The organism is Aquimarina litoralis, from assembly GCF_039523995.1.
GTDB lineage: Bacteria > Bacteroidota > Bacteroidia > Flavobacteriales > Flavobacteriaceae > Aquimarina > Aquimarina litoralis.
Genome location: NZ_BAAAGE010000001.1, coordinates 1,713,754 through 1,771,424 on the forward strand (window position 1 = coordinate 1,713,754; position 57,671 = coordinate 1,771,424).

Genomic DNA, 57,671 nt, shown 5'->3' on the forward strand with positions numbered 1-57,671 from the left:
CTATAAATCGCCGCTTCAAACAAAAGATTTAGGAAAGTATATTGGTAATGGTCTCTTAACTTCTAATGGAGAACATTGGTTAAAACAGAGAAGACTCATACAGCCCGCTTTTTACAAGAAAAAGATTGATATCATCGCTAAGACAATTAGGCAAACCATTGATGAAGAGCTTGCCAGAATTGTTCCAGATAAAGCAATCGATGTATACCCTTTAATGAATGATTTGGCGTTTAAAGTAGTTGCAAAGTCGTTATTTAGTTATACAGATACAGGTAACACTATGGCCAGATTACAGCATATTACTGAAGCTGCTCAGCAATCCTTAATAAGAGAAATAAGACAACCTTATAAACGATGGTGGTTTCATTTAAGTGGTCAAATTAGAAGTACGCTCACCCTAACACAAGAAGCCAGAGATATACTTCATAAGATTATCGAAGATAGGCGTAAATCAAAAGAAACGTATGATGATTTATTGGATATGCTACTAAACTCTATGTATGAAGATGGTAGCTATATGGATAATGAAAGGTTGATAGATGAGATATTAATATTATTTGTAGCAGGACACGAAACTACATCCAATGCCTTATCTTTTTGTCTAAGTTTGTTGGCGCTGCATCCACAAATTCAGGAAAATGTGTACAACGAAATTAGTATTTCAGAAGGGGAAGAGTTATCGTTAATGGAACAATTCGAAAAGAGTAAATACACCGCTCAGTGTATTGAAGAATCTATGCGATTGTATCCTCCAGCATATTTTTCGGATCGTGTGAGTATTGAAGATGATCAGTATGAAAATATCAATCTTCCTAAAGGAACTACAGTATTAATTTCATTTTTCGAAATACATAGGCATAAAGATTTTTGGGAAAACCCTCTCGCTTTTAATCCAGATCGATTTCATTCGGATAATAAAAAGAAATATTCGGATTGGTACTTTCCGTTTGGAGCAGGACCAAGGATGTGTGTAGGAAGCAATTTTGCAATGTATGAAATGATATATGCGGTTAGTGAATTAGTGAAGAAATATAAAATAACTACCACTATCTCCGAAATAGAAATTAAACCACTTATCACATTGAAGCCAGTAAATGCGATTTTAAAATTCGAAGAAAGATAATTTTCTTGAAAAATAGAGCCCAACATACCCGTTTGATTAAGGATGAGGCCAAACGTCTTGGGTTTTTATCATGTGGTATTAGTAAAGCTGAATTTTTAGAAGAAGAAGCTCCTCGATTAGAAAAATGGCTCAATCAAAATATGCACGGACAAATGTCCTATATGGAAAATCATTTTGATAAACGATTAGATCCTACACTGTTAGTTCCAGATTCTAAAAGTGTAATATCACTGCTACTTAATTATTTTCCGTCAGATCATCAAAAAGATGAGAATGCGCCTAAAATCTCCAAGTATGCATATGGGCAGGATTACCATCATGTGATTAAAAAGAAATTAAAGGAACTTCAAGAGTTTATTTTCGAAGAAATAGGAGAAGTTCATGGAAGAGCATTTGTGGATTCTGCGCCTGTTCTCGATAAGGCTTGGGCAGCAAAAAGTGGTTTAGGTTGGATTGGTAAGAATAGTAATCTTTTAACTCAACAAGTAGGTTCTTTTTACTTTATAGCAGAGCTAATCATTGATCTCGAATTAGATTATGATACTCCTGTTACTGATCATTGTGGCACGTGTACAGCTTGTATCGACGCATGTCCTACACAAGCTATAGTTAACCCATATGTGGTAGATGGTAGTAAGTGTATTTCTTATTTCACAATTGAGCTAAAAGAAGAGATCCCTACTGAGTATAAAGGGCAATTCGATAATTGGATGTTTGGTTGTGATGTATGCCAGGATGTATGCCCATGGAATCGCTTTTCTAAACCTCATAACGAACCTCTTTTTAATCCTAAGCCAGAATTGCTAGAAATGTCCAAAAAAGATTGGGAAGAGATCACGCAAGAGGTGTTTTCGAAAGTCTTTCAGAAATCTGCTGTAAAAAGAACTAAATTTTCCGGTCTTAATAGGAATATTCAATTTTTGAAGGACTAGTTCGTTTTTTCCTGAAAAATTCATAATACAAACGGTTGTATATATCATATTAGCTGTTTTTGGTGCTAAAAAATCAATATTTTTAAGAGAAACTTGTATCTTCATCAAGGTTTGTCTAAAATTTGTAAGATTTCCATATTCTAAATGCTTAAAAATTGGAAGCTCTTTAGACTAGCAGTTAGGAAAGGCATTAAACATTTCACACATGAATGAATTATCTTATATCGATATTGCGGTAATCGTAGTATATCTCATCGGAATTATTATTTACGGAATTTCCAAATCAAAACGAGGAAGTTCCGAGGACTATTTTTTAGGAGGTAGAACAATGACTTGGCCTATTGTTGGAATTGCATTGTTCTCTGCAAATATTTCCAGTTCTACATTAGTAGGTTTGGCATCAGATGCATATCAAACAAATATTAATGTGTACAATTACGAATGGTACGCGGTAGTAGTGTTGATCTTTTTTGCAATTTTCTTTTTACCATTTTATCTTCGATCAGGAGTGTATACCATGCCAGAGTTTTTGGAACGGCGGTATGATAAAAGATCTAGATATTATTTTTCATTTATTACGGTTGTAGGTAATATTTTAGTGGATACCGCTGCTGGATTATATGTAGGTAAAATAGTGTTAACCTTGTTGTTCCCATCTATGGATTCTACTTTAATTCTTGTCATATTAGCGGTTGCTGCAGCTGCCTACACAATTCCTGGAGGATTAAATTCTGTGATACAGACTGAAGTTATACAAGCAGTCTTGTTGATCATAGGCTCTTGTTTGCTTACCTATTTTGCTTTTGACCAATTAGGAGGTGGTTGGTCCGGGATGATGGCCAAGTTAGATAGTATGTTATCCGAAGGAGAGGTAGATTTTGGAAATCGGTTGGCAGAAGGTAAATATATCCCTTCTAATGCGGATGAAGTTTTCAGTTTAGTGCGACCAGATAATGACGAGTTTATGCCTTGGTGGGGATTGCTCACAGGAGTGCCATTACTAGGATTTTATTTTTGGGCAAATAACCAGTTTATGGTACAACGAGTTTTAGGAGCAAAAGATCTAAATCATGGACGTTGGGGAGCCCTGTTTGCAGGATTACTAAAATTACCTGTGATTTTTATCATGGTAGTTCCAGGAGTATTAGCGTTGCTATTATTTAGTACGTTGGATATTACCAGTTTGAATTACGCTTTGACAGATGGTTCCATCTGTGATAATCTCGCTGATTGTCCGAATCTTACGTATCCTGTTCTGTTATTTCAGTTATTGCCCGTTGGGGTGTTAGGATTGGTAGTTGCAGGTTTGATGGCGGCAATGATGTCTTCGGTATCAGCAACATTTAATTCTGCTTCCACGTTAGTTACTATGGATTTTGTAAAACAAATAAAACCAGATCTTACGAGTCAACAATTGGTAAGAGTAGGACAAATCACGACAATCATTCTTGTGGTTTTGGCGATTTCCTGGGTGCCATTTATAGAAAGTGTTAGTGATTCTTTATGGACTTATTTGCAGTTAGTGATTGCGTATACATGTCCACCAGCAGTATCAACTTTCGTATTAGGTCTCTTTTGGAAACGAGCCAACGGAAATGGTTCTATAGTAAGTTTACTAGTCGGTTTCTCATTAGCTGTTTTGATGATTCTATCCCAAACTTTTGATTGGGTTCCCGAGGTAAATGAATTGCACTTTTTAGCAAAAGCTACTTGGTTATTTATTATATGCATATTTTTACATGTAGTAGTAAGTTTAATTACTAAACCGCAATCGGAGGCTCAAATAGAAGAATATACATATAAACGTGAAATGTTTATTGAGGAATCTAAAGAACTGGTTGGATTACCTTGGTACAAAAATTATAGAATATTGTCTGTAATTCTTCTGGTAATTACTGCCGTAGTAGTTGGTTTTTTCTGGTAACATAAATAATTAGTATGCTGAAGTTTAGATTAAAACATTTTATAATCGTTGTGTTTTCATTAGTATTGGTTAACTGCAAGAATGAGGAAAAGATTGAATATTTAGGTCATGATGTATTATTGGATCAACTTATTTCTCAGGAAGATACTGATGGAGATAAAAAGATCACAGTAGATGACAAGGGTTCTAAAAAGTTTGAATTTGTAAATGCCAATGGAGAGACTAATGTAGTAGAAGGAACTTATCATTTGTCTAATTTGCTTCAGGAACTGGCAATTGCAGGAAAGAATGATACTATATCCTTGGATAAAGTTACAGAATCCCCAAGTGATCGAATTTCAAGATTAATCAAAACACGATATTGGGATAATCTAACCAGATCGGTAGATAAAAAAGGACTGGCAGTAGTTTTAGAAGATACAAAGTCCGAAACCGATACCTTCCGATTATATGTTCCATTTAATGATAAAGAGGCTATCGCGTATTTTGAGTCTATAAAAACAGAAATCCCTAAGTTAAAAGTAATCACCTTACCAGAAAAAATAACACCAGCATATGTGAAAACCTTAAATAACGCGTCAGGTATTCTTAATCTAGATCATTATACTGATGAAAAAGGGAATTATACTGCAAAACCTTTTGTAGTTCCTGGCGGAAGATTTAATGAGATGTATGGATGGGATAGTTATTTCGAATCTATTGGTCTGCTGATTGATGGTCGTTCTGATTTGGCAATGTCGATGGCAGATAATTTTGGATACCAGATAGAACATTATGGTAAGATTTTAAATGCAAATAGAAGCTATTATCTAACACGAACACAACCACCATTTTTCAGTTCTTTAGTAAAAGAAATTTATCAGCAAAACCCTTCAGTGTCTAGAGAATGGTTATCAGATAATCTAAAAATGATTATCAAAGAATATGAAACTATATGGATGGCGAAAGGAATACGTCTAACTGATACAGGTTTGAGTCGTTTTTATGGAGAAGGAATTGGAATCCCTCCAGAAACCGAGGAAGGTCATTTCGATTTCATATTAAATAAGTTTGCTAAGAAGCATAGTTTAACATTAGAAGAATTTACAGAGAAGTATGATTCGGGAGAGATTGTAGACAAGGAATTGGATCTGTATTTTACACATGATCGCTCGATGAGAGAGAGTGGCCATGATACATCTAACCGATTGGATGATGTTTGTGTTCATTTAAATACTGTGGGTATTAATAGTTTATTGTATAAGTATGAGCAAGATATTGCCTATTTAATCAAAGAAGTCTATGATGATAAGTTTACAATAAATGATAAGGGCTATACATCTTCATATTGGTTGTCTAAAGCTGAAGAAAGAAAAAAGTTGATGAATGATTTGCTTTGGGATCCTGAGAAAAAAGCATATTACGACTACAATTTTATTACTAAAACAAAACAAAAAATTGAATCTGCCACAAATTATTATCCGCTATGGGCTGGATTATCTTCTAAGGAGCAAGCAGAATCTTTAGTTAAGAATTTATTCCATGAGCTAGTGCAGAAAGGTGGAGTAGCTGCAACTACAGATATTGCAAACAAAGAGGATCCAAATGCTCCACAACGTCAATGGGATTATCCTAATGGCTGGGCTCCACATCAGATGATGATATGGAGAGGATTAATGAATTACGGTTATGAAAAAGAAGCTCAGGAATTAGTATATCGTTGGTTATGGATGATTACTAAAAATGCGGTTAATTATAACGGAACCATCCCAGAAAAATATGATGTTGTCCAATGCACACACAAGGTATATGCAGAGTATGGCAATGTAGGTACTGAATTCGATTATATCACTCCAAGTGGATTTGGATGGATGAATGCTTCATATCAATTAGGATTAAGTATTTTAAATGAAAAATTAAAGTCGCAATTAGACGACTTGGTAGATCCTAATGAAATTTTTAACAAAAGGTAGTTGTAATTGATAATTTCGTAATTTATTTCATAAAAAAATATCAACTTCTCTTAAGTATTTATTTTTTTAAAGATAACTTGGATTTGCCTTTTGCATCTCGTTCAGACTTGTACCTTTGTATAGCACACAATTTTATTGAATTAGTATGAGTATCGAAAGTAAACGAAGAGAAGCATTAATTTATCACGCAAAACCTTCTCCTGGTAAAATCAAGGTTGTACCTACCAAAAAATATGCTACACAAAGAGATTTGTCTTTAGCATATTCTCCTGGAGTAGCAGAACCTTGTTTAGAAATCGAAAAAGATACAGCAAACGTATATAAATATACTGCTAAAGGAAACTTGGTGGCCGTCATCTCTAACGGAACCGCTGTTTTAGGTCTTGGTGATATAGGACCAGAAGCATCAAAACCAGTGATGGAAGGAAAAGGACTGCTATTCAAAATATTTGCAGATATCGATGTGTTTGATATCGAGGTGGATACGAAAGATGTAGACGCATTTATCGAAACCGTAAAAAATATTGCACCTACTTTTGGAGGAATTAATTTAGAAGATATTAAAGCCCCTGAAGCTTTTGAAATTGAAAGACGTCTTAAAGAGGAATTGGATATCCCAGTAATGCATGACGATCAGCATGGAACTGCTATTATTTCTGCTGCTGCTCTCTTAAATGCTTTGGAAATTGCAAAGAAAGATATTGATAAAGTGAAAATAGTAGTTAGTGGAGCAGGAGCTGCTGCAGTGTCTTGTACCAGACTATACAAAGCTTTTGGAGCCAAAGCCGAGAATATTGTAATGACCGATAGTAAAGGAGTTATAAGAAGTGATCGGGATAATCTGACTAAAGAAAAAGCTGAATTTGCAACCAATCGAGATCTAAATACATTGGCTGATGCTATGGAGGATGCTGATGTTTTTATAGGACTTTCAATGGCTAATTTAGTTGATCCTGAAATGTTGTTGTCTATGGCAGAAAATCCTATTGTTTTTGCTATGGCTAATCCGGATCCTGAAATACAGTATGATTTAGCAATTGATACTCGTAAAGATATCATCATGGCAACCGGAAGAAGTGACCATCCTAATCAGGTAAATAATGTTTTAGGGTTTCCATTTATATTTAGAGGAGCATTAGATGTAAGAGCGACAGGGATTAATGAAGAAATGAAAATGGCTGCTGTAAAAGCACTTGCCGAATTAGCTAAAGAACCAGTTCCTGAGCAAGTGAATATAGCATACGGAGAAACAAGACTTAATTTCGGTAGAGATTATATCATTCCAAAGCCATTTGATCCTCGTCTAATCGCTAAAGTACCACCAGCAGTAGCTAAAGCGGCAATAGATAGCGGTATCGCGACAGCACCAATTGAGGATTGGGATAAATATGAAAGCGAACTTTTAGAGAGAATGGGGAATGATAATAAATTAGTAAGGTTGTTGATGGATCGTGCTAAATTAAGCCCTAAACGAGTTGTTTTTGCCGAAGGAGATCATTTAGATGTTCTTAAAGCTGCTCAAACAGTAAAAGAAGAAGGAATCGCTTTTCCGATTTTACTAGGAAGAAAGGATATCATCATCGAACTTATGAAAGAGATTGATTTTGATGCCGCAGGAGTAACAATTATCGATCCAAAGGCAGACGAAGAAATTGATCGCAAAAATAGATACGCACAAAAGTACTGGCAAGAGAATAGTAGAAAAGGAATTACCTTATACGGAGCACAGAGATTAATGCGAGAGCGTAATTATTTTGCTGCTATGATGGTAAATGAAGGAGATGCTGATGCACTCTTATCTGGATATTCCCGAAGTTATCCAACAGTATTAAAACCAATGTTAGAGCTTATTGGTTTAGCTAAAGGAGCTACGAGAGTTGCTACCATGAATGTTATGATGACTAATAAAGGACCTTTGTTTATCAGCGATACTTCTATTAATATAGATCCAACATCAAAAGAATTGGCAAAGATTGCTCAAATGACAGCTAGAACTGTCGAAATGTTTGGAGTAGACCCAGTGATTGCAATGATCTCTTATGCGAATTTTGGGTCTTCAAAGCATCCAAATGCGTCTAAGGTGAAAGATGCTGTTTCTTATTTACATAGATATTATCCAAACTTAGTTGTTGATGGAGAGTTGCAGATGGACTTTGCTTTGAATCGCGATATGCGGAAGGACAAATTCCCATTTTCTAAACTCAACGGTCGTAAGGTGAATACATTGGTTTTTCCAAGTTTGGATTCTGCAAATAGTACCTATAAAATGCTTAAGGAATTAAATAATTTTGAATCCATAGGTCCTATTATGATGGGAATGAAAAAACCAGTTCATATTTTGCAATTAGGGGCTAGCGTAGAAGAGATAATTAATGTTGCTGCTGTGGCGGTTATTGATGCTCAGGAGAAAGAAAAAAGAGAAAAAGAGATGTTTTCACTAGTTACTAGTGAGGCATAATTCGAAATATTTATAATATTTTACTAGTATAATAAGCTTCAAAAAGTTATCTTTTTGAAGCTTATTTTTTTAGCAGATTTTGTAGGATAATTTTCTTACTTTTGGATGCTTAACACTCATCTATAGAATGATTACACAAATCAAAGGGCGTCTCATAGAAAAAAATCCAACGGATGTAGTAATAGATTGTAATGGAGTAGGGTATCAATTACATGTTTCTTTACACACATTTTCTCTCATACCAGATCAAGAGGTTTTACAGTTGTACACGCATCTTCAGGTAAAAGAAGATTCGCATACCTTATTTGGTTTTGCAGAAAAATCCGAACGTGAGATTTTTAGACTTCTAATTTCTGTATCAGGAATTGGTGCTAGTACTGCTAGAACAATGCTGTCTTCTTTACATCCGGACCAGATTAAAGAAGCAATCGCTTCCAATGATGTGGCAACGATACAATCTATAAAAGGAATTGGAGCAAAAACAGCGCAGCGTGTAATCATAGATCTAAAAGATAAAATTCTTAAAGTTTATAATATTGATGAACTTTCTGTATCCCAAAACAATACTAATAAGGATGAAGCGTTATCTGCTTTAGAAACCCTTGGATTTAATAGAAAACAAGCAGAAAAAGTTGTGGATAAAATCGTAAAAGTAAATCCAACGGAAACTGTTGAAAATATTATCAAACAAGCACTAAAAAATTTATAAAAACATTGAGTTCATTACATTCCTTATATTTTAAATTTTTAAAAAGACTAGTTTGTTTAATTGTACTTTGTAGTGGTGTGCTATATGGTCAGCAAAACGAGACAGTAAGAGATTCTACTAGTACTACTTTTACTTTAGGGGAAATTTCCTTACCAGATCCAAATAGTATTGTTGCCAAATATGAATATGATCCGGTAACGAATAGATACATCTATCGAGAAATGTTAGGATCTTTTAATGTTAGATATCCATTATTTTTAACTCCCGAAGAATTTGAAGCATTGGTAGAGGAAGAGCAGAGAAGAGATTATTTTAAGGAAAAAATAAGTGCTTTTAGTGGTAAAACAGATGGGAGTGAAGAAAAAAGAAAAAATCTGTTGCCAATTTTCTATGTAAACTCTAGTTTCTTTGAAACTATCTTTGGAGGTAACGAGATTGAAATAATTCCTCAAGGGTCGGTAGAAATGGATTTAGGTATTCTATATACTAAACAGGATAATCCAGCATTTTCACCAAGAAATAGAAGTAATTTTACCTTTGATTTTGATCAGAGAATTAGTTTAAGTTTGTTAGGAAAAGTTGGAAAAAGATTACAAATCACAGCAAACTATGATACTGAATCCACCTTTGATTTTCAAAATCAAATCAAATTGGAATATACACCTACAGAGGATGATATCATACGTAGTATAGAGATTGGTAATGTAACCATGCCAATTAATAACTCTTTAATTCAAGGGTCACAAAGTCTTTTTGGAGCAAAATTAGGGTTGCAATTTGGGCGTACAAGTGTTACCGCTGTATATTCCGAACAAAGATCTGAAACAAGATCAGTAAATGTACAAGGAGGTGGAACAGTCGAAAACTTCGAGATAGATGCGGTAAATTATGATGATAATAGACATTATTTTTTATCACATTACTTTAGGGATACTTATGATGCGGCGTTAACTAACTATCCTTTTATAAATAACAATATCCAAATTACGAGAATAGAGGTTTGGTTAACGAATAGAGCTACCAGTGCTCAGACTCTAACAGATGCAAGAAATATTGTTGCTTTGCAGGATCTTGGAGAGTCTCCAGTAGCTGGTAATTCGGATATACCGGCTTCACTTTTTAATTTACCTGCAGGATCTTTTCCTGATAATAGAAATAATGATTTAGATCCTAGTACGATTGGTCCAGCAGGACCTGTTACGGATGCGGTAAGACAAATATCTACTGTACAACAAGGGTTTACTGGTCCAATAGCAAGTTTTAATGAAGGTTTTGATTACGCTATTCTTGAAAATGCGAGACAGCTAAACCCTAATGAATATACCTTAAATACGCAACTAGGATATATTTCTTTAAACCAAAAATTAAATAATGATGAGGTACTGGCAGTTGCATATCAATATACTGTAGGAGGAGAAGTGTTTCAAGTTGGTGAATTTGCGAATGATGGAGTGAATGCAACCAATGGAGATAATACAGGTACCGGTGTGGAGGTTGGATCCAGTAATAGTTTGGTGGTAAAAATGCTTAAAAGTCCCATTATTAATGTAGATCGTCCGATATGGGATTTAATGATGAAAAATATCTATAATACTGGTGCTTTTAGATTAAATGCAGAAGATTTTAGGTTAAATATTGTATATACTAATCCCTCTCCCGTAAATTATATCACGGAAGCAGAAGGAAGTGCTACGCCCTTGCCAAATGATGTAGAACAAACAAGACTTCTTACAGTATTTAATATGGATCGATTAAATCCTAATAATGATCCTGTACAAGGAGCAGATGGTGCTGGAGATGGATTCTTTGATTATGTTCCTGGATTGACGATTGATCCAGAAAATGGAAGGATTATATTTACCACTGTAGAACCTTTTGGGCAGCACCTTTTTAATAAATTAGACAACGATGGAGCTCCCAATCCGAATGATTATACGAATCCTTCAAATTATAATGATAATCAAAATCGCTATGTCTTCAGAGAGCTTTACACGCAAACGCAAGTTATTGCAGAGCAACAAGCAGCAGAAAACCAATTTTTTCAATTAAGAGGTCGTTATAAATCTTCGGGACAAGATGGAATTCCGTTGGGGGCGTTCAATGTGCCACAAGGATCGGTAACCGTAACAGCTGGTGGCCGTACATTGCAAGAAGGAGTTGATTATACAGTAAATTACTCTTTAGGTAGAGTTAACATTCTAGATGAAGCCTTGTTAGCTTCTAACACACCAATTCAGGTGTCTACTGAAAATAATGCTGTGTTTGGACAACAAACTAAGCGTTTTACAGGATTAAATATAGAGCATAAATTTAGTGACGATTTTATTATTGGTGGTACGTATTTAAATCTAAATGAAAGACCGATAACTCAAAAATCAAGTTATGATTTTGAACCGATCAATAATACACTTTTAGGATTTAATCTTAACTATTCTACAGAAGTACCATTTCTAACTAGAATGGTAAATAAATTACCCAATATAGATACAGATGTACCGTCTAATGTTTCGGTAAGAGCCGAGGGAGCATATTTAATCGCTGGAGCTCCTCGAGGAGCTGATTTTGATGGTGAAGTAACAACATATATCGATGATTTCGAAGGAGCGCAAACACAAATTGATGTAAGCTCGCCTCTGTCATGGGAATTATCCAGTGTGCCTATTGGTTTTGGATCTACGAATGATAATGAAACCTCGGTACAAGCTGGGGTTGAATCTGGTTATAGGAGAGCAGATTTATCTTGGTATACCGTGGATCCAATATTTTATAGTAATGGTAGACCAAGCGGTGTTACTGACGAGGATATTAATTTTAATGAATCGAGAAGGGTTTTTCTAGACGAAATATTTCCTGAGACGGATATACCACCAGGTCAGACATTATCATTATTTCCTTTGGACTTGCACTATAGACCTTCTGAAAGAGGACCATATAATTTTAATACTTTAGCCACTGGAGAAGGTAACAATACGTTGCCCAATCCCGAAGATAACTTTGCGGGGATTACCAGACAATTAACCTCTACTAATTTTGAACAAGCTAATGTAGAATTTATTGAATTTTGGTTAATGGATCCATTTTTTGATCCGGGCGATGGGCAAGAGCCTTTAACAAACGCAACCAGTGGAACCATTATTTTTAACTTAGGGAATATTAGTGAAGATGTATTAAAAGATGGAAGGAAACAATATGAAAATGGTCTTCCTGCAGAAGATAATTCTGTAGAAGGTACTGTTACAACGGATTATGGGGACGCAAGGGTTCCTGTAAATCAATCATTAATTTATGCATTTGATTCCGAGGGGCAAGCAAGAGTGAATCAAGATGCAGGATATGATGGGCTCACTGATGACCAAGAAAGAGAAAATCCATTGTTTGATGGCTTTGATAGAAATGACCCATCTAATGATAATTACCGTTACTTTTTGCAAGGAGAAGGTAGTATTGTAGAACGTTACCGTGATTATAATGGTACTCAGGGTAATTCTCCGACCAGTGTTTCTAATGAAGATCGAGGAAATACAACCTTTCCAACTGCAGAGGATGTGAATCGTGATAATACTATGAATACTATCGATAGTTATTACGAATATGAAATACCTATTTTTCCAGGTATGGGTGTTGGAAATGATGGTGGTACTGGATATGTATCAGACTCTCCAGGACCTCAGGATGCAATCATATTAAATGGGGTGACTAGAAGTACACGTTGGCTTAGATTCAAAATACCTATTTATGAACCAACAGGAAGACAGAATATAGGAGAAAATGATTTTAGATCTATTCGTTTTATGAGAATGATCGTTACTGGTTTTGATCAGCCAGTAGTATTGAGATTCGCTACATTAGACTTGGTAAGAGGGGATTATAGAAGATATGTACAAGCCAATACAGGTAATGATATAACAAGTGGCTTAAATACCAATGGGAATGAGGTCATAGTAACATCTGTAAGTGAAGAAGAAACCCCAAATTATATTACACCCCCAGGTGTGGTAAGAGAAGAGTTGATCAACAATAATACTGCTATTAGAGAAGATGAAAGATCTTTAGCCTTAACAGTTAATGATCTTCAACCTAATGATGGTAGAGGAGTATACAAGAACTTAAATGTTGATATGCGTCAGTATGAAAATCTGGAGATGTTTTTACATGCTGAGAATCTTCCACAACAAACATCGTTAATTGATAATGAGTTGGTGGCTTTTATTCGAATGGGGAACGATTTTACCAATAACTTTTACCAAATCGAATTACCTTTAGAAGTTACAGAAGCTACTGCTGCAGCTCCTAGAGCAGAAGATGTATGGCCACTAAATAATAGGTTGAGTTTACCATTGTCTTTTCTTCAACAAATAAAAGCCGACGTTATTGGAGATTCAGATCTTAGTAGTGCAGATCTTAATTTCTTTGATGGTCCTAATAATCTAAGAGTGGGGATCAAGGGGAATCCTAATTTTGGTGATGTGAGAATTATGATGGTAGGTGTTAAGAATGCTAGCGGATCTAATGAGTCGGGTACCGTGTGGTTTAACGAAATGAGGTTAAGTGATCTTAAAAATCAAGGAGGTTGGGCAGCAGTAGGGAGCATGGATGCTAATATTGCGGATTTTGCAACCATTAGTGCATCTGGTAGAATTAGTACTATTGGTTTTGGTGGAATTGAGCAGGGACCAAACGAAAGAAGCATTGAAGATGTTAAACAGTATGACCTAACTACAAATGTAAATTTAGGGCAACTATTGCCTAAAAAGTGGGGAATTCAAGTGCCATTCAATTATAGTAGAGGTGAAGAGTTGATCACACCGCAGTACGATCCGGAATTTCAGGATATAGAATTGCAAGATCGATTGGATCGAGAGACAAATGCAGAAAAAAAAGAACAGATACAAAGGCAATCTACAGATTATACAAAAAGACAAAGTTTTAATGTTATTGGATTAAGAAAAGATAGGACAGGTGATTCGAAGCCAATGCCTTATGATGTAGAGAATTTTGCTTTTTCGGGGACGTATAATCAAACAGATCATAGAGATTTTGAAATAGAAAAGTCATTGGAGCAAAATGTTCGTTTAGGTGGGACCTATGACTTTAGTTTTCAACCGAAGGAAGTTGAACCTTTCAAAAAAATCAAGTTTTTAGGAAAAAGTAAGTATTTTGATTTATTGAAGGATTTTAATTTTAATTTACTTCCTACTAGTGTTTCGGTTAACTCGAATATAACAAGACAATTTAATGAGCAGGTATTTAGAGATATTACATTAGAGCCAGGGAGTATTCCCCCAACAGCACTTACCCAACGTAATTTCTTATTTGATTGGCAATTTGGTATCAACTATAATCTAACCAAATCTCTTAATTTCAGCTTTAATACTGCTAATAATAGAATTGTAAAGAATTTTATTGATGATGAAGGTGTTGTGGATGAATCTATAGGTGTTTGGAGTGGTATTTTTGATGTAGGAGATCCTAACTTCCATAGTCAGCAATTACAGGTAAATTATGAGATCCCCTTTAACAAGGTTCCTTTATTTAAATTCATGAGAGCTACCTATTCTTATTCTGCGGATTTTCAGTGGACAAAAGGTAGTGAAGCGTTAAAGAACTTAGATGGTATACCAGATCTAGGAAATACCGTTCAAAATGCTAATGTGCACACGGTAAATGGTTCTTTGGATATGGGAACTTTGTACAAATACATAGGGTTAACTAAGAAAAAACCGGGTAGAAGAAAAGCTTCTAAAAAGAAAAATGCTAAAGCTGAGAAGGGTAAAGAAGACGATAAATCTGAAGTGTCGAATGCTAAGAAGAGAACCAAAAAGAGATCTAGTAAGCTCACCGTGGGTGATAAGATTTTAAATACAGCAATTGGCTTAGTTACAGCAGTGAAAAAAGTGAATATCAATTATCAGCAAGATAATGGTATATTTTTACCTGGATATGTAAGAGAACCTGGATTTGTTGGTACGCTAAAACCAACTGTAGGATTTACTTTTGGTAGTCAGGCCGAGATTAGAGATCTTGCAGCAAGAAATGGTTGGTTAACCTTATATCAAGACTTTAACCAACAATATAGAGAAGTGGAAGGAAGACAGCTCAATGTACAAGCTTCTGTAGGATTATTAAAAGATTTGAAAATAGATATTAGTGCTAATAGAAACTACTCAGAAACATATACAGAAAACTTTAGGGTAAATAGAGAAGGAGCTGATGCAGATCTCAATGAGTTTGGTATTAATATAAATGATCCATATTATTCTCTGTCACCTAATATTTTTGGTAACTATACAATTTCTACTTTGTTGATTAAAACATCGTTCAAAAAAAGTGATGAATTTTCTTCAGAAACCTTTGATAAGTTTAGAGAGAATAGGCTAATTATTGCAAGGCGTTTGGCTTTAGAGCGAGGTGTTGATCCTGGAACAGGAGATGATTTTCCGGTAGGTTTCGGACCTACAAATCAAGCAGTGCTTTTACCTGCGTTTCTTGCTGCATATACGGGAGCTGATCCGCAGAGTGTGCAAAAAGGTGCTTTTAGAGATGTGCCTTTGCCAAATTGGGATATTAAGTATACTGGTTTAATGAATTTGAAATGGTTTAAAAAACGTTTTAAAAGGTTCTCCATGGCGCATGGTTATCGTGCTAATTATACCATTAACCAATTTCAAAGGAACCTAGAGTTTAATCCTAATAATCCAGATGAATTAGATCAGGGAGATAATTTTAAGAATCCAGAATTATATGCAAATATTAATCTTACCGAACAATTTAGTCCTTTAATTAGGTTGGATATGGAGATGAAAAATTCTATCAAAATATTGGCAGAATGGAAAAAAGATCGTGCTTTGTCTTTAAGTTTTGATAATAATTTGCTTACAGAAATTCAGGGTAACGAGTATATCATTGGATTAGGGTATAGAGTACAGGACCTTACATTTGTTACAAGAATTGCTGGTAAGAAGACTACTCTTAAGAGTGATCTTAATTTTAGAGCAGATCTTTCTTTGCGTCAAAACGAGACTATCATTAGGTATTTGGATATTGATAATACGCAGGTTACTGCTGGACAAGATATTTATGGTATTAAGTTTACAACGGATTACGCTTTAAGTAAGAATTTAACAGCTTTGTTGTTTTATGATCATACATTCTCGCAGTATTCTATTTCTACCGCTTTTCCACAAACTACTATTCGTGGAGGGTTTACTTTGCGTTATAATTTTGGAAACTAATTTCAATCATTAATGTACGGATCAAAGTTTTTTGATATCCAACAGGAGTGGAATTAATTTTTGATAAATTTTACTGCGCTTTTTCTAAATTTTGATAAAATAAATTTATTTTCGTCTTCAAAATAATAAGAACTTATAAATACTCTTTCGAATGAATATTCCTTCAGAATTAAAATACACAAAAGATCACGAGTGGATTAAAATAGATGGTGATATAGCTACAGTAGGAATTACTGATTTTGCGCAAAGTGAATTAGGCGATATCGTTTATGTAGAAGTTGAAACAGTTGGTGAAGAGCTAGAGCAAGAAGAAGTTTTTGGAACTGTTGAAGCTGTAAAAACAGTTTCGGATTTATTCTTGCCGCTAACTGGAGAAATTACAGAATTTAATGAAACATTAGAGGGAGATCCAGAACTTGTAAATAGTGATCCTTATGGAGAAGGATGGATGGTAAAAATCAAGATTACAGATGACTCTCAAATAGAAGGACTTTTATCTGCAGATGACTATAAAGCACTTATTGGGGCATAAATTCCTTTTTGCGTTAGCAATACTTTATACAAGTATAATTGCCCTGCTGTCCTTGGTTAAAATGTATACTCCAGTTGGTGTAACATTCAAAGGGAGTGATAAGGTTGGGCATTTGTTAGCGTATTTTGTTTTTACCATTGTTTGGTTTTTATTTTTCTTTTTTTCAAAAAGACAGTCCAGAAAATTTAAAACAAGTTATATCTGGTCGGCTTCATTTGGATTTGTGTATGGAATATTTATGGAAATATTTCAAGCAACACTAACAAGCTATAGAAGTCCAGATTGGAAAGATGTTATAGCAAACACTGGTGGTATTGTTTTGGCAATGTTTTTGCTTATAATACTTAAAAATAAGATAGTTATCTATAAAACAAATTTGTAAAATTCAGTAAAGTAGAATGACTTTTGAGTTTTAGTAACATATATAAGTAGCCATTGTAAAAGTTAAAAAATGTATTTTTTGTTTTACATTTCTAGGTTTACTTGGAAAATACAAAAGAAATTAGCTATTTTAGCATTCATATAATAACATTGTAGTATGGAACCAAAGAAAAATCCGAAAGCCGATTTAACCAAAAAAAGCTCGTTGTTTTTACAACTGGGGTTAATTTTAGTGCTTTTAATTACGTGGCAAGCAATTGAGTATAAAACCTATGATCGAAGTAATATTGATATTGGTCAGGTAAATCTTGATGAGTTAGAAGAGGAAGAAGTTCCAATTACTCAAAATTTAAATACTCCACCACCTCCGCCACCTCCACCGCCAGCACCAGAAATTATTGATGTTGTTGAGGATGAGGAAGAAGTTGAAGAAACAATTATCGAGTCTACCGAAACGAATCAGGAAGAAGAGATCGTAGAGGTTGAAGAAGTAGAGGATGTAGAGGAAGAAGAAGAGATAGCAGACGTACCATTTGCAGTTATTGAAAACGTACCTGTTTTTCCAGGTTGTGAAAAAGAATCAGGTAATGCTGCAAAAAAGAAGTGTATGAGTGATAAGGTTAAGAAATTTGTGAACCGTAAGTTTAATACAGAGCTAGGAAGCGAGCTTGGTCTTTCTGGAGTAAACAGAATCTATGTTCGTTTTAAAATTGATAGAAGCGGAAATATTGTAGGTGTTCAGGCAAGAGGTCCACACCCAAGACTAGAAAAAGAAGCTCAAAGGGTGGTAAAGATGTTACCTAAAATGACACCAGGAAAGCAAAGAGGAAAAGCTGTTGGTGTATTATATTCTTTGCCTATTGTATTCCAAGTTCAGGATTAATTACATTTTTTTAAAAATATATATGAAATCCCGCTGTACTTTGCAGCGGGATTTTTTTATTTCTGTTTTTGGGAGGTTATATTTTATGTAGTAACATTATCTGTTGATTTGATACTTATATGAGAGTGTTGGTTATGGTTTAAATTAAATTGTATAATTCGTATGATAGCAAAACAAAATATAGGTTTATTTGTGTTAATACTTATTCTATTAATATTTTCAATTGATTTCGTGAGTGCAAGGTCTTATCAGTTGCAAAATGATACTACAAGAATTTCTTTTGATGAGTTTGTTAAATTTAAAGATGTAGAGGTTTCGCCTATTTTTTCTGGATGTAATAAGTGGGAGGAGGATTGTGAAAAGCGTAATTGTTTTGATCAATCCATCATGAAGTTGTTAAGAAATAATATTAAGGATGGTTTTGAAAAGGAAGAAAAATTTATTTCTGATCCTTTAAGAGCAAAAGTACGGTTTGTTGTGGATACTACAGGTGTTGTTTCTCTTTTTGATGTAACAGGAGATGATAAAATTTTGAATAAATATGCGCAATATGCTATTTCTAAATTATCTAAGACACCTAGGATTTTGCCAGGTAAGAAAGGAGGAGAACTAATTGCGGTTTTATATGAGGTTAATATTATTGCTAAAACTTTGGATGGTAAAAATCGGAAAACTACTTATACTGTTGGTAAGGATTATGGAAAGAGTTTTGAAGAAATGGTATTTGATAATCAAGTAATACATCCTGAATGTAAAGAGACAGGAAAGGCAAAAAAAGATAAAAAGTGTTTGAACGAAAAGGTTAAAAAGTTTATAAATAAGAATTTTAATGTAAATATTGCTAAGAACTTAAACTTAGAAGGTGTTTATACAATATATGTTCGTTTTTCAATTAGTAAATGCGGAAATGTAATTAATGTAAAAGCTAGGGGTCCTCATCCAGATCTTGAGAAAGAGGCTATTAGAGTAGTTAAGACACTGCCTAAGATGAAACCAGCTAGTTTTGATGGAGAACCTATAGGAGTTTTATATGCACTGCCCGTAAAGTTTGCTATAAAGTAGAGATTTGTTTTGAAGGTTTTTTGGTATGCTTGTTGTGCATAGTTAGACGTAACGTTAAAACTAAGTAATATGAGTAACAAGCATGAAGCTAATGTTCGAAAAGGATCATTAGTAAACTTTCAGATTGGACTTATTGCAAGTCTATTATTTACCTATGTGATGTTCGAAGTGTATACTTCCGAACCAATTAAAAAAATGGCGGATAAACCTGTGGTCATTGAAGATGAACACTTTGTTTGGGATGGAGTTTTTGAGGTTTATCAAGAACCAGAGCAAAAAGTGGTGGCACAAAAACAACCCGAGCCTATTCCTGATCCGACTGATTTTGAGGTTGTGGATAATGATGTAACTTTAGATGACCCGACCGATGAGTATGAAAGCACAGAACCGACGGAGGTAAGTGTTCCCTTTAATCCGGATGCTATTTCAAGCGAAGAAGAGGAAGAGATTCCTGAAAATGTTCCTTTTTCGGTAGTCGAAGATGTGCCTATTTTTCCAGGTTGCGAAAAATTGAAAACAAACAAAGAAAGAGCGGCTTGTTTTTCAGAAAAGATTAGTAGAATTATTTCTAGAAAGTTTGATACCAGTATAGGAGGGAATTATGGTTTGAGCGGCGTACAAAGAATTTATACCTTATTCGATGTAGCTGCTGATGGAACTATTCAGAATATACAGGTGCGAGCTCCTCATCCAAAGTTAAAGAAAGAAGCAGAACGAGTAATTCGTCTATTTCCTACTATGACACCTGGGAAGCAACGTAAAACTCCTGTAACGGTAAAGTATCAGCTTCCGATCGTTTTTAAAGTTCAGGATTAAGAATAACTATTTTTTAAAATATGAGAATCCCGTTACGAATATCGTAAACGGGATTCCTTTTTGGTATGCTTGTTGATTTCAATTTTAATTGTAACGTTAAAACTAAATAATATGAGTAACAAGCATGATGCTAATGTACGAAAAAGTACGTTGGTGAATTTTCAGATTGGGCTTATTGCAAGCCTTTTATTCACTTTTGTTGTATTCGAAACTTATACCTCTGTTTCGGTGGTTGCACCACCAGATAAAGAAGTTGATAATACAGAGGATGTGAGCTTCACAATGGACGCTTTTAGAGTAGAGAAACCGAAAATTCAAAAGCAGTTAGTTAAAGTAAAAAAAGTAAAGAAACCACTGTTAGTGGAGCCTAAAAAAGTTGAGGAAAGGTCAGCTATCGCGAAGCTGACAAAAGAGCTGGGAACAATAAGTGAAAAAGGGAAGGCTAAGGCTGTTCCTGTGGATTCGATTTTAGACATTGTTGAAACAAAAGAAATTACCTACGGTATAGATAAAGTTACTGTAGCTCCAATTTATCCGGGTTGTGAAGGGTTGTCTAGTAATGACGAAAGAATTGCTTGTTTATCTAGTAAGATTAAAAAAATAGTTTCTTACAAGTTCAATGCCGATTTAAGTGCTGAATATGGTCTTAAAGGGGTGCAAAAAATTCATGTTCAGTTTCAAGTAAGTAAAGATGGGTCTATAAATGATGTTAAAGTGAGGGCGCCGCACCCGGCTTTAGAAAAAGAAACCAGACGGGTTGTAGGGAAATTTTCTAAGATGAAACCAGGAAAAATAGGTAAGGATGCTGTAAATGTAAAATATTTCTTGCCAATTACATTTAGGATACAAGAATAATAACTAAGATATAAAAAGTCTATCTTCATAAAAAGATAGGCTTTTTTATTGTTTTTTGGATGATTTGTAAGTGTTCAGAAGTATCTAAAGTTGAGGTAAATAGTACGTAATTTGTGGAACAGTTGTTAAAAGGTGAATTATAAATAGTTATAAGTTGCCTATAATGCTTTTAAGGCATATCTTTGCACAACTTTTTTAAAAAGCAATTTAGATAACGTGCAAAATTTGAGTATAACCCAAGTAGATACTGCCAAAGTTTCTGTTATTCAGGATTTTAAAGAGATTACTAAAATGCGTCTTGCATTAAGTGTAGTCTTTTCTTCTGTTGCTGGTTATCTTTTAGGAGTAGATAACATGTCTTGGACTACATTAGGTCTTCTATCTGTAGGTGGGTATTTTATGGTTGGGGCATCTAATGCTTTTAATCAAATCATAGAAAGGGATCTAGATATATTAATGGATCGCACAAAGAACAGACCGATTCCTTCAGGAAGAATGTCTGTGACTACTGCTTTTATTATAGCAAGTATATTTACAATACTAGGAATTGCAGTGTTGTTTGTGATCAACCCTCAAACAGCAATGTTCGGTGCGATTTCAATTTTTATTTACGTAAGTCTTTATACACCTCTAAAAACCAAAACACCTCTGTCAGTTTTTGTAGGCGCAATTCCAGGAGCAATTCCTTTTATGCTTGGCTGGGTAGCAGCGACAGATAATTTCGGAATAGAACCGGGAACGCTGTTTATGATTCAGTTTTTTTGGCAATTTCCTCATTTTTGGGCTATTGGGTGGTTTTTATTCGATGATTATAAAAAAGGAGGCTTTTTTATGCTTCCTACAGGAAAAAGAGATAAGAGTACCGCCACTCAGGTAGTGATTTATACAGTATGGACAGTTGTTACATCATTAATTCCTGTTTTTGGTGTTACTGGACAATTATATATTACACCAGTCTCAGGAATTTTAATTCTTATACTTGGTATTTTTCTATTGCGATATGCAATACGTTTGTACAAGGTTAAGGATGCTAAAACTGCGAAACAATTAATGCTCGCTAGTGTTTCTTACATTACCTTGTTACAGATTATTTATGTGGCTGATAAATTTATACGTGCATGGATTTAACACAAGGAACAACAATCGAAAAACAAAAAAGGGCCAAAAAAACCATGATGTGGTTTGCTATGATTAGTATGACTATGACGTTTGCTGGTTTAACAAGTGCTTATGTAGTAAGTAAAACTAGAGAGGATTGGTTGACTGATTTGGTTTTTCCCAATGCTTTTTTAATTAGCTTGTTTATCATTATTGGGAGTAGTATTTCTTTTTACATGGTAAAAAAAGCAATTGAAAAAGAGAATAGAAGTTTAGCAACCCTGTTATTATTATTAACTTTAGTATTGGGAACGGTTTTTGTTTTTATGCAATTTCAGGGATTTGCAGATATTATGGATCAAGGATATTATTTTACGGGTCCATCTGCAAATATTGTCCCAACGTTTTTGTATATCATAGTCGTATTGCATATAGTCCACGTAATTGTTGGGCTAATCGTACTTTTAGTCGTAATTTATAATCATTTTAAACAAAAGTATAAAACAGGGCAAACCCTTGGTTTAGAACTGGGTGCTATGTATTGGCATTTTGTAGATGTTTTATGGGTTTATCTCTTTTTATTTTTATATTTCGTTAGATAATAAAATTGATTACTTTTGTGGAAAATTTAACAATACCAAATTCTTTATATGGAAACAACTGTTACTAATACAGGTACAGAAGGTAAAACTTGGGGTGGAGGTAACAAACCACTGAAAGTGAGTTATGGTAAGATGATGATGTGGTTTTTTATCCTGTCTGATGCACTTACATTCTCTGGGTTTCTTGCTGCTTACGGTTTTTCAAGATTCAAATTCATAGATTCATGGCCAATCGCGGATGAAGTGTTTAATCACTTTCCGTTTCTTCATGGAGTAGACGCTCCGATGTATTACGTGGCATTAATGACGTTTATATTAATATTTTCTTCGGTAACGATGGTACTTGCGGTAGATGCAGGTCACCAAATGAAACAGAAGAAGGTAATTCTTTATATGTTCCTTACTATTATTGGTGGAGCAATCTTCGTTGGTTCTCAGGCTTGGGAATGGAAAAATTTCATCAAGGGTGAATATGGAGCGGTTGAAACTAAAGGAGGTCAGATTTTACAGTTTGTAGATAAAGAAGGTCATAGAGTGGCATTACACGATATAGCCATAGTGAATACTCATAAGGATAGAGAGCAACACCAAAGTAAAAATGGAATTTGGTACGAGTCAGAAAAAGAGTTACCTACGTACACAATCCAGGAGATAAGAGACGGTTTTGCTAAGAAAAGTGACTTATTGATAAGAACTCAGATACTAACAGAGAAAGGTGAAAAGACGATCTTATCTAGAGAAGAGTCCTTGAAGAGACTAAATACAGATGCCATAGGTATTGTAGAAGGAGCAAATCTGATCCATAATGAATACGGTACACCATTGTTTGCTAATTTCTTTTTCTTTATCACAGGATTCCATGGATTTCACGTATTGTCGGGTGTTGTGATCAATATTATTATATTTTTTAATGTGATATTAGGGACATACGAGAGAAGAAAGAATTACGAAATGGTAGAGAAAGTAGGTCTTTACTGGCACTTCGTAGATTTAGTTTGGGTATTTGTATTTACATTCTTCTACCTGGTTTAATTATTAAAAAGATTTTAAAATAGATATGGGACACGATACAGCACACCACGAATCAAATACCAAAAGAATATGGTATGTATTCGTTTTATTATCAGTAGTTACGATAGTAGAAGTGATTTTAGGTATTATAAAACCTGCATTTTTAATAGAGACTACAGTAATTAGTATGAAATTACTAAACTGGATCTTTATTATCTTAACGATTTACAAGGCATATTACATTACGTGGGCTTTTATGCATATGGAAGGAGAGACCAAAGGACTTCGTAGATCAGTTGTTTGGACAGCAGTATTTCTTATTAGTTATTTGATTTTTATCTTGTTAACCGAAGGAGATTACATTTATGAGGTATTTAAAGCCGGTCATAAAAGCTGGGACTTTTAATTAAGATATACAGACGTTAAAAACGTAATAAAAGATAGTAAAAGACGGTTGGTTTCAGCCGTCTTTTTTATTTTTGCAGATAAGTTAAGTTGTTGATTTAATGAAAAAATTTTTAGTTCTAGGTATATTATTTATTCTGCCGATAGTAGCATATTTATTTTTTGCTTCAGCTGTAGATAATTTCTCCAAACTTCCGGTGTTAGTAGAGTCCGTTGGTGATATTAATAACTTCGAAAGCCTTGAAAAAGAAGACGTAACATTACAGGATAAAATTACAATTTTAGGTTTTTTAGGAGATGATGTCCTAAGTAAACGAGGAAACGCTTTCAATCTTAATCAGAAAATATATAAAAAGAATTATGAATTTAGAGATTTTCAATTCGTAATGGTTTGTCCCTACGGTAGCGAAAATCAATCCAAGGAGCTTATTAAAGAATTAGGTAAGTTAACTGATGTTACTGGTTGGAATTTTGTTTTTGGTACTCCTGAGCGCATAGAAAGTTTTTTTAAGGGGTTAAAAACACCGTATACTTTAGACGAGAAGAGTGCAACAGATTTTGTCTTTATCATAGATAAAAAAATGAATCTGAGAGGACGTGAGGAGAATAGAGAAAAGAATGAGATAGATGTGTATGGGTATGATACTAGCTCCGTAGCTGATCTTAATAATGTAATGGTAGATGATGTGAAGGTAATACTTGCCGAGTATCGTTTAGCATTAAAAAAATATAAAGCAGATCGTAAAGAAAAGTAGCTATGAAAAAATATTCATATGTTGGTATATCTTTTATTATCCTAGTTTTTGGAATCATCCTTATTCCTAGAATAGTAAATAGAGTAAAGAAGTCTTCTATTGTGGAAAATGATAGAATGAGTGCGAGCAATCCAATAGTCAATCAAAAGCTTTCTTATATTAAAATTAATGGGAAACCAAGAAAAGTTCCAGAGTTTGCGTTTCTGAATCAAGACAGTTTACCGATTACTAATCACGATTTTAAAGGAAAGGTTTTTGTTGTTGATTTCTTCTTTACTAGTTGCCCGACGATTTGTCCAAAAATGTCGAAAAATTTGGTGTACTTACAGGATAAGTTGAAAGATTATAAGGATTTTGGTGTAGCTTCATTTACCATTAATCCAAGACGCGATACTCCAAGTATCCTAAAAAAGTACGCAGAAAACTATGGTATATCAAACCCTGATTGGCATTTACTTACTGGAGAACGAGAAGATATATTTGATTTAGCAAATGCTGGATTTAATATCTATGCTGCGGAAAATCCTGAAGTACCCGGAGGTTTTGAACACAATGGTCATTTTGCATTAATAGATAAAGATGGATATATCAGATCTCGTTATGATGCTTCTGGTAATCCTATTATTTATTATAGAGGTACTATTGGTGTAGAGGAAAAAAAGGATGAAAATGGAGAAGAAGAGCAAATTACAATCTTGTTAGAAGATATAAAGAAATTATTAGAAGAGGATGAGTAAGAGTGTTTCAGAAACAGAAAGTAAATACAATAAATGGATTGTTGTATTGTCTATTGTTATTCCTGTTGCAGTGGCAGCGTTGTTTGGCGTAAATCTTAGGAAATTAGGTTTTAATGTAGAGCCTTTAACGTTCTTACCACCAATTTACGCTACGATAAATGGATTAACAGCAGTAATTCTTGTGATTGCATTTTGGGCAATAAAGAATAAAAAAGTACAATTACATGAGAACCTCATGAAGACTGCTATTGCATGTTCTGTTCTTTTTTTAGTAATGTATGTAGCATATCATATGACTAGCGATTCTACTAAGTTTGGAGGAGAAGGAATCATTCGTTATGTATATTATTTTATTCTAATAACACACATTATATTATCGATTGTTATTATTCCGTTTGTTTTGATAACTTATGTGAGGGCATTAGCTAAGAGTTTCGAAAGGCATAAAAAAATTGCTAGAATTACATTTCCAATATGGTTGTATGTTGCAATTACGGGTGTTATTGTTTATCTAATGATATCTCCTTACTATTAATTTATAACTTCTAAATTGGAATCCTCAGATGATGAGATTAAAATATATATGGATTTTAGTGTTGGCGCTGTTTTTTACACTTCCAATAGATGCACAATGCGCTATGTGTCGTGCTGTGTTAGAAAGTGAAGAAGGTCAGCAAACTGCTAAAGGAATTAATAACGGGATCGTATACCTTATGATTATCCCATATATTTTGATTGGCACTGTAGGATATTTTATTTACAGAAATAAGAAAAAAGCTTCCTAGGAGATTTAATAGCTTTTTACTCAATATAAATGTTTAACATTTTAATAACACATGCTACTGTAACGAAATTGATGTAGGATTAGTCTTATCTAATAAGACTACACTAACCAATCTTTTGTATTTCTGGAGGGGAAACCAGAAACAGCATATAAAACATACTATTTTTAGTACCAAGGTGTAAGTCTTAGTTTATATTAGTGAAGGTATCATATTGTGCCTCATAATCTTAATCTAAGTATTATGATTGAAATTAAAGACTTGCATAAATCTTACCAGATGGGGATTAATTCTCTGCACGTTTTAAAAGGAATCAATTTTAATGTTAATGAAGGGGAACTTGTTTCTATCATGGGGTCATCGGGCTCTGGAAAATCTACGTTGCTAAATATTTTAGGAATGCTCGATGAAGCTGATTCTGGAAGTTACTTTTTGGATAATATTCCTATTAAAAACCTTAACGAAAAAATCGCCGCTAGATATCGGAATAAATTTCTAGGGTTTATATTCCAATCTTTTAATTTAATTAATTATAAAAATGCCTTGGATAATGTCGCCATGCCATTATACTACCAAGGGATTAAAAGGAAGGAAAGAACCGATAAAGCACTTCATTATCTGGAAAAGGTTGGATTAGCAGATTGGGCAACACACTTACCGAACGAATTATCTGGAGGACAAAAACAACGGGTAGCGATTGCGAGGGCATTAGCATCTGAGCCTAAAGTACTACTTGCAGATGAGCCAACAGGAGCATTGGATACTAAAACCTCTTATGAAGTAATGGATCTGATTCAGGGAATAAACGATGAAGGTAAAACAATCCTTATTGTTACTCACGAAGAGGATATAGCGCATATGACCAAACGTATTGTTAACCTAAAAGATGGTCTTATTATAGATGACGGTATTGTAGAACAAGTAAGAGCAAATTCATATGTTTAATATCGAACGCTGGCAGGAAATATTTGAGACAATCCGAAAAAACAAATTAAGAACCTTTCTTACCGGACTGTCTGTTGCTTCAGGAATATTTATTCTGGTAATACTTCTTGGTGTGGGACAAGGAATGCAAAATGGAATTGCAGAAGAATTTGAAGGAGATGCCTCTAATAGCATATGGGTTTGGACAAGGCCAACATCCGTAGAGTATAAGGGAATGAACCCAGGAAGGTTCTTTAGCATGACCAATGAGGATTTTGATTTTATTCACAAAACAAATGAAGATGTAATAGAATACGAATCCTCTAGAGTGAGAATTTGGAATGCTACAATATCATATAAAAAAGAATCTGGAAGTTATAGAATCGAAGGTGTTTTTCCAGGTTTTCAATTTATTGAAAATCAGTCCATGGTATCAGGTAGATTTATCAATCAAAATGATATCGATGAAAAGGGTAAGATTGTAACACTGGGAAGAAAAGTGAAGGAAGCTTTGTTTAAAAATGGGGAAGATCCAATAGGTAAATATGTTAAACTTAATGATATTCCTTTCAAAGTTGTTGGAGTATATACGGATAAAGGTGGTGAACGGGAAGAGGAGCAAGTGTCTATTCCTTCTACTACTGCACAACAGGTCTTTAATCGCGGTCAAAATATTAATAATCTATCTTATACCCTTAAACCAGAAAAAGATTTTGAAACTGCAGTAGCGAAATCTGAAGAATTCGTGGCTTCTATTACCAGATATTTAAAAAACAAACACGTTATCGCTCCAACAGACGATCGAGCTATTGGAATTGGAAATTCTTTAGAGCAAGCTAAAAGATTTTATAGCTTGATTTTTATGATCAAAGCCTTTTTCTGGTGGGTAGGAGTATGTACTATTATAGCAGGTGTAGTAGGGGTAAGTAACATTATGCTTATCATTGTTAAGGAACGAACAAAAGAAATAGGTATTCGGAAAGCAATAGGGGCATTACCATCTTCCATTATTGGAATGATTTTGCATGAAGCAATATTTGTTACCGCTATAGCAGGTTTTACTGGATTAATTTTTGGATTGATTCTGTTAGAAATAGTAGGTCCTATGGTCAAAACAGATTTTATATCTAATCCTTCTGTAAATTTCAATATCGCCATTACCACCGTATTCATATTGATTATTGCAGGAGCACTTGCAGGATTTTTTCCGGCATGGAGAGCGGCAAAGATCAAACCCATTGTAGCACTTAGAGACGAATAATATGTTTAATAGAGATAAATGGAATGAAATAATTGAAGCCTTAACAGCTAATTGGTTTAGAACCTTACTAACTGCATTTGGAGTTTGTTGGGGGATATTCATATTAGTGATACTACTGGCGGCAGGAAAAGGTTTAGAAAATGGTGTGAAACGAGGCTTTGGGGACATTGCTACAAATACCATGTTCATGTGGACACAGATTGCAACCAAACCTTACAAAGGGTTGCCTAAAGGAAGAAGATTTAATTTTAAAATTGGAGATGTAGCTTCCATTAGAGAAAAAGTACCTGGATTACTATATATTTCTCCTCGTAATCAGCTGGGAGGCTTTGGAGGGACTAATAATGTTGTAAGAGGTTTAAATACTGGAGCTTTTAATGTTTATGGTGATTATCCTGAGATCATTAATCAAGATCCAATCACCATAACTTCCGGAAGATTTGTCAATTACGGAGATATCGATAATAATAGAAAAGTAGCTGTAATTGGCGAGGGAGTTAAAAAAGAGTTGTTTAAAATTGGGGAAGACCCTATTGGGGAGTATATAAAAATTAAAGGGGTTAGTTTTATGGTGATCGGCACCTATATGAAGAAATCTAATAACGGAGATCGAGAGCAAGGCCAGAATGAAATTTTTGTTCCTTTTACTTCTTTTTCTCAAGCTTTTAATAGGGCAGATAACGTTGGATGGATGGCTATTACAGCACAGGATGATCACTCAATTACCAAGTTGAAGAAGAATATAATCGATGTGATGAAAACTAATCATACAATACATCCCGAAGATAATAGGGCTATTGGCAATTTTGATTTGTATGAAGAGTTTAGCAAAATTAATGGACTTTTTATTGCCCTTAGAGGCGTAGCATATTTTGTGGGAGTTCTGGTATTATTATCAGGTATTATTGGTATTAGTAACATAATGCTAATAGTTGTAAAAGAACGAACTAAAGAAATTGGAATTAGACGTGCTCTTGGTGCTTCCCCTTGGTCTATTAGAGGGCAAATTTTATTAGAATCTATTTTTCTAACTATTATTTCAGGGATGACAGGTATTGCTGTATCCACAGGAGTGATATTTTTAGTAAATAAAATCTTGGATGGTATACCTGCTGATGATGAAACGATGTTTGCAAATCCTAGTGTTGATCTCACTGTAGTTTTTGTGGCTTTACTCATATTAATAACAAGTGGACTTTTAGCTGGTTTAATACCAGCACAAGTTGCTATCAAAACAAAACCAATAGATGCTTTAAGAGCAGAATAAAGAATAAATCAATCAAAGTTTTACTGTTGCAATAGTAAACAAATCAATAAACACGGAAAATGAAAAAAACAATAACAGTTATTATCTTACTTCTTATAGTAGTTGTATTCGGAGGCGCATTATATTATTTGTATCAGAAAAATCAGGAAGATCCTATATCATATAAAACAGAACAAAGTACTGTAGAAACTATTATTAAAAAAACAGTAGCAACAGGAAGTATTGTGCCGAAAGAAGAGGTTCTCATAAAACCAAACATTTCTGGAATTATTGAAGATATTTATATAGAGGCTGGAGACCAGATAAAGTCTGGTGATCTAATCGCTAAAATTAGAGTGATACCCAATGTGTCTTCATTACAAAGTGCTAAAAATGCAGTGCAAACGGCAAAGATAGATTTAGATAATCAAGAAAAAGTTTTTAAAAGACAAAAAGAGTTGTTTGATAAAGGAGTTATTTCTGCAAATGAATTTGATGGAGCGGATGTCACCTACAAACAATCAAAACAGAACTATGAAGCAGCACAGCAAAATTACCAAATTGTTAAAACAGGAACTACACGAGGATTAGGAAGTGCTGCGAATACGTTAATCCGCTCTACAGTTTCTGGGATGGTTTTAGAAGTTCCAGTGAAAGAAGGAAATCAAGTTATTGAGTCAAATAATTTTAATGATGGTACTACCATTGCTGCAGTAGCAGATGTTGGACAAATGATTTTTGAAGGTAACGTAGACGAAAGTGAAGTGGGAAAAATTAAGGAAAATTTACCTTTAGAAATAACGGTAGGAGCCATAGAAAATAAAAAATTTGATGCCGTTTTGGATTATATTGCACCGAAGGGAAAAGAAGAAAATGGAGCAATTCAGTTCGAAATTAAAGGTACATTAAATAAAAAGGATACCACATTTATTAGAGCCGGACTAAGCGCAAATGCTTCTATTATTTTGGCAAAGGTTGATAGTGTAATGGCGTTAAAAGAATCTCTTATTCAGTATGATTCTAAGACACAGAAACCTTTTGTAGAGGTAGCTACCGGCGATCAACAGTTTGAAAACAGAGATGTTGAGTTAGGTGTAAGTGATGGAATTCATGTAGAAATTAAAAGTGGAATTACAAAAGAAGATAAAATCAAAGTTTGGAATCAAATTAAGAAACCAGAGTTTGGAAATTAATTTTTTTGAAAAAAGTGTAACAACAATAATCAATAGTATACAAATAGGTATCAGAAACGTAAAAAAGTATTTTAAGATGTTTTTGTGTGACCTTTTAAATAAAGAGAAACCGATGAAAGTTAAAATTTCAATTATTTGCTGTGTCCTTTTCGGGATGCTTACTGTACAAGCACAAGATAAAAAATGGACATTAAGAGAGTGCGTTGAATATGCTTTGGAAAACAATATCACTATCAAACAATCAGCACTTAATGTAGAAAATGCAGCAATAGATAAAATAGATGCACTCGGTAATTTTTTACCTTCATTAAATGCATCAGCTTCTAACTTTTGGAGATCTGGTTTGAGTCCTGATCCAATTTCTGGAACTAATAGAACTCAGACTTTTAGAAGTTCTAATTATAATGCTAACTTAGGTATTAATTTGTTTGATGGATTACGTAATGTAAAACAGTTTCAAAGAGCAAAATTAAATAAATTACTAAGTCAATATAATCTGGGTAAATCAAAAGATGATATCGCACTTTTTGTTGCAAATAGCTATTTACAGGTGTTATTAAATAAAGAGTCTTTAAAAGTAATTGAGAAACAACATGCGATTACTTTAGAACAACTTAAAAGAACTAAAGATTTGGTAGATGCAGGTGTTTTACCGCAAGGTGACCTTTTGGAAATAGAAGCTACCTCTGCAGATGAGTTAACACGAATTGTTCAAGCTGAAAACGCAGTATTAATTGCTCGTGTAGGACTAGCACAAACTCTATTAATAAAGGATTATGAAAAGTTTGATATCGCAGAACAGGACTATTTGGTTCCTTCATCCTCAATTTTAAATAAATCTGTGGATGAAGTGAGATCTAGTGCTCGAGAAGCTAGATATGAAGTACAAATTGCAGAACAAAATAAGTTGATTGCAGAGAAGGATTTACAGATCGCTAGAGGAGCATATTATCCCTCATTAAGTGGTTCTTTGGGAGTTGGTTCAACAGAATCAGGAGCGGATCGAGTTGTTTTTAACGATGTGGGAGTGCCATCTACGTTAGCTCCAGCGCCGTTTTTTGATCAAATTTCTGATAACTATGGTCTTTCTTATGGATTGTCCTTGTCGATACCAATTTTTAATGGTTTTGCAACCAGGAATAATGTGAAAAGAAGTAAGATTAATGTAAAGCGTACACAGTTTCAACTAGAACAAGCAGAATTGGACCTAGATAGTAACGTATATCAGGCCTATTTAGATGCTAAAGGAGCTGCAGAAGCGTATGAAGCTTCTTTAGTAGCTGTAAAAGCGCAGGAAAGAGCGTATGAATATGCAAAAGATAGATACGATGTTGGTAGGACAAACGCATTTGATTTTAGCCAGTCTAAATTTAGATTGGAGAATGCGCAAAGTAATGAGGTCCAAGCAAAATTTGATTACATATTCAAAATTAAGGTACTAGAACTTTATTTCGGAATCAAAGTAGCAGATATAAAATTATAATTTCAGGTGTCCTATAAATTTGGGACATTTAACCAAAGATTGTAATTTCATTTTATAGAATTAATTTAAACTAAGTCATGAGTAGAAAAACTTTACTAATCATTTTAATTTTTGTTATTGTTTTAGTTATTGGACTTGTCTTGGGCAAAAAAGCAGGATGGTTTGGTAAAGATGGAAACTTAAAAGAAGTAGAAATTTCAGAAATCCAAAAACTGGATATTATTGAAACGGTTTCTGCCACAGGAAAAATTCAGCCAGAGGTAGAAGTAAAGCTCTCTTCTGAGGTTTCTGGAGAGATTATTGACTTACCAATAAAAGAAGGGCAGCAAGTAGAAAAAGGTGATCTATTAGTAAGAATTAATCCAGATATTATTCAGTCGGGATTAAATCGATCTCAGGCTGCATTGGAAAATGTTAGAGCTGGATTGCAACAAGCGGAGGCAAGTTTGAAAGAAGCAAAATTAAGTTACGAGCGTAATAAAGAGTTGTTTGATAAAGGGGTAATTTCAAAGGCTGAGTGGGATACTTCTGTGTCTGCTTATGAAGTAGCACAAGCAGCAAAACAGTCTGCTTTTTATAACGTAAAAAGTGCGCAGGCAACCGTGAATGAAGCAAAGGATAATTTAAGTAGAACTACGATCTACGCTCCTATGAGCGGTACGATCTCTAAGTTATCCGTGGAACTTGGGGAAAGAGTAGTAGGTACGCAACAAATGGCAGGAACAGAAATTGTAAGAGTTGCCAATTTGAGTAATATGGAAGTAGAGGTTGATGTAAACGAAAATGATATTGTAAAAGTCTCTCTTGGCGATTCTACCATTGTAGAGGTGGATGCTTACCTAAAAAAACAGTTTAAAGGATTAGTAACAGAAATAGCAAATTCGGCAGAAAGTACTTTAAGTGCTGATCAGGTAACTAATTTTAAGGTAAAGGTTCGTATACTCGAAGAGTCTTATAAAGATCTAACGGAAGGTAAACCTGATAGTTATTCGCCATTCAGACCGGGAATGACAGCTACAGTAGATGTTATAACTAATAAAAGAGAAAGTGTTATCGGTGTTCCAATTAGTGCAATAGTGATAAAAAGTGATACCTCTAGTACGGCTAAAAGAAAGTATACCAAAGAAAAAATAAAAGAATCCGATGAAAAATTCGAATGTGTTTTTATTAATGATGGAGGCAAAGCTAAGCTAAGAGTTATTAAAACAGGAATTCAAGATGATAGTAATATCGAAATTACCGAAGGTTTAAATGTTGGAGAAGATGTAATTGTGGGACCTTATAATGTAGTTACAAAAACATTAAAAACTGGAGATAAAGTAACTTCCAAAAAGGAAAGTAAAGCAAAAGAAGAATAAGATTATTAAGGGTATCTTTGCATAAAATTTTTAAGATGGCCTATATTCTTTGTTTAGAGACTTCAACAACAAATTGTTCTGTATCGCTATGTAAAGATGGTAAAGTAATTGGTTTCAAAGAAGATTATGATACTCAATATTCTCACGCAGAACGTTTACATCAATTTATAAAGATTGTATTAGAGGATGCTTCAATAGAATTTAAAGAGCTCAATGCAATAGCCGTAAGTAAAGGACCTGGTTCATATACTGGTTTAAGAATTGGAGTTTCCTCAGCAAAAGGTCTTTGTTATGGCCTAGGAATACCTTTAATATCCATTAGTACTTTACATTCTTTAGCAAGGCAAATACAAAGTGATAAGGGATATATCGTTCCAATGATAGACGCTCGTAGAATGGAGGTGTATTCGGCTGTGTTTTCAAGCAAATATATACTGGAACGATCAATTAAAGCTGAGATTTTAGATGCGGGTTCTTATGAGTCTTACTTACAAGATGATGAAGTATTTTTTATAGGAAATGGTGTTGCAAAGTTTGCTGAGATTTGTAAACATAAAAATGCCCGTTTTTTTTCTGAAAAATTGCCTTCATCTAATGAAATAGCATCCTTAAGTTATCAAAAATTTCTAGCTGAGGATTTTGAAGATGTAAGTTATTTCGAGCCTTATTATCTAAAAGATTTTGTGGCGGGTTAACTAGGTGTGATATCCAAAAAAGAGATTAATTTTTTATAAAGTAATTGTGCTATAAAACAAAAGAGACCCTCTATTACATAGTAGGGTCTCCTTTATTTTGAGTTATGATACCTTAATCTCTTCTACCTCTATTGCTAAGTAAGCTTCTGGATCTACTGCCATCGGTACTTTTTAAGGCATTATATCGTGATACTAATCGTATAAGATCTTCTTCTTTTCTAACCTTAATACGATTCTTTTTCATGTATTTTTTTAGTTCTTCTTCTTTATCGCTTAAAGCGGCTAAAATTTCTTTCTTATTCATTGGAAGTTCCATTATAACTCCACGCTCCTCTAAGAAATAATTTGTTTTGATACGTACTTTTCCGGGTGTTGCAGTACCACTTACCGATCCTTTAGGATCAGGTTTAGTAATCTTAACGGAATATTTTTTATAAATTCTGTATTTTTCATTTAGCTCGACTAACACATAATAACCTGATTTTTTAAATCCTCGTTGGGTTTTGAAATTACAATAATAATAGTAATCTCCATCGATTCGCGCATGCGAGGTTGGGCTTTTTAAAAGTTCGAATAAATCATTACCCTTTTTAAATTCTAATGCATCAGTGTAAGCATTATATCTAAGTTTGGTATCAAAGGTGCCTGATTTTTCATCAATAACACTGGCTTCTTTATAGCGTAAAGTTTTATGGATAGAACCATCATAATCATCAAAAGTAGTAACTCTTGTCGTTGGTTTCAATAAAGATTGCGGAAGTTGCGCAAACAAAAGTGGCGATATTAATAAAAATAGTAATTGTAGTATTTTTCTCACGACGTATTGATTTAGGTGAATTAAATTTAATAAAATGAAGGTTTAAATACAAGAATTACAGTTTTAATACTTTATTTTTATGAAATATTTAAAACTTTTAAAGGATTAACGATTTATTAATGGGGAATGACATATTTTACTGAAAATTTAACATCTATTTTTTACGGTAATACAGTAAAATAAGTTTCGAAAACGTTTGATTTTGTAGGAAAAAACTTCAATTTTTTAATTAATTATTTGATTATCTGAAAGTAAAACCTTTGATTCCACTAAAAATGTTTAAGCCGGGAATATTTTTACTTTTTGTTTGTTTTCCTTGGATGAAGTTTTAATACTTTTAAGTTTACACTAGCAATGAAAAAGAGTTTATAGCTATTGACATAAAAAAACACCTAAAGATAAAATTCTTTAGATGTTTTTGTGTTTTTTGTCAAAGTGTTCTACAATACAATAATAGGTGAATTAATTTCTTCTTGTGAGTAAGCTCCGGGATCTATTTCCATCTGTATTTTTAAGTGCATTATATCTAGAAACAAGACGAATAAGATCTTCTTCTTTTCTCACTTTAATACGTTCTTTTTTAATATATTTTTTTAATTCTTCTTCTTTATCGCTAAGTGTTGCAAGTAGTTCTTTTTTATTCATAGGAAGCTCCATAATCACGCCGCGTTCTTCGAGAAAATATGTAGTTTGCATTTTTAATTTCCCAGGAACACTATTGCCACTTGCCGCACCATTTTTACTTGGCTCCTTTATTTTTAAATCAAACTTTTTATAGATTCTATATTTTTCATTTAACTCTACTAAAACATAATATCCAGACTTTTTATGACCACGTTGTGTTTTAAAATTACAATAGTAAAAGTAGTCACCATCAATCCTAGCGTGTGATGTAGGTTTTTTTATTAATTCATAAAGTTCCGATCCTTTTTTAAATTCTAACGCATCAGAATATATATTATAACGAAGTTTTGCATCAAAGGTTCCTGATTTTTCATCGATAACACTGGCGTCCTTGTATTTGAGGGTTTTGTAAATGGAGCCATCGTATTCGTCAAACATAGTTGTTCGCTTAGAAGGCTGTATTAAAGATTGCGGGAGCTGAGCAAATAAAAAGGGTGAAATTAGTAATAGTAAGAATAGTAATAATTTTTTCACGATTGTTCGATTTAGGTGAAATAAAATTAATAAAATGTAAAATTTAATACAAAAAATAGGGTTTTAATATCATATTTTTACGAATACTTCAATATTTGTTGTTTTTTCTCAATTTTTTAATTAGAAAAAATCAATTTTATTGAATAATTGCTATTGATTTTTACGGTAAAACCATAAAATTTAAAAAAATTTCAAGTGTTTTATCTAAAAATCAGTTTGTTAAGTGGTGTTGCTAATAATAAAGAAACATCTCAATAAATATTGAGATGTTTCTTTATTATTATGATAGGTTCTTCTAACTAATCTCAAAAGAAATTTTAAGAATCACTCTATATTCTTTGATCTCACCATCATCAATGATCAATTTCTGATCAGAAATCCATGCAGATTTAATGTTTTTTAGTGTTTTAGCTGCTTCTTTTACTCCATTTTTGGCCGCATCTTCCCATCCTTTTTCCGAAGCTGCTATTACTTCTATAACTTTTACTATTGCCATTTTAATAACTTTTTGGTTAATATTTTATTATATTCTCTAAGATACGAGATAGTTACGTTTTATTTGAATATTAACAGCTATTATTTTTATGGTTTTTCGATATGATTAAGGAATATCCGATGAACTACCCGTTTATCGCCTCTACATAGGCAACTTTATCTTTGAGCATTTCTTTCAACATGTTTTCAATTCCATTTTTAAGAGTGAATGTAGAAGAGGGGCATCCGCTACAAGCTCCTTGTAAAATAACCTTTACTCCTTTACTTTCAGGGTCATAGGAATCGAACATAATGTTTCCGCCATCACTTGCCACAGCAGGTTTGATATATTCTTCTATAATATTTACAATATCTTTTGACGTATCATCTAATTTTTCAAAGTCAAGATCCGCTTGTTTTTCCACTTGGCTTGTGGAAACAGTAGCATTAGCCGATAAAACCTCTTTTCCTTGCTCTAAGTATTCTCTAAGAAATTCTCTTAATTCCAATGTAATATCCTGCCAATCTGCAATATCATATTTATGAATGGAAATGTAATTTTCATCTATATATATTTCCTTTACAAAAGGAAAGTTAAATAATTTTTCAGCGATAGGTGCCTCTTTGGTATCATCAATACTTTTAAATTCATGTCCTGTAGCTACCAACTTCTTATTGGCAACAAATTTTAGTACAGAAGGATTTGGTGTACTTTCTGCATAAATAGTAATAGCGGTCTTTTTGGGTTCTGCAGTTTCATTGATTACTGGTTGACCGCTATTTAGATAATTTTCTATTTGTTGTGCGACTTCGTCTTGTACGTCACTCCAATCTACAATTTCGAATTTATCTATTGCAACAAAATTTTGCGCAATAAATACCCTCTTTACAAAAGGAAGGTAGAATAGTTGTTGCGCTAAAGGAGAATTTTTCGCATGATCGATATTCTCAAATTCATAACTTGTATGCTTCGTCAAAAAAAAGTTCGCTTCAAACTTTAATATGCTAGGATTAGAAGTAGCTTCTATTTTTATCTCAAATTTCTTTTCCATAATCTAATTTTATGCAAATTTACTAAAAACTAAATCCAACTTACCTTTTGTAGTTTAACATTAAGATTGTTTTAATACGTAAGATAAAACCTATGTTTTTATAAAAATTTATATATTTGGAGCTGGCAAGAAGTAATATTTTAGTTTGGGAAAGAAATATGAAAGCCCCTACAATATAAGCTTAATTAAATAGTTTATATTGAAATAATTAACCTAGTTTTTCCTTTTTTTAACATAAAGCCTCTAATGAATTTGAAGAAATATTATTTGTTGCTTGCTATTTTGACCTCACAATTTATTTTTTCTCAGGAAGGAATTCCAGTTTATGCTGATTATTTGTCTGATAACTTGTATTTAGTTCACCCGTCTATGGCTGGAGCTTCTAACGCAAATAAAATCAGATTAACAGCAAGAAAACAGTGGTTTGATATTGCTAATGCACCTAATACACAATCCGCCAATATTAATTTTAGGACTGGAGATAAAGTAGGTTTGGGAGCAATAGTTTATAGAGATGAGAATGGTCGTTTTTCACAAACAGGATTGTTTGCAACTTTTGCATACCATTTGTTGTTTTCTAGAGATCGAACTGATCTTAATATGCTTTCTTTTGGTATGAGTGGAGCATTTATTCAGTCGAATGTTGATTTAGCTGGACTGGAAGATCCGAACGCTCCTGTAGATATTGTAATTTTTGATGATAGAGTTCAAAAAGATGCATATTTTAATATCGATATTGGTATGTCGTATCATTATCTAGACTGGTATGCACATTTTACCGTAAAAAATGTATTACCTACGGCTAGAGATATTTTTGATAATACAGCAGATCCTAGTATTACTATAGCAGATTCAAATAATCAAAGAAGATATATTTTCTCTGTGGGATATGTATTCGGATTGGGTAATGGTCCCTGGAGCTTAGAGCCTTCTATTTTATATCAATCTACTGATCAGACAAAGGAAAGTACGATTGATGTAAACGCAAAGGTTTACAGACGTTTTGGAGAGTTAGCTACGCTTTGGGGAGGTTTGTCTTACAGAAGAAGTTTTGATGGTGCCGAATTTTCTCAAACCGGGATAGAAATCGAAAGTCAAAAACTACAATATATCACTCCTTTTTTAGGCATTAACTATAAGAAATGGATGGTTGGATATACGTATAGTTATCAGTCCAACTCTGTAGTATTGACAAATGGTGGATTTCATCAGTTAACCTTAGGTTACGACTTTGGAGAACGAAAAGAACGTTGGAATTGTCATTGTCCGGCAGTTAACAATTAAAACAATTTATCATATAATTAATGGCAAGCTTTTTCGAGCTTGCCATTTTTAGTTACTTAACGTTTGTACCTGTAAATTGAATCCGTTTATCTTTTATGGGTACTAGAGATGCTAGCTCATATACATTTTTATATCCGTAACCATATAAGTTTATAAAAGTTGGAATGTTTAATGCCAATGGAAGACTCTTTGTCGGAAAGTTGATAGCATCTCCATCAATATTATTATTGCAATAGATCAGAATTCTGGTTTCTTTGTTAGGAATTAGTTTAGCTAGTTTTTTTTCAGTGAAATCAGAAAAATTAAGATGCACAGCATTTTTTAAATGTTTTTGGTCATATGCTAATTTTGATCTAGTATCTAACAAAATGGTATTAGGATCTTCTGCAAATTGTAAAAATGTTTCTAGAGGAATAAGTCTAGGTTGTCTATAATATAAGACTTCTTCGGTAATCTCTGAGAAGGTATTATAATCTACTTTCGATTTTGGTAGTTCTTTGTTTTGTTGACCAACCATTACAAGAGGTGCCATTATTAAGATTAAATATGTTTTCATTTTATGATATATAATTTAAATCATGGATTAGAATACTATTTTTCCCAACTAAAAGATTTTCTCTGTCCTTGGGTCTTTATAGCTTTGATTAACGCTGCTTCTAAATTTGCACCATCTTTTTTACTATTTTTTTTGATATATGCTAAACGCTTTTTATTTAGGTTTTGAATCTCATCCTGAATTTCCTTTCTTTCTTTACTCTTTTGAACTATGTATTGCTTTAACTCTTTACTAGATTTCTCTTTTAACTCTATAGGTAATTCTTCTTTTACTACTTCCTCTATTTCAAAACTTTCATCTTCTGCCGCATCCACAAGATCCCAACTTTTGTTCTTGTAAAAACCAGAACTTTTACTAATTGCTCTACTTACAGCATTGGCATCACTGTAGGATCTTGCATTGCGATCTTGTTCAGCTTGTAAACTAATTTTTTTAGAACCTTCATTACCATAATATATGTAGGTGTTATTTAGTCTTCTATTTAGTTGTAATATGATGTCATCATAAGGCGTGGCTATATGGATCGTTTCTTTATTATGATCAATTGCACTATATTCTCCATTAGTTAAATTTGCTCCGTCTTTCCATTTGGTGTTGATACCTTGTGTATAATTACCACAGAAAATAGTATTTATAGTTATGTCTTTCTCTTTAGCGTCGATAGCAGCGTCTTTATAATCTAAAGGACCTTGTGTAAAAGGTTCGTTACCTGCTATAAAAATTAGTTTTAAATGATCATTATCTTTTTTCCAATCCAACTGATTAATAGAGGTATTGATTACTTTACCACAGTATTCGTTTCCACCGTTGGTTGTAAGTGCAAATAGTTCTTTTGAAATTTCGTCTAAGTCATCTGAAAATGGAAGAACTTGTCTAATGTATCCTTCTTGGGATGGTAAGCGATCATTACCATATTCATATAAAGCGATTTGTAGTTTTATTTCATAATGACCACACTTGGCATAAGATAATTCATTTACTATTTCCCATAACTGAGCTTTTGCCTGATCGATAAGTCCATCCATACTATTACTTGTATCTAGTAATAAAGCTACCTGAATATTTTTAGTATCTGGATCTGTTTTGGAAGTGTAAATTTCTAGCGTTTTTTCCGTTTTAATGGCTAGTTCTGCATTTCTGTCATTTTTTGCTTGACATGAAATAGGAATGGTAAGTAAACATCCTGCAAGCATCCATGTATATAATGTTTTCATAGGTTTAACTATTTTAAATTCTATCTAAAATTATGATGAACTTTTTTTGATAAAAATTTAGAATGAGGAACGAGTACATATGAATGAGTAAACATGACTCATGATTTAGTGAAGTAGTATTTAGCATAATAAAAAAGACGTAAAACTTGATGTAATCAAATATTTCGATTTTATAATCCCATATAAATGGATTAAGTTTACCTAGACTTATGAAGTATATGATGAGTAAATATTGTTTTGTTCTATTATTAATGTGGTTGTTGCCTATTACTTTTTTTGGGCAGCATAATGCAAGAACTTTAGAAAATAATAAGACTGATAAGCGTGATCAATTCATGGAGATCAGAGGGACAGTAAAAGACGATAACACGCTTGTTCCTTTAAATAATGTAGAAATTAGAGTAGTAGGAGGTCAAACATATCGTACAGATAATCAAGGTGATTTTAAGATAAAAGCTAGAATAGGTGATCAAATAATTATTAGTCATGATAGTTTCAACACCGTATATCATACCATTACAAGTAGTGAGCGAATCGATGTTAAGATACAGGATGATCCAGATGGATTTGTTTCAAAGAAAGGGATTAGAAGAAAAAAGCTTTCTGCCGCATATGGTTCTAATCTTGAAGCAGCAAGAAGCACAATGACAAAAGATGCAGCTACAAGTATTGATTACATTACCAAAGCACTGGAAACAATTGAGGATGACGACACGTTTGGAGATGAAAAAAAAGCGGAACTTTTTGAAACGCTAGGAGATATCTATGCATATTGGAAACAACCAGATTTGGCAGAAAGCAATTACAAAACCAGTATAAGTAATAAATATAATACAGATGTAAAAATTAAGCTTGGAAATGCACAATTGCAGAATAGAGATTATCAATCTTCATTCGTAACTTTTGACCAACTTAAAAAAGTTAGGTTAAATTCTATTCAAAGAATAAAGGTATATGAAGGTTTAGGGGATAGTTATAAAGGACAGAATGACTATGAAAACGCTAGTAAGAATTATAACATAGCATTATCATTTGCTCAAAAAAACAATTCGCAGGACATCGTAATCGAGTTAAATTCTAAAATGGCAGAAGTATTTCAGAGTCAGGGAAATATTAATGATGCCGAGGAATATTTGGATAATTCAGTTCAGTTAGCAAGTAGAAGGAGCAAAAAATCTTCAGCCAGGCAACGTGCTAAAGCGGCTGATTTCTACAATAAGAATAATAGTTTTGCCAAAGAGATACAATTAAGAAAAGAAGCGCTGGAGGATATTCAGGATATGGAGGAAACGGAGTCAAAAAGTCCAGCTCCTATAATCGTATCTGATAGTATAAGTGCATTGAATAATATAGATGTAGAGGATAGAGCTATAACCTCTCAAGTACAAAATTATAAAATTGCTAATGCCTTTGCAGCGCAATCAGAGTATGATGAAGCAATTCCATATCTAGAAGAAAGTATTAAAAAAGCAGCCTCAGAGAATGACTTAGTTGTGCAAAAAGATGCTACTCGAAAATTAGGAGAGGTATATAGAGAAAAAGGAGAATTAGAAAAAGCTTCCGAAGCTTTTGAAGAATATGAAGTAATTATTGATAAATTATATATTCAAAAAGAACAAGAAATTTCTCAGGTTAACAGATTTAATAGAGAATTAGCACAAAGAGCTAATCGGATAGCTTCGCTAGAAAAAGATCGGGAACTGAACGAGAGTAAATATAAATTGGCATTTGCTTCTCAGGAATTGGCAGGTCAACAAAAAATTATTATTTATTCTTTAATTGGGTTGTCTGTCTTATTACTTTTAGTTGCTTATCTAATGTTTCGAAATATAAAGCAACAAAAGTTTGCCAATAATTTACTAGCATTAAAATCTCTGCGTTCTCAAATGAATCCTCATTTTATTTTTAATGCTTTAAACTCTGTGAATACTTTTATAGCTACAAGCGATGAAAGGGCAGCGAATCGGTATCTTACAGATTTTTCATTGCTCATGAGAGCAGTTTTGGAAAATAGTGAAGAAGATTTTATTCCTTTAGAAAAGGAAATAGAGCTTTTGGAGCTTTATGTTCAGTTAGAACATTTTAGGTTTCAAGATAAATTTGAGTATAAAATAACAGTAGATCCCGAAATTGATATCAAACAATATATGATTCCACCCATGTTGCTTCAGCCTTATGTGGAGAATGCGGTTTGGCATGGACTGCGTTATAAATCGGATAAAGGTTTTCTTGCAATTAATTTTCAAAAAACAACAGATGGTACTATTGAAATAGTAATTGCGGATAATGGTATTGGAAGAGAAAAATCAAAATCTTTAAAAACATTAAATCAGAAAAAACAGAAGTCTCAGGGAATGAGTAATATCAAGAAAAGAATACAAATACTTAACACTATGTATAAGGATAAAGTAGATGTTTTTATTTCGGATTTGACTAATGATGAAGAAGGAACCGGAACTCGGGTAAAGCTGATTCTAAAAAGAGATCAATAAATACTTAAGTGTATAAAATATAACTTAATAAATCAAAAACTGTGAAATTAACTGCGATTGTAGTAGATGATGAGGCAAATAGCCGAGCGATTCTAAAAAATTATTTACAAAAGTATTGTCCAACGGTTCAGGTGTTGGGAGAAGCTGCGAGTGTTCAGGAAACTTTAAAGATTTTGGAGACAGAGAACCCAGATCTACTATTTTTGGACGTAGAAATGCCTTATGGTAATGCTTTTGATTTGTTAGAACAAGTGCCTGATAGAACTTTTGAAACTGTTTTTGTTACTGCGTATGATCACTATGCTGTTGATGCATTAAATGCACAAGCAACATATTATCTTCTAAAGCCAATTGCTATAGACAATCTTATTAAAGCGGTAGATCATGTAAGCCATATTAAAGAACGCGAAAAAGAACTTCAGGACAAAGTGCTTACTCCAAAAATTTCGGCAACGGTAGACGGGAAAATTACAATACCCCAACAGGATGGCTTTGAAGTGCTGAAAATTTCAGAGATTTTATACTGTCAGGCCGATGATAATTATACTAAAATCTTTCTGAATAGTGGTCAGAAATTAGTGAGTAAAACTTTAAAGTATTTTGAAGACTCCTTAAAAGATCAAGGTTTTGTGAGAATACATAAAAGTTATTTGGTAAACATAAATATGATAGTAAGGTATAAAAAAGGAAAAGGCGGCAGTGTACAACTATCTTCTGGTAAAGAATTAATGGTTTCTTCATCCAAAAAAGGTGCCTTGTTAGACTATTTTAAATGATATGATTACCAAGTTAAGTTATTGTTTGAATCCTGATTAGAACTGCTGTAAGAAACTGCTTTTTGTCGTTTGTAAGTAGGAGAATCAAGGAATAAAGTTTTTACCTGTTCATTCCAATCTTTAATAATTATAAAATAACTGCTATTAACGGCAGCCATAATTTGTTCGCAATCATGACAAATATGTTTTTTGTAGTCTAAAAAATAATGAGCGAATTCATGAAAGGCTACTACTTTTAGAATTTCATCATCCAATAATGTAATCCAATTAATAATGATGTTTTCTACTTTATTATTTTTATCTCGGGTGAGCATACCCAAAGTAGAACCTTTTTGAGAAATTGTCAGCGTATCTACAATATCGATGTTTTTTAGTTTAAATAGTTTGTCATGATATTCGATATTGTATTGCTTACAATATTCAAAGAATGTATCAAGATGAGGCTTCAATCTTCCATCAATTTTAACATTATTCTGAGCTAAACCAGAGGTCATATAGAATAATCCAAAAAGCAAAATTAGGCTTTTGTTTATTATCATAATTTTCGGGGTACAAAGGGTTATTAGTTTACTTAATTTTAATTATTTAAAAATCAGGTTGTTACCAAATTAAAAGAAAAATTGGTTGTAGTGAGGATAAAAGAATGTTAAAAATCATCAAAGCATATCTCGTATTAACAAACTTTAATAGTAAAGAGTCTTTTTCTTACAAAATTAAAATTCTAAATAGGAAGCTGTTGTAGAAATTTTGTAGTTAGAAAGGATATCTTCTAGGACCGATAGGTTGCCATTGGTGTATAAACAGTGTTCTGCTTTTTCAGAGTTTTTAGAAAGTAAACTGTTTTTTAACAAAATGGATTTTGTCTGTCTAGCAACGGCTTCTCCAGAATCTATAATGACAATATTATTTGGAAGTATTTTTCTTAATATAGGGATAAGATAGGGATAGTGTGTGCAGCCTAAAACCAGATAATCAATATCTTTTTCTATCATAGGTTGGAGATAGGAGGTGAGGAGCGTATGCATCTCTGGGGTATGAATTTTACCTTTTTCTATAAGTTCGACCAATCCGGTTCCTATGACTTCAATAACTTCTATATTATTAGCATAAAGGTCCGAGGTTTTTGCAAACAGCTTACTGGTTAAGGTTCCTTTTGTGGCAAGGACTCCAACTCTTTTGGTTTTCGTTTGTAGAGCTGCGGGTTTTATAGCAGGTTCGATCCCAATAAAAGGAATGTCAAATTGTTGTCTCAGTTCCTTTATTGCATTAGTTGTAGCCGTATTGCATGCTACAACAATAATTTTACATTGCAGGTCTAGTAGCTTTTTGGTGTTTTTTATACTTAAAGATAGAATTTCGTTCTTACTGAGTTTTCCGTAGGGAGCATGTTTGCTATCAGCTAAATAAATCGTATTCTCATTAGGAAGCATAGTGACAATTTCTTTCCAAATAGAAGTTCCTCCAATGCCAGAATCAAAAATACCTATAGCTTTGTTACTCATTAAAACTAAAATAGAATGGTTCAAAAATAAAAAAACAGTGAGAAACTCTAGTCCCTCACTGCTTTTTTTATTTTAAAAGGTAATTTTTTTAGATACCTAAATCTTTTTTAACATCAGCCATTAAATCTTTACCTTCAGCTAAGATTACACCTAATCCTGTGGTAGAGTCTAATACGTACTGGAATCCTTGCGCTTTTGCTACTTTCTGGATAGACACACGAGCACTCTCGTAAATAGGCTTTAACAATTCAACTTCTTTTTTCTGAAGGTCTTGTAAAGCATTTTGTCTGTAATCACCTATGCTTTTTTCGGTAGCCTGTACTTCTTGTGCTCTTTTAGCATTTTCCTCTTCGGTTTTAGAAGGTGCTTCTGCTTGATATTTTTTCATGGTATTTTGTAACTCTAATACCATATTTCTAATTTCAGCTTCATAGGTCTTGTTTAGTTTCTCAATTTCGCTCTTTGCAGCTTTAAAAGCAGGCATTGCTTCTACTAGCTCTTGAGACGCGATATGAGCAACTTTGGATTGCGCATTTACGAAACTTGACGCTCCTAAAACTAATGCACAAGCTACTAATAGGGTTCTAAACTTTTTCATTCTAATAATATTAAGTGTGTTATAAATTTAAAAATTAATTTCTCTAGTTGTTATCGTTTTCTTCAGCCTCTCCTTCTTTGTTATCCTCAGACTGAGTATCATTTTTTAATTGTTCTTTTAAAGCTTTTATAGAATCTTTTTTTCTTTTTTGAGCTGCTAAAAGCTTCGCTCTTCTCTCTTCAAATTCTTTCTTTTTGGCTGCTCTAATAGAGTCTCTTTGTGCTTTTCTTTCTGCCAATAATTGTTCTCTTTCCGATTGTTTTTTGGATGTAGCTTTTTCTCTATCAGTTACTTCTTTTTCTTGTTCAGCGTTTCTTTTCTCAGCTCTTTCTAACGCTTTCTTTTCTTTTTTACTATTTACTTGTTTTCTTTTAGAAGCTCTGTTAATTCTTAATAATATTTGATCACTAATGTCGTGTCTGTCTGCCGAAAACAACATTACTAAATCTGCAGACTTATCAAATATAAAATCATACTTTTTGTTCTTAGCAACTTCCTGAACTGCAACAAAAACTTGATCTTGTACTGGCTGGACTAATCGTTTCTTTTGAATAAAAAGGTCGCCATTAGGCCCAAATCTTTTTTGCTGATACTCAAGTATCTCTTTTTCTTTAAAGAATATATCTTCTTCTCTTTCTTCAATCAATTCTTTAGTTAGCAGAACACGTTCGTTGTTGAGGTCTTTTCTCATCTCTTCAACTTCTTTTAATTCAGCCTCAATTTCTACTTTCCATTTTTGTACTTTTTTTTCTAAATCAGCAGAAGCTTCATTGTATTCAGGTACATTTTCTAGAATATAATCCATGTCGATATATCCAATTCTAATACCTTTCTGAGCTTCAGCTGTATTGGAAAAAGTTGACCAAAGAATAGCTGCTAATACTAAAAGAACTTTTGTTTTCATGATCCTGTGTTGTTTATAGAAATAATCGTGCCAAAATTAAAATTGTTGTCCAATGATAAAGTGAGTTTCCCATCCATTATTTCCTGTCGTACCTGGAATTGGGTCAAATCCATACCCAAAATCAATACCCAGCAATCCAAAGGCTGGCATAAAGATACGTAAACCTGCTCCAGCAGAACGATTTAATTGAAAAGGATTGAATCCTCTGAAGCTGTCATAAGAAGCTCCTCCTTCTAAAAACGTCAACATATATATAGATGCCGAAGGTTTTAGAGTAATTGGATAACGAAGTTCTAACGAATATTTATTATAAATTGTTGCCCCATCCTCAACAAAATCCGGATCATTTGCTCTACTTAAAGGAATTATAGACTGATTGGGGTATCCTCGAAGAGCTACAACTTCTCTTCCATCTAAAGCAGTTGCTCCTAATCCATCTCCTCCTACAAAAAATCTTTCAAACGGAATATTTCCTCTGTTGTTGTTATAAGCACCAAGAAAACCATACTCGGCTCTGGTACGCAATACCAAAGGTTGTTTACCTATTTTTGTTAAAGTAGTATACCAAGTAGCATCAAATTTTATTTTGTAATATTCTAACCAATCGAAACGTTCTTGGTCAATTTCTCCAATTTCTGCATATGCTTCGGGATTTGTTGCGCCTCGATTAGTGATGATATTTGGATTTTCTGCTATTATTTCATCTCGTCGTTCAGCTAAAGCGCGATAATCGGTTCCATCCCATAACGAATAAGGCAATGATAATTTTGCAACAAGATTAAATTCTGAACCAGATGTAGGGAAAATAGGGTTTACTGCAGTATTATTTCTATTAATTCCTATGGTGTATGCCAGATTATTAGATGCTCCATCACCAAAGGTAAACAGTCTTGTTGTATAGTTTTTTAAATTGTAATGCTGTATACTAATTGCCTGGGATAAGGTAAAATAATTATCTGGCCAATTTAGCCTTTTAGCAATTCCAATAGAACCACCCGTTATTAAAAACTTACTATCTCTGTCCACATCACGAGTTTGACTGTTGAACAAAAACTGAATGGTATGCGAAAAAGATGTAGAAAGCTGGAAAGGTCTTTTTCCTCCAAGCCATGGTTCTATGAAAGAAAGACTGTACGTCTGGAAGAATTGACTCGCCTGAGCACGAATTCTTAATGTTTGACCATCCCCCATCGGAAGAGGGCTATACGCTTCTTTGTTAAAAATATTTCTAATAGAAAAGTTACTAAATGCTAAACCAAGGGTTCCAACAAAACCACCTCCACCAAAACCACCTTGGAGTTCTATTTGGCTAGCTCCCTTCTCTACAACAGGATAGTTAATATCTATAGTTCCCGCTTGTGGGTCAGCATTTTTAAACTGTGGTTCTAATTGTTCTGGATCGAAAAAACCTAATTGTCCAATTTCTCTAACTGTTCTTACAACAAGATCCTTACTATAAATTTGCCCAGGTTGAGTTCTTAATATTCTATAAACTACATGATCATTTGTTTTATCATTACCGGTTACCGTAATGTGATCAAATCGCACTAATTTTCCTTCTCGAATTCTTATTTCAAAATCTATGGTGTCATTTTTAACATTAGTTTCTACAGCATCGATGTTAGAAAATAAATATCCATTATTTTGATATAGGTTCGTTAAGTCATTTGCATCAGGTTTTGTGTTATCTGCAATTTGTTTTTCCAAAAGAACACCATTATAAACATCTCCTTTTTTGATTACTAATTGCTGTGCTAATTGACGGTCAGAGTAGACACTATTTCCTAAGAAATTGATGTCACCAAAATAGTACTTATTCCCTTCTTCAATTGAAAGATTAAGAGAAACACTATTGTCATCTTCTACTATCAAAGAATCAGAGGTGATTCTAGCATCTCGATACCCTTTTTCTTTATATTTACTAATGATACTTTCCTTATCGTCTTGATAATCACTTTTGATATATTTAGAGCGTTTCCAGAATCTCCAGAATTTTTTCTGCTTTGTATTCTTCATAGCAGCTCTTACCTTACTATCAGTGAATTGGTCATTACCATTAATTCTAATTTTATCCACTTTTACACGATCTCCTTTATCGATACGCACTAGCATATTTACCTTATTGGTAGGAACTGTATCTTTTACAGGAGTAGTATTAATGATTACTTTGGTGTTCAGAAAACCATCTTTACGGTATTTGTTGGTAATAAAATTTCGAGTAGTGGTAATAAGGTTTTCTGTAACCTTTGTGCCTGGATTAAGACTGTTGTCTTTTATTAGATCTTCTGCTTTACGTTTGCGTACACCTTCAACTCTAGCTTGATTTAATTCAGGAACTTCTTGGATATTTATTTCCAAAAATGCTTTTTCGCCCTCAACTTTAGTGATGTAAAAATTAATATCACTAAATAATTCGAGATCCCATAATTTTTTTATGATTTGACTAATTCGATCTCCTGGTAATGCAATCCGTTCACCGTTTTTTAATCCTGTGAAAGTAATAATGGTATTTTCATTATAAGTGGATATTCCAGTTACCTTAATGTCACCAATAATATATTCTTTTCCAGAAGTGCCGGGTAAATTTTGTGCTGAAAGTAATGCTGTGTTTAACAAAAATGCAAGGAATGCAAAATATGTAATAGGTAATTTTTTTGTCATCTCTTTAACTAAGCTGCTCACTAGTTTTTCCAAATCTTCTCTCTCTTTGTTGATAATTTAAAATGGCCTCAATTAAATCCTCTTTTTTAAAGTCCGGCCATAATATTTCAGTAAAATATAATTCAGCATACGCAATCTGCCATAACAAAAAATTACTAATACGTTGTTCACCACTGGTTCGTATTAATAAATCTACATCAGGCAGATTTTTAGTATACAAATGCTCATTAATGACTGCTTCATTTATAAGATGTGGCGAAAGTACATCATTTTTAACTTTATTACTTATTTCTTGGATAGTTTTTATAAGCTCTTCACGACTGCCATAACTTAGAGCGAGCGAAAGTGTCATGTGTGTGTTATCCTTAGTCTTTTCAATAACTTCGAGTAATTCTTTTCTTGCTTTTTGGGGTAATGCTTGTAGATTTCCAATAGCGTTTAATCGAATGTTATTTTTTTGAAGAGTACTTATTTCTTTTTTCAGAGAATTTACTAAAAGCTTCATTAATGTTTCGACTTCTAGCTTAGGTCTGTTCCAATTTTCTGTAGAAAAAGCATAAAGTGTAAGATATTTTATTCCAATTTCCGCAGAAGCCTCTACTGCTTCCCGTACCGCTTTTGTCCCATTTTCGTGACCAACAGCTCTAAAGAGCCCTTTCTTTTTGGCCCATCTTCCATTACCATCCATGATGATGGCTACGTGTTCCGGAATGTTAGAGTTTAGTTGTTCTTTATCAATCATTTTTTTAAAATGCACAATAACATGGAATGCGCCCCCATGTGTAAGATAATGTTATACCAGTAAATACATACCAGTCATTATTGTTTAAATTACCAAATCCTGTTCCAAATGCACTGTCCGGATCACTTCCGTCCAGATTATCGGTAAATGTGTATCTAGCACCAATTTCGGCACCTAATACCCAATGTCTTCCTATGGTTTTCTTTATTCCTACTACCATTGGTATCGCCACGCTCCATCGTTCACTATACGAGCTAATTTGATTACCGTTGTTAGGATCAACTGCTTTAGCACTATAATTAAATCCAGTTAAACCAGTATAAAGGTATGGTGTAAACTGTGGTTGACCATCATATAAATACCATTCCCAGAAATTAAATTCTAACCCTAGCGATAATTCTTTTACTGAGTTGTTAAAGCTGAAACCTCTCTGAACTCTTCGGTCATCTCCGTTTAAATCATTAGATTTAAGATTAGCGTACAAGAACGAAGCCCTAAAAGCATGTCGTTTACTTCTATTCCATTTCCCAATGGCACCTATTGCTAATGCATTAGGAGCAATGTAGTAGGTAGACCCCACATCACCAATATAATTAGAACCACCGAGCATTAGTCCAACCTCATAGGTCTGGGAGTTCATAAATTGTCCAAAAAACAAAATTAATACAAAGGATGCTAAGTATCTCATAGATTTTCAAAAGTTTGCAAATATAACAATTAACTTTACTACACAAGAATTTGAGTGAAATAGTATGAATTAAAAAACACTTTTTAGCAGTTTTTATTGTTTAATTACGTTTATCTTCACCCCAAAGCATCTTTTTTCTCAATGTTTTTAAGAAGCTGTCTCCTTCCAAAACTACCATATTAATTTTGAAAGGTGCTTTTTTTATAACAACAGTAGTTTCATTGGGTAAGGTGTGTACTCTTGAGTCCAATGATACTAAATAAGAGTCTTCTCTTCCGGATACTTGTAATGTTATTTCTTTATTGTCTGGAATTACTAAGGGTCTGGCATTAAGGTTATGTGGAGCAATTGGTGTTAGTACCATGCTTTCTGCATCAGGCATCATTACAGGACCTCCACAACTTAAAGAATATCCGGTAGAACCAGTCGGTGATGAAACAATTAATCCATCAGCCCAATATGAAGTAAGAAACTCATCATTTAAACTTGTATGTACAGTAATCATAGAAGTAGAATTTCTACGACTAACCGCAATCTCGTTCATGGCAAAATTTAATACACCAAATTCTTTTGAAGGAGGAACTGTATCTATCGTCACTATAGTTCTTGGTGAAATGTAATATTTTTGGTCTAAGATCAAATCAATTGTATCCTTGATTTCTTCCTTTTGAATTGTAGCCAGAAAACCTAATCTACCCGTATTGATTCCAGCAATAGGAATTCCTAAATCTCGGACATAAGTTATTGTTCTTAATATTGTACCATCTCCTCCAATACTGAAAAAAAGATCGTAAGAGTCATCTAATTCTTCGAAAGTGCTAAAATGAGAATAACTCTTGTCAATATCTTCATGAAGTTCTATGAGCTCAAGAAAATTCTTTTCAATTACAACTTCGATATTATTCTTGTCCAGTGCTTCTAACAACTGCTGAATGTATGTTCCAGAATTTTCGTGATAGAACTGGCCGTAAATACCTATCTTCATTATGATGTCATTTCTTTAAATTATTTCTGTATAGTAAGCTAAATATTGAGGTACTTTTCTAAATATTGAGATCGTTCCTTAAGGTTATTTAGGAAAGAATCTTCGTGATGTTTAGAAACTATGTTGTAACTATATCTTCTAAAAGTTTGTACTATATTATTGATATCACTATCATTAATTTTAAGGGTAATTTGAGTAACGTCATTTTCCATGTTGGAAATAAATAGGCCAAGTAATTTAGCGTTATTAGATTCTACTATCTGAGATACTTCGCTAAATGAGTAATCTAAAACTCCTTTTTCTACAATTAAAATGTTTCCAGGTTCACTTAGGAAAGGAGTTTCGTTAAAGAGGTTCATGATATCTCTCAGTTCAAAATATCCTTGATAATTATTTTGATCATCAAGAACGGGCATGATGTTTGAATGATTTTGAGCAAAAGATTCTAATATGTCTAACCAATTGGCATCTGTTCTAACAAAGAAACCTTCTAAAGCGTATAAATAAGATTCAAGCGATTTTTCCGTATCAAAGCATCTTGCATCCGCTTCAGCAATACATCCTACGTAAGTTTTTCCATTAAAAACAGGGAAATGGGTGTATGTTAATTCGTTAAATAACAATTGTGCGTCTCCAACCTTTGCTGAAGTAGCAAGGGGTTGTATTTCATTTATTATGTATAAACTTGTCTTCATAATTCCCGGGGCTTTTTACGCAAATTAATCAAAAATATGTAACCGAGGGGCTCTCAAGTTTGTATTTTTGTTATTTATTAAAAGTTATATCAAAAACTATGACAAAGTTAAGTGTAAATATCAACAAAATTGCAACTTTGCGTAATTCTCGGGGCGGAAACACTCCAAATTTGTTAAAAGTCGCTAAAGATGTTCAGGATTTCGGTGGCGAAGGAATTACAATACATCCAAGACCTGATGAACGACATATTAGATACCAAGATGCGCATGATTTAAAATCTGTTGTGCATACTGAATACAATATAGAAGGAAATCCAATTCCTGAATTTATAGAATTAGTACTTAATATAAAGCCTACTCAGGTTACTTTGGTTCCAGATGCAGTAGATGCTATTACAAGTAATTCTGGTTGGGATACAGTGAAAAACAAAGAGTTTTTGCAAGAGGTGATATCAGAATTTAATAGAAATGATATTAGGACTTCGATTTTCGTGGACCCGTTGGAAAAAATGATTGAAGGAGCAAAAGAAACGGGGGCAGATCGAATCGAATTATATACCGAAGCTTTCGCGTCTGAGTATGCAAAAGGTAATCTAGAAGCAGTAAAACCTTATACGAAATGTGCACAATTGGCAAACGATTTAAATATTGGAGTGAATGCAGGTCATGATCTTTCCCTGGACAATATTAAGTTTTTTAAAGAAAACATTCCTGGATTATTAGAAGTGTCCATTGGGCATGCATTAATTAGTGAATCCATATATCTAGGGTTGGAAAATGTAGTAAATATGTATTTGCATAAACTGAAGTAATATGAAATTACATTCAAATATTTTTGGTGAAGGGGTACCTTTTATAATATTACATGGTTTTCTGGGGATGGGGGATAATTGGAAAACTTTAGCAAAGAAAATTTCGGAGCAAGGGTATCAAATGCATTTGATAGATCAAAGAAATCATGGTCGTAGCCCCCATAGCGATGATTTTAGTTATGAATTGATGGTTTCTGATGTATTAGAATATTGTAAAGATCACAATCTTAAAGATATTATTCTTCTTGGTCATTCCATGGGTGGTAAGACAGCGATGTTGTTTGCAGTAAATCATCCAGAAATGATTCATAGACTAATAATTGCTGATATAGGTCCTAAATACTATCCATTGCACCATCAAGATATTTTAGATGGCCTGAGTTCTTTAGATTTTGATATTTTGAAAAGTCGGTCAGAAGTGGATAATGCACTAAGTGATTACGTAAAAGATCCTGGGGTGAGAATGTTTTTGATGAAAAATTTGTTCTGGAAAGAAAAGGGAAAGTTAGGGTTGCGAATGAATTTAGAAAGTTTAATGCAAAATTCTTCTGAAATTGGTGTTGAACTTATGGATAATTATCAATACCTTGGTAGTACTCTTTTTATGAAAGGGGATAGGTCTAATTACATTTTAGAAGAAGATGAACACCGGATTAAGTCGCAATTTCCTTTGGCTGTAATTCGGGAAATTTCCAACTCTGGTCATTGGTTGCATGCAGAAAACCCAACGGATTTTTTTTCAATTTTATTAGAATTTATTAAAAATTGAAGAAAAAATGTTATGTATGCATAATATTTTAATGATTTAGTTGGATAATTGTTATTTTCTGCTAAATTTGATGCTTTCTTTTTACAAAATTCTAATAAAAACAAAAACAATTTTAATTTATTATGAAAAAACTACTATTATTAGTTCTATTCGCCCTAGTGACATTTGTCACCTACGCAGGTGGATATAGAGTTAGTGTGCAAGGGCAGAGAGCTATAGCTATGGGGCACACAGGTGTTGCTGTAGTAAATAGTGCGGAGCTAGTATTCTTTAACCCAGCGGGTCTGGTGTATTTGGAAAATAAATTGAATGTAAGTGCCGGTGCTAGTGGTATTTTTACAGATGTAATTTATCAAAACTCCGATTTGGGAATTTCTTCTGAAACCGATAGTTCTGTAGGAACACCACTTAATTTATACGGTTCTTATAAAGTAAATGACTGGTTGGCAATGGGACTTGGTGTTTACACGCCTTATGGTAGTGAGGTGACTTGGCCAACAGACTGGGCTGGATCACATTTGGTAAATAATATAGAGTTAGCAGCAATATACATCCAGCCGGTAGTGTCTATTAAGTTATCTGATAAGTTTAGTATTGGAGGAGGACCTATTTTTGTTACTGGGTCGGTAAATTTCAATCGTAATTTGAATAGAACCTTAACAGATATCGAAGGTAATAGATCGAATATTACGGTAGACGACTCTGGAGTAAGTAATTGGGGATGGAGTGTAAGTGCAATGTTTAATCCAACCGAAAATTTTAGATTAGGATTTAGTTACCGAAGCGAAATTATTTTGGAAGCAGAAGGAGGAGAGGCAACTTTTGCAAACTTTCCTGATTCCTCAAATCCTGGTTTACCACAGAATGGAACCACCACATTTAATGCGGAATTACCACTTCCTGCTGAGTTAACAGTTGGTCTTTCCTATCAATTCCACGAAAAGTGGTTATTTGCATTTGATTATAATAGACAATTCTGGGACGTATATGAGTCTTTGGATCTAACATTCGGAAATGGATCTTCTTCTCTAAATCCTCGTAATTACCAGAATTCTTCAGTATATCGTTTTGGTCTACAGTATGATGCAACTTCTAAGATCTCGCTTAGAGCTGGTTATTATATCGACGAGTCTCCTGTGCAATCTGGGTTTTTTGCGCCAGAGACACCACGTAATGATTCCCAAGGGTTTTCTGGAGGTGTGAGTTTTGCAATTACTCCTAAGTTAGCGATTGATGCATCTTTCTTTTATCTACGATTTGATGAGATTGATGAATCTTATGATTTTGCTTTTGATCCTGTAACACAGACTACTACTTCTTTTGGAGGAACATATAAATCAAGCGCTTTTGCGCCAGGACTTGGTTTAACTTATAAATTATAATTTAAAGATGAAATAAGCCAATTCAGTAGGTTGAAACCAACCGGAGTGATTTTGGTGATTCTATCTGACAATTAAAAAAATAACAAATACAGATGAAAAACAATATAAAATATTTAGCAGTTCTGGCATTAGGATTAGTTGCTTGTGAGCCAGAATTTGATAATCCAATTGATGAAGCTGGAGTGTTTACTAGCGGAGAGGCAGATTTTTCTAATTATGTTGCTTTAGGAAATTCTCTAACAGCTGGTTTTGCGGATAATGCATTATACATAACAGGTCAAGAAAATTCATATCCTAATATCTTGGCGGGACAGTTTGAGCTAGCAGGAGGAGGAGAATTTACTCAACCTCTTATGGCTGATAATGCTGGTGGAGCGTTACTAGGAGGTACGCAAATCTTAAATAATAGATTGGTTTTGGCTTTTGATGCCAATGGAGAGAATCCTGGACCAGCTATTTATACGGGTGCTACTCCAACTACTGAAATTTCTAACAATTTAGGAAACTCTTTTAATAATATGGGAGTTCCTGGTGCAAAAAGTTATCATTTAGCAGCTCCTGGATATGGAAATGTTGCTGGTGTATCAGCAGGTTTAGCGAATCCTTATTTTGCTAGGTTTGCTTCTTCAGCTGATGCTACGGTGATTGGAGATGCCGTTGCGCAAAATCCAACTTTTTTCAGTTTATGGATTGGAAATAATGATATTCTAGGATATGCAACTTCTGGAGGGGTAGGTGTAGATCATAATGAAACAGGTAATATAGATCCTGCAACATATGGAGGTAATGATATCACAAATAATAATGTTTTTGCCTCTGTTTATAATGATTTATTAGCTGCACTTACAGCAAATGGAGCTAAAGGAGTGGTACTTAATTTACCGGATGTTACTTCGTTGCCATTTTTTACAACAGTTCCAAATAACGCATTGGTTTTGGATGCAAGTACAGCTGCGAGTTTGACAGGTTTTTTTCAAGCAGTAACGGGAATTGTTACTGCTCAATTAGCAGGTGCTGGAGTTCCGTTAGCCCAAGCTCAACAAATTGCTGCTCAATACCTGATACAGTTTAATGAGGGGCCTAATTTGTTTTTAATCGAAACAGAAGTTACTGCTACAAATCCTCTTGGAATAAGACAAATGACTCCGGATGAACTATTACTTCTTACAATAGATAGAACGGCTTTAGCTCAGGGTTATGGTTCTGTTGTGTTAACTCCTGAGGTACTTCAGGTCTTAGGAATTCTTCAGGCAGGTGGAACACCAACAGCAGAACAAGGTTTATTAGTTATTAATGCGATTAGCGGAATAGAAGATGGAGATGCACTAGATTCAACAGAGTTAATGGCTATATCTAATGCCAGATCATCATTTAATGCTACCATAAAAGCTTTAGCAGATGCTAATGACTTGGCTTTTTATGATGTAGCAAGAGATTTAGTTCAAGCAGCGAATGGAGGTATTCCATTTGATGGAGGTGTGATAACATCTGATTTTGTAACTGGTGGAGGATTTTCATTGGATGGAGTGCATCCAACTCCAAGAGCTCATGCCTTGGTTACTAACGGTATTATTGATGCTATAAAACAAACTTATGGAGCTGCCTTACCTTCTGTGAATCCTGGAGATTTCGGAACGGTTACACTTAGTAATGATGTAAACTAAGGTTTTACTCCTATAATATTAAAAACCTGCTATTTTA

Annotated in this window: 50 protein-coding genes (1 of these 50 running past the window's edge); 35 read left to right on the forward strand and 15 right to left on the reverse strand. The window is 33.6% G+C overall.

The features are described from left to right. From ABD077_RS06885 to tsaB, 28 genes are all read left to right on the forward strand, one after another. Positions 1–1,123: the 3' portion of a cytochrome P450 gene (locus tag ABD077_RS06885; protein WP_343911606.1), read on the forward strand. It extends 209 nt beyond the left edge of the window; the window shows 1,123 of its 1,332 coding nt (coding positions 210–1,332); its start codon lies beyond the left edge, outside the window; its stop codon occupies positions 1,121–1,123. A gap of 5 nt (positions 1,124–1,128) precedes the next feature. Beyond that, entirely contained in the window at positions 1,129–2,055 is a 927-nt protein-coding gene (gene queG, locus ABD077_RS06890; protein ID WP_343911607.1) for a tRNA epoxyqueuosine(34) reductase QueG, read from the forward strand. Positions 2,056–2,260: 205 nt separating this feature from the next. Continuing rightward, complete coding sequence (locus ABD077_RS06895) at positions 2,261–3,979, forward strand: sodium:solute symporter (protein ID WP_343911608.1); 1,719 nt, start codon at positions 2,261–2,263, stop codon at positions 3,977–3,979. Between the two features lie 14 nt (positions 3,980–3,993). Beyond that, on the forward strand, positions 3,994–5,931 hold the full coding sequence (locus ABD077_RS06900) for a trehalase family glycosidase (RefSeq protein ID WP_343911609.1): 1,938 nt from the start codon (positions 3,994–3,996) through the stop codon (positions 5,929–5,931). A gap of 145 nt (positions 5,932–6,076) precedes the next feature. Further along, positions 6,077–8,389, forward strand: a complete 2,313-nt coding sequence (locus ABD077_RS06905) for an NADP-dependent malic enzyme (protein WP_343911610.1) — start codon at positions 6,077–6,079, stop codon at positions 8,387–8,389. Between the two features lie 127 nt (positions 8,390–8,516). After that, complete coding sequence (gene ruvA / locus ABD077_RS06910) at positions 8,517–9,098, forward strand: Holliday junction branch migration protein RuvA (RefSeq protein WP_343911611.1); 582 nt, start codon at positions 8,517–8,519, stop codon at positions 9,096–9,098. A gap of 5 nt (positions 9,099–9,103) precedes the next feature. Further along, positions 9,104–16,330 (forward strand): T9SS outer membrane translocon Sov/SprA, encoded by a 7,227-nt coding sequence (gene sov / locus ABD077_RS06915; RefSeq protein ID WP_343911612.1) that lies wholly within the window; start codon positions 9,104–9,106, stop codon positions 16,328–16,330. A 151-nt stretch (positions 16,331–16,481) separates the two neighbouring features. Further along, positions 16,482–16,862 carry a glycine cleavage system protein GcvH gene (gcvH, locus tag ABD077_RS06920; RefSeq protein ID WP_299603523.1) on the forward strand — a complete coding sequence of 127 codons (381 nt, stop codon included), beginning with the start codon at positions 16,482–16,484 and terminating at the stop codon, positions 16,860–16,862. A gap of 61 nt (positions 16,863–16,923) precedes the next feature. After that, positions 16,924–17,244, forward strand: a complete 321-nt coding sequence (locus ABD077_RS06925; RefSeq protein ID WP_343911613.1) for a VanZ family protein — start codon at positions 16,924–16,926, stop codon at positions 17,242–17,244. A gap of 156 nt (positions 17,245–17,400) precedes the next feature. Continuing rightward, positions 17,401–18,126 (forward strand): energy transducer TonB, encoded by a 726-nt coding sequence (locus tag ABD077_RS06930; protein WP_343911614.1) that lies wholly within the window; start codon positions 17,401–17,403, stop codon positions 18,124–18,126. A gap of 162 nt (positions 18,127–18,288) precedes the next feature. Further along, complete coding sequence (locus ABD077_RS06935) at positions 18,289–19,188, forward strand: energy transducer TonB (protein ID WP_343911615.1); 900 nt, start codon at positions 18,289–18,291, stop codon at positions 19,186–19,188. Between the two features lie 69 nt (positions 19,189–19,257). After that, positions 19,258–20,004 (forward strand): energy transducer TonB, encoded by a 747-nt coding sequence (locus ABD077_RS06940; protein WP_343911616.1) that lies wholly within the window; start codon positions 19,258–19,260, stop codon positions 20,002–20,004. A gap of 111 nt (positions 20,005–20,115) precedes the next feature. Beyond that, positions 20,116–20,859 carry an energy transducer TonB gene (locus ABD077_RS06945; protein ID WP_343911617.1) on the forward strand — a complete coding sequence of 248 codons (744 nt, stop codon included), beginning with the start codon at positions 20,116–20,118 and terminating at the stop codon, positions 20,857–20,859. 225 nt (positions 20,860–21,084) lie between these two features. Beyond that, on the forward strand, positions 21,085–21,987 hold the full coding sequence (cyoE, locus tag ABD077_RS06950; RefSeq protein ID WP_343911618.1) for a heme o synthase: 903 nt from the start codon (positions 21,085–21,087) through the stop codon (positions 21,985–21,987). Beyond that, positions 21,978–22,559, forward strand: a complete 582-nt coding sequence (locus ABD077_RS06955; protein ID WP_343911619.1) for a cytochrome c oxidase subunit 3 — start codon at positions 21,978–21,980, stop codon at positions 22,557–22,559. The genes cyoE and ABD077_RS06955 overlap by 10 nt, the downstream gene beginning before the upstream one ends. Positions 22,560–22,607: 48 nt before the next feature. Next, positions 22,608–23,591 (forward strand): cytochrome c oxidase subunit 3, encoded by a 984-nt coding sequence (locus tag ABD077_RS06960; protein WP_343911620.1) that lies wholly within the window; start codon positions 22,608–22,610, stop codon positions 23,589–23,591. A 25-nt stretch (positions 23,592–23,616) separates the two neighbouring features. After that, positions 23,617–23,976, forward strand: coding sequence for a cytochrome C oxidase subunit IV family protein (locus ABD077_RS06965; protein ID WP_299603500.1), 360 nt, complete (start codon positions 23,617–23,619; stop codon positions 23,974–23,976). 100 nt (positions 23,977–24,076) lie between these two features. Beyond that, positions 24,077–24,730, forward strand: a complete 654-nt coding sequence (locus tag ABD077_RS06970; protein ID WP_343911621.1) for a hypothetical protein — start codon at positions 24,077–24,079, stop codon at positions 24,728–24,730. Positions 24,731–24,732: 2 nt separating this feature from the next. Next, the gene (locus tag ABD077_RS06975; RefSeq protein ID WP_343911622.1) at positions 24,733–25,467 is read left to right on the forward strand and encodes an SCO family protein; all 735 of its coding nucleotides are present in this window, start codon (positions 24,733–24,735) and stop codon (positions 25,465–25,467) included. Then, positions 25,460–26,002 (forward strand): DUF420 domain-containing protein, encoded by a 543-nt coding sequence (locus tag ABD077_RS06980; protein WP_343911623.1) that lies wholly within the window; start codon positions 25,460–25,462, stop codon positions 26,000–26,002. The genes ABD077_RS06975 and ABD077_RS06980 overlap by 8 nt, the downstream gene beginning before the upstream one ends. A 31-nt stretch (positions 26,003–26,033) precedes the next feature. Further along, a complete protein-coding gene (locus ABD077_RS06985; protein ID WP_343911972.1) occupies positions 26,034–26,252 on the forward strand; it encodes a hypothetical protein in 219 nt (72 codons plus the stop codon). Positions 26,253–26,492: 240 nt separating this feature from the next. Beyond that, positions 26,493–27,194, forward strand: coding sequence for an ABC transporter ATP-binding protein (locus ABD077_RS06990; RefSeq protein ID WP_343911624.1), 702 nt, complete (start codon positions 26,493–26,495; stop codon positions 27,192–27,194). Further along, complete coding sequence (locus ABD077_RS06995; protein WP_299603486.1) at positions 27,187–28,434, forward strand: ABC transporter permease; 1,248 nt, start codon at positions 27,187–27,189, stop codon at positions 28,432–28,434. The genes ABD077_RS06990 and ABD077_RS06995 overlap by 8 nt, the downstream gene beginning before the upstream one ends. Before the next feature lies 1 nt (position 28,435). Beyond that, positions 28,436–29,701, forward strand: coding sequence for an ABC transporter permease (locus ABD077_RS07000; protein WP_343911625.1), 1,266 nt, complete (start codon positions 28,436–28,438; stop codon positions 29,699–29,701). Positions 29,702–29,760: 59 nt separating this feature from the next. Continuing rightward, positions 29,761–30,873, forward strand: coding sequence for an efflux RND transporter periplasmic adaptor subunit (locus ABD077_RS07005; RefSeq protein ID WP_343911626.1), 1,113 nt, complete (start codon positions 29,761–29,763; stop codon positions 30,871–30,873). Between the two features lie 112 nt (positions 30,874–30,985). Further along, positions 30,986–32,356, forward strand: a complete 1,371-nt coding sequence (locus ABD077_RS07010) for a TolC family protein (protein WP_343911627.1) — start codon at positions 30,986–30,988, stop codon at positions 32,354–32,356. Positions 32,357–32,433: 77 nt separating this feature from the next. Next, the gene (locus tag ABD077_RS07015) at positions 32,434–33,714 is read left to right on the forward strand and encodes an efflux RND transporter periplasmic adaptor subunit (RefSeq protein ID WP_343911628.1); all 1,281 of its coding nucleotides are present in this window, start codon (positions 32,434–32,436) and stop codon (positions 33,712–33,714) included. A gap of 35 nt (positions 33,715–33,749) precedes the next feature. Beyond that, positions 33,750–34,409, forward strand: a complete 660-nt coding sequence (gene tsaB, locus ABD077_RS07020; protein WP_343911629.1) for a tRNA (adenosine(37)-N6)-threonylcarbamoyltransferase complex dimerization subunit type 1 TsaB — start codon at positions 33,750–33,752, stop codon at positions 34,407–34,409. Between the two features lie 112 nt (positions 34,410–34,521). Here the strand turns inward: tsaB and ABD077_RS07025 are convergent, their stop codons facing one another. The 4 genes from ABD077_RS07025 to ABD077_RS07040 all read right to left on the reverse strand — a co-directional run bounded on the left by ABD077_RS07025 (position 34,522) and on the right by ABD077_RS07040 (position 37,910). Further along, positions 34,522–35,226 (reverse strand): hypothetical protein, encoded by a 705-nt coding sequence (locus tag ABD077_RS07025; RefSeq protein WP_343911630.1) that lies wholly within the window; start codon positions 35,224–35,226, stop codon positions 34,522–34,524. Positions 35,227–35,688: 462 nt separating this feature from the next. After that, positions 35,689–36,384 (reverse strand): hypothetical protein, encoded by a 696-nt coding sequence (locus tag ABD077_RS07030; protein WP_343911631.1) that lies wholly within the window; start codon positions 36,382–36,384, stop codon positions 35,689–35,691. 295 nt (positions 36,385–36,679) lie between these two features. Continuing rightward, positions 36,680–36,880: a dodecin family protein gene (locus ABD077_RS07035; protein WP_299603466.1), complete on the reverse strand. Its 201-nt coding sequence runs from the start codon at positions 36,878–36,880 to the stop codon at positions 36,680–36,682. A gap of 124 nt (positions 36,881–37,004) precedes the next feature. Beyond that, positions 37,005–37,910 carry a NifU family protein gene (locus ABD077_RS07040; RefSeq protein ID WP_343911632.1) on the reverse strand — a complete coding sequence of 302 codons (906 nt, stop codon included), beginning with the start codon at positions 37,908–37,910 and terminating at the stop codon, positions 37,005–37,007. Positions 37,911–38,156: 246 nt separating this feature from the next. On the opposite strand from ABD077_RS07040, the gene ABD077_RS07045 reads away from it, so the two are divergent. Then, positions 38,157–39,194, forward strand: a complete 1,038-nt coding sequence (locus ABD077_RS07045; protein WP_343911633.1) for a PorP/SprF family type IX secretion system membrane protein — start codon at positions 38,157–38,159, stop codon at positions 39,192–39,194. A 52-nt stretch (positions 39,195–39,246) separates the two neighbouring features. Here the strand turns inward: ABD077_RS07045 and ABD077_RS07050 are convergent, their stop codons facing one another. Continuing rightward, a complete protein-coding gene (locus ABD077_RS07050; protein WP_343911634.1) occupies positions 39,247–39,750 on the reverse strand; it encodes a rhodanese-like domain-containing protein in 504 nt (167 codons plus the stop codon). A gap of 35 nt (positions 39,751–39,785) precedes the next feature. Further along, the gene (locus tag ABD077_RS07055; RefSeq protein ID WP_343911635.1) at positions 39,786–40,964 is read right to left on the reverse strand and encodes a vWA domain-containing protein; all 1,179 of its coding nucleotides are present in this window, start codon (positions 40,962–40,964) and stop codon (positions 39,786–39,788) included. Between the two features lie 221 nt (positions 40,965–41,185). On the opposite strand from ABD077_RS07055, the gene ABD077_RS07060 reads away from it, so the two are divergent. Beyond that, positions 41,186–43,456, forward strand: a complete 2,271-nt coding sequence (locus ABD077_RS07060) for a histidine kinase (RefSeq protein ID WP_343911636.1) — start codon at positions 41,186–41,188, stop codon at positions 43,454–43,456. A gap of 41 nt (positions 43,457–43,497) precedes the next feature. Beyond that, positions 43,498–44,232 (forward strand): LytR/AlgR family response regulator transcription factor, encoded by a 735-nt coding sequence (locus tag ABD077_RS07065; RefSeq protein WP_343911637.1) that lies wholly within the window; start codon positions 43,498–43,500, stop codon positions 44,230–44,232. Between the two features lie 5 nt (positions 44,233–44,237). Here the strand turns inward: ABD077_RS07065 and ABD077_RS07070 are convergent, their stop codons facing one another. The 9 genes from ABD077_RS07070 to ABD077_RS07110 form a co-directional block, all read right to left on the reverse strand. Next, positions 44,238–44,771, reverse strand: a complete 534-nt coding sequence (locus tag ABD077_RS07070) for a hypothetical protein (protein WP_343911638.1) — start codon at positions 44,769–44,771, stop codon at positions 44,238–44,240. Positions 44,772–44,945: 174 nt separating this feature from the next. After that, positions 44,946–45,734, reverse strand: a complete 789-nt coding sequence (gene murI, locus ABD077_RS07075) for a glutamate racemase (protein WP_343911639.1) — start codon at positions 45,732–45,734, stop codon at positions 44,946–44,948. Positions 45,735–45,822: 88 nt separating this feature from the next. Continuing rightward, positions 45,823–46,332: an OmpH/Skp family outer membrane protein gene (locus ABD077_RS07080; RefSeq protein WP_343911640.1), complete on the reverse strand. Its 510-nt coding sequence runs from the start codon at positions 46,330–46,332 to the stop codon at positions 45,823–45,825. 43 nt (positions 46,333–46,375) lie between these two features. Beyond that, positions 46,376–47,236 (reverse strand): OmpH/Skp family outer membrane protein, encoded by an 861-nt coding sequence (locus ABD077_RS07085; RefSeq protein WP_343911641.1) that lies wholly within the window; start codon positions 47,234–47,236, stop codon positions 46,376–46,378. A gap of 36 nt (positions 47,237–47,272) precedes the next feature. Further along, positions 47,273–49,897 carry a BamA/OMP85 family outer membrane protein gene (locus ABD077_RS07090; RefSeq protein ID WP_343911642.1) on the reverse strand — a complete coding sequence of 875 codons (2,625 nt, stop codon included), beginning with the start codon at positions 49,895–49,897 and terminating at the stop codon, positions 47,273–47,275. A 4-nt stretch (positions 49,898–49,901) separates the two neighbouring features. Next, positions 49,902–50,639 carry an undecaprenyl pyrophosphate synthase gene (gene uppS, locus ABD077_RS07095; protein WP_343911643.1) on the reverse strand — a complete coding sequence of 246 codons (738 nt, stop codon included), beginning with the start codon at positions 50,637–50,639 and terminating at the stop codon, positions 49,902–49,904. A gap of 4 nt (positions 50,640–50,643) precedes the next feature. Continuing rightward, the gene (gene porG, locus ABD077_RS07100) at positions 50,644–51,327 is read right to left on the reverse strand and encodes a type IX secretion system protein PorG (protein WP_343911644.1); all 684 of its coding nucleotides are present in this window, start codon (positions 51,325–51,327) and stop codon (positions 50,644–50,646) included. A gap of 100 nt (positions 51,328–51,427) precedes the next feature. Beyond that, positions 51,428–52,312, reverse strand: coding sequence for an NAD kinase (locus ABD077_RS07105; RefSeq protein ID WP_299603427.1), 885 nt, complete (start codon positions 52,310–52,312; stop codon positions 51,428–51,430). 38 nt (positions 52,313–52,350) lie between these two features. Further along, complete coding sequence (locus ABD077_RS07110; RefSeq protein ID WP_343911645.1) at positions 52,351–53,007, reverse strand: CBS domain-containing protein; 657 nt, start codon at positions 53,005–53,007, stop codon at positions 52,351–52,353. A 98-nt stretch (positions 53,008–53,105) separates the two neighbouring features. Between ABD077_RS07110 and ABD077_RS07115 the strand changes: the two genes are divergently transcribed. The 4 genes from ABD077_RS07115 (at position 53,106) to ABD077_RS07130 (ending at position 57,634) form a co-directional block, all read left to right on the forward strand. After that, entirely contained in the window at positions 53,106–53,819 is a 714-nt protein-coding gene (locus tag ABD077_RS07115) for a pyridoxine 5'-phosphate synthase (RefSeq protein WP_343911646.1), read from the forward strand. 1 nt (position 53,820) lies between these two features. Beyond that, positions 53,821–54,588: an alpha/beta fold hydrolase gene (locus tag ABD077_RS07120; RefSeq protein ID WP_343911647.1), complete on the forward strand. Its 768-nt coding sequence runs from the start codon at positions 53,821–53,823 to the stop codon at positions 54,586–54,588. A 122-nt stretch (positions 54,589–54,710) separates the two neighbouring features. Next, a complete protein-coding gene (locus ABD077_RS07125; protein WP_343911648.1) occupies positions 54,711–55,970 on the forward strand; it encodes an OmpP1/FadL family transporter in 1,260 nt (419 codons plus the stop codon). A 92-nt stretch (positions 55,971–56,062) separates the two neighbouring features. Then, positions 56,063–57,634, forward strand: coding sequence for an SGNH/GDSL hydrolase family protein (locus ABD077_RS07130; RefSeq protein ID WP_343911649.1), 1,572 nt, complete (start codon positions 56,063–56,065; stop codon positions 57,632–57,634). The last annotated feature ends 37 nt before the right edge of the window (positions 57,635–57,671 follow it).

Coding starts and splice junctions, on each gene's coding strand:
- ABD077_RS06925 (WP_343911613.1), top strand. CDS start 16,924: ATGTATACTCCAGTTGGTGTAACATTCAAAGGGAGTGATAAGGTTGGG.
- ABD077_RS07080 (WP_343911640.1), bottom strand. CDS start 46,332: ATGAAAAAGTTTAGAACCCTATTAGTAGCTTGTGCATTAGTTTTAGGA.
- ABD077_RS06905 (WP_343911610.1), top strand. CDS start 6,077: ATGAGTATCGAAAGTAAACGAAGAGAAGCATTAATTTATCACGCAAAA.
- ABD077_RS06895 (WP_343911608.1), top strand. CDS start 2,261: ATGAATGAATTATCTTATATCGATATTGCGGTAATCGTAGTATATCTC.
- ABD077_RS06995 (WP_299603486.1), top strand. CDS start 27,187: ATGTTTAATATCGAACGCTGGCAGGAAATATTTGAGACAATCCGAAAA.
- ABD077_RS06965 (WP_299603500.1), top strand. CDS start 23,617: ATGGGACACGATACAGCACACCACGAATCAAATACCAAAAGAATATGG.
- ABD077_RS07005 (WP_343911626.1), top strand. CDS start 29,761: ATGAAAAAAACAATAACAGTTATTATCTTACTTCTTATAGTAGTTGTA.
- tsaB (WP_343911629.1), top strand. CDS start 33,750: ATGGCCTATATTCTTTGTTTAGAGACTTCAACAACAAATTGTTCTGTA.
- ABD077_RS06985 (WP_343911972.1), top strand. CDS start 26,034: ATGAGATTAAAATATATATGGATTTTAGTGTTGGCGCTGTTTTTTACA.
- ABD077_RS07055 (WP_343911635.1), bottom strand. CDS start 40,964: ATGAAAACATTATATACATGGATGCTTGCAGGATGTTTACTTACCATT.
- porG (WP_343911644.1), bottom strand. CDS start 51,327: ATGAGATACTTAGCATCCTTTGTATTAATTTTGTTTTTTGGACAATTT.
- ABD077_RS07010 (WP_343911627.1), top strand. CDS start 30,986: ATGAAAGTTAAAATTTCAATTATTTGCTGTGTCCTTTTCGGGATGCTT.
- ABD077_RS06900 (WP_343911609.1), top strand. CDS start 3,994: ATGCTGAAGTTTAGATTAAAACATTTTATAATCGTTGTGTTTTCATTA.
- ABD077_RS06970 (WP_343911621.1), top strand. CDS start 24,077: ATGAAAAAATTTTTAGTTCTAGGTATATTATTTATTCTGCCGATAGTA.
- ABD077_RS06990 (WP_343911624.1), top strand. CDS start 26,493: ATGATTGAAATTAAAGACTTGCATAAATCTTACCAGATGGGGATTAAT.
- ABD077_RS07045 (WP_343911633.1), top strand. CDS start 38,157: ATGAATTTGAAGAAATATTATTTGTTGCTTGCTATTTTGACCTCACAA.
- ABD077_RS07125 (WP_343911648.1), top strand. CDS start 54,711: ATGAAAAAACTACTATTATTAGTTCTATTCGCCCTAGTGACATTTGTC.
- ABD077_RS07105 (WP_299603427.1), bottom strand. CDS start 52,312: ATGAAGATAGGTATTTACGGCCAGTTCTATCACGAAAATTCTGGAACA.
- ABD077_RS06945 (WP_343911617.1), top strand. CDS start 20,116: ATGAGTAACAAGCATGATGCTAATGTACGAAAAAGTACGTTGGTGAAT.
- ABD077_RS06960 (WP_343911620.1), top strand. CDS start 22,608: ATGGAAACAACTGTTACTAATACAGGTACAGAAGGTAAAACTTGGGGT.
- ABD077_RS06940 (WP_343911616.1), top strand. CDS start 19,258: ATGAGTAACAAGCATGAAGCTAATGTTCGAAAAGGATCATTAGTAAAC.
- ABD077_RS06975 (WP_343911622.1), top strand. CDS start 24,733: ATGAAAAAATATTCATATGTTGGTATATCTTTTATTATCCTAGTTTTT.
- ABD077_RS06955 (WP_343911619.1), top strand. CDS start 21,978: ATGGATTTAACACAAGGAACAACAATCGAAAAACAAAAAAGGGCCAAA.
- ABD077_RS07050 (WP_343911634.1), bottom strand. CDS start 39,750: ATGAAAACATATTTAATCTTAATAATGGCACCTCTTGTAATGGTTGGT.
- ABD077_RS06935 (WP_343911615.1), top strand. CDS start 18,289: ATGATAGCAAAACAAAATATAGGTTTATTTGTGTTAATACTTATTCTA.
- ABD077_RS06980 (WP_343911623.1), top strand. CDS start 25,460: ATGAGTAAGAGTGTTTCAGAAACAGAAAGTAAATACAATAAATGGATT.
- ABD077_RS07130 (WP_343911649.1), top strand. CDS start 56,063: ATGAAAAACAATATAAAATATTTAGCAGTTCTGGCATTAGGATTAGTT.
- ABD077_RS07085 (WP_343911641.1), bottom strand. CDS start 47,236: ATGAAAACAAAAGTTCTTTTAGTATTAGCAGCTATTCTTTGGTCAACT.
- ABD077_RS07070 (WP_343911638.1), bottom strand. CDS start 44,771: ATGATAATAAACAAAAGCCTAATTTTGCTTTTTGGATTATTCTATATG.
- murI (WP_343911639.1), bottom strand. CDS start 45,734: ATGAGTAACAAAGCTATAGGTATTTTTGATTCTGGCATTGGAGGAACT.
- ABD077_RS07115 (WP_343911646.1), top strand. CDS start 53,106: ATGACAAAGTTAAGTGTAAATATCAACAAAATTGCAACTTTGCGTAAT.
- ABD077_RS07120 (WP_343911647.1), top strand. CDS start 53,821: ATGAAATTACATTCAAATATTTTTGGTGAAGGGGTACCTTTTATAATA.
- uppS (WP_343911643.1), bottom strand. CDS start 50,639: ATGATTGATAAAGAACAACTAAACTCTAACATTCCGGAACACGTAGCC.
- ABD077_RS06930 (WP_343911614.1), top strand. CDS start 17,401: ATGGAACCAAAGAAAAATCCGAAAGCCGATTTAACCAAAAAAAGCTCG.
- ABD077_RS07060 (WP_343911636.1), top strand. CDS start 41,186: ATGAGTAAATATTGTTTTGTTCTATTATTAATGTGGTTGTTGCCTATT.
- gcvH (WP_299603523.1), top strand. CDS start 16,482: ATGAATATTCCTTCAGAATTAAAATACACAAAAGATCACGAGTGGATT.
- ruvA (WP_343911611.1), top strand. CDS start 8,517: ATGATTACACAAATCAAAGGGCGTCTCATAGAAAAAAATCCAACGGAT.
- ABD077_RS07110 (WP_343911645.1), bottom strand. CDS start 53,007: ATGAAGACAAGTTTATACATAATAAATGAAATACAACCCCTTGCTACT.
- ABD077_RS07040 (WP_343911632.1), bottom strand. CDS start 37,910: ATGGAAAAGAAATTTGAGATAAAAATAGAAGCTACTTCTAATCCTAGC.
- ABD077_RS07035 (WP_299603466.1), bottom strand. CDS start 36,880: ATGGCAATAGTAAAAGTTATAGAAGTAATAGCAGCTTCGGAAAAAGGA.
- ABD077_RS07000 (WP_343911625.1), top strand. CDS start 28,436: ATGTTTAATAGAGATAAATGGAATGAAATAATTGAAGCCTTAACAGCT.
- ABD077_RS07090 (WP_343911642.1), bottom strand. CDS start 49,897: ATGACAAAAAAATTACCTATTACATATTTTGCATTCCTTGCATTTTTG.
- ABD077_RS07015 (WP_343911628.1), top strand. CDS start 32,434: ATGAGTAGAAAAACTTTACTAATCATTTTAATTTTTGTTATTGTTTTA.